Origin of the sequence: Streptomyces sp. NPDC001530 (assembly GCF_042894545.1) — a bacterium.
Classification (GTDB): Bacteria; Actinomycetota; Actinomycetes; order Streptomycetales; family Streptomycetaceae; genus Streptomyces.
Window position 1 is genome coordinate 57,244 of the sequence record NZ_JBIAVS010000015.1, and the last position, 57,671, is coordinate 114,914.

Sequence of the window (57,671 nt, forward strand, 5' to 3'; positions counted from 1 at the left end):
CGCACCGCAGGAAGGGCCGTCCCCGGATCGATCTGCGCCGCCTGGGCCGGGCCGCGTTGCTCGGCCCCGCGGCCCGCGACCGGCTGCCCGACGCGATCGGCCATGTGGCCGAGGCCCACCGCGCCCACCACCCCGACGCGGACCTGGAGCCATTGCGCCGGGCGTACGTCCTCGCCGAGTCCTCGCACCGCGGTCAGATGCGCAAGAGCGGCGAGCCCTACATCACGCACCCGCTCGCCGTGACCCTGATCCTCGCCGAACTCGGCGCGGAGACCACGACACTGACCGCCTCCCTGCTCCACGACACCGTCGAAGACACGGAAGTGACGCTCGATCAGGTGCGTGAGGAGTTCGGCGAAGAGGTCTGCTACCTGGTCGACGGCGTCACCAAGCTGGAGAAGGTCGACTACGGGGCTGCCGCCGAGCCGGAAACGTTCCGCAAGATGCTGGTCGCGACCGGCAACGACGTCCGCGTGATGTCGATCAAACTCGCGGACCGGCTGCACAATATGCGGACCCTCGGCGTCATGCGCCCCGAGAAACAGGCACGCATCGCCAAGGTGACCCGGGACGTTCTGATCCCGCTCGCCGAACGGCTCGGCGTCCAGGCGCTCAAGACCGAACTGGAAGACCTCGTCTTCGCGATCCTGCACCCGGAGGAGTACGAGCACACCAGGGAGCTGATCGCCGACAACGCGGCACGTGACGACGATCCGCTCGCGGAGATCGCGGAGGAGGTGCGCACGGTGCTGCGCGACGCCGGGATCCAGGCCGAAGTCCTCATAAGGCCACGGCACTTCGTCTCCGTGCACCGCGTGTCGCGGAAGCGTGGCCCCATGCGCGGCGCCGACTTCGGACGGCTCCTGGTGCTCGTGAACGAGGATGCCGACTGCTACGGGGTCCTCGGCGAACTGCACACCTGTCTCACTCCGGTGGTCTCGGAGTTCAAGGACTTCATCGCCGTCCCCAAGTTCAACCTGTACCAGTCGCTGCACACGGCCGTCGCGCGCGGCGACGGCGAGGTAGCCGAAGTCCTCATCCGCACCCACCAGATGCACAAGGTCGCCGAGGCCGGGGTCATCGCGCTCGGCAATCCCTACGCTCCTCCTTCGGAGGAGCAGGCGGACGGCGACGGAGAGCGCCCCTCGGGCAGCGGTCGCCCCTCGGACATCGGGCGCCCCTCGGACGGCGCGCGCTCGTCCGACGGCGGGCGCTCCTTCGACGGCGAGCGCGCCGACCCCACCCGTCCCGGCTGGCTCTCCCGGCTCCTCGACTGGCAGGAAGCCGCACCGGACCCGGACACGTTCTGGTCGACGCTGCGCGAAGACCTCGCCCAGGACCGCGAGATCACCGTCTTCCGCGCCGACGGCGGCTCATTGGGGCTTCCGGAGGGCGCCAGTTGTGTGGACGCGGCGTACGCGCAGTACGGCGAGGACGCGCACGCCTGCATCGGAGCCCGCGTCAACGGCCGCCTGGCGACGCTGAGTACGGTTCTGAAGGACGGTGACACCGTTCAACTCCTCATGGGTCAGGACCCCGCCTCCGAGCCCTCCAGGGAGTGGCTGGAGCACGCCCACACGCCCGCCGCGCGGATCGCCATCCAGCGTTGGATGGCCGCCCACCCTGCACCCAGCGACACGGAGACTCCGGAGGCCCCGGCCGCGACCCCCCGGCCGGCCCCCGACGCGCGCGCCGCACGGCCCGCCGCGAACGCCGTCGTCGACCAGCCCGGCGCGTCCGTACGGCTCGCGGGCTGTTGTACGCCCGTACCGCCCGACGAGGTGACCGGCTTCGCCGTGCGCGGGGGAGTGGTGACCGTCCATCGCGTGGAGTGCGCCGGAGTGGCGCGCATGAAGGGCACGGGGCGCGCGGAGGTCGGCGTGCGCTGGGGTGACACCACCGAGTGCCGGGTCACGCTGGTCGCGGAGTCCTTCGGGCGCCCGCACCTGCTCGCCGACCTCACCGAAGCCATCGCCCTGGAGGGCGTCGCCATCGTCTCGGCGACCGTCGAGCCCCCCAGCCAGCAGCGCGTCCGCCACACGTACACGCTCCAACTCCCGGACGCGGCGCACCTTCCCGGGCTCATGCGGGCGATGCGCAATGTGCCGGGGGTGTACGACGTGAGCCGGGCGCAGCATCCGGCGGCGGCCGCGCAATGAGCCTCCCTCAGCATCCCTGAGGTGCCCCAGGTCTCCCCGCCGACGCTTCTGCAGGCCTCCGTGTCGACCCGTTGGCCTCCGTACCGACCCGTTCGGGTGGGCCCGGCGCGAGTCGTCACCGCGCGACGGGTGCGCGCTGGTAGCGGTGGTCCATGCTGCTCACCCCCCGCCCCAGGATCCCCCGTCCCCCGACACGCCGCATCAAGGCGGCCCTCCTGGCCTCGGCCGTCTCCGTCTGCCTGATCGCCGCGAGCGCTCCCAACCCGGCCGCGTCCGTCGGCGTCGGCGACCGTCTCTTCCCGCACCTGGGCAACCCCGGATACGACGTCAAGTCGTACGACCTCGCCTTCACCTACCCCGGTACCAACAGCAAGCCGCTCGCGGCGGTCACCACGATCGACGCCGTGACGTCGTCCCGGCTCGAACGCGTCAATCTCGACTACGCGCACGGAACGGTGGGATCGGTCGAGGTCAATGGGGTGCCTGCGACGTTCACGAGCGCCGGGGAGGACCTGGTCGTGACGCCCGCGCGGCCGGTTCCCGCGGGCAGCTGGATGCACATCACCGTGCGCCACACCAGCGACCCGGTGGTCACCAAGGGCCAGGACGGCGGCTGGGTGCAGACCAAGGACGGGCTCGCGATGGCCAACCAGGCCGACGCCGCGCATCTTGTCTTCCCGTGCAGCGACCACCCGTCCGACAAGGCGATGTTCACCATCCATGTCACCGCGCCCAACGGGTACACGGCCGTCGCCAACGGACTCCCGGCCGGAGCGGACCGTACCCGCCGGTCCACCACCTGGACGTACCGCACCGAACACCCCATGGCGACGGAACTGGCCCAGGTGTCCATCGGCCGCTCCACGGTGCTGCACCGGACCGGGCCGCACGGCCTGCCCGTACGCGATGTCGTGCCCACCAAGGACAGCAAGACGCTTGAACCATGGCTCAAGAAGACCCCCGACCAGATCGCGTGGATGGAGGGGAAGGTCGGCAGGTACCCCTTCGAGACGTATGGGCTGCTCATGGCCGAGGCGAAGACGGGCTTCGAACTGGAGACACAAACACTTTCTCTCTTCGAGAGAAAGCTCTTTACCGAGCCCGTGTACCCCCAGTGGTACGTCGAGTCGATCATGGTGCACGAGCTGTCGCACCAGTGGTTCGGCGACAGCGTCAGCCCCCGCACCTGGTCCGACCTGTGGCTCAACGAGGGACACGCCACCTGGTACGAGGCCCTGTACGCCGAAGAGAAGGCGCACAAGCCCATGGAGGCGCGGATGAAGGCTGCCTACGGCGCGTCCGACACCTGGCGGGCCGTCGGAGGGCCGCCCGCGGAACCGAAGGGGCCGGAGCCCGGCCAGAAGATCAGCATCTTCCGGCCGAACGTCTACGACGGCGCGGCGCTGGTCCTGTACGCGCTGCGCCAGGAGATCGGGCGCCCCGCCTTCGAGCGCCTGGAGCGGACCTGGGTGAACGTCCACCGCGACGGTGTCGCCTCGACGGCCGACTTCGAGGAGCTCTCGTCCGCCCTCGCCGCTCGCGATCTGAGCGGGTTCTTCAAGGCGTGGTTGTACGGCGAGAAGACTCCGCCGATGCCGGGCCACCCGGACTGGAAGAGCGACGCCCCGCAAGCGCGTAAGGGCTCCTGACAAGCGTGTACGGGCCTCTGACATGCGCGTACGGGCCTTTGATAACTCGCGTGACGAGACGGGCCGTGCCGTGCGACCATCTTCGAGTCGGCGGCACGGCCCCTCGGGGGGTTGGCCCGGCGGAAACCGGGAATCTCCCGGAAGCCTCGGATGTTGTTCCCTGTGACGGGTGACATCCGTCGCCGCATCGCTGTCCCCATCGACGTAAGGATCCAATGACCTCCTCTTCTTCCCCTTCCCAGGACGCGCAGAGCTTCGCGCAGAACTACCCCGAAGGTCTTCGGGCCGATGCCCTGATGGAAGAGGACGTCGCCTGGAGCCACGAGATCGACGGAGAGCGGGACGGCGATCAGTTCGACCGCTCCGAGCGCGCGGCCCTGCGCCGCGTGGCGGGCCTCTCCACCGAGCTCGAGGACGTCACCGAGGTCGAGTACCGACAGCTCCGCCTGGAGCGCGTGGTGCTCGTCGGTGTCTGGACCACGGGAACCATTCAGGACGCGGAGAACTCGCTCGCCGAGCTGGCAGCCCTCGCGGAGACGGCGGGCGCGCTCGTGCTCGACGGCGTCGTCCAGCGCCGCGACAAGCCCGACGCGGCCACGTACATCGGTTCCGGCAAGGCCTATGAGCTGCGGGACATCGTCCTGGAGACCGGTGCCGACACCGTGATCTGCGACGGTGAGCTGAGCCCCGGCCAGCTGATCCACCTCGAAGACGTCGTCAAGGTCAAGGTCATCGACCGTACGGCCCTGATCCTCGACATCTTCGCTCAGCACGCCAAGTCCCGGGAGGGCAAGGCGCAGGTCGCGCTCGCGCAGATGCAGTACATGCTGCCGAGGCTGCGAGGCTGGGGTCAGTCGCTGTCCCGTCAGATGGGCGGCGGCAAGGGCGGCGGCCTCGCCACCCGTGGTCCCGGTGAGACCAAGATCGAGACGGACCGGCGCCGTATCCGCGAGAAGATGGCGAAGATGCGCCGGGAGATCGCGGCCATGAAGACCGGCCGCGAGATCAAGCGCCAGGAGCGCCGTCGCCACAAGGTGCCTTCGGTCGCCATCGCCGGATACACCAACGCGGGCAAGTCCTCGCTGCTCAACCGCCTCACGGGCGCGGGCGTGCTCGTCGAGAACGCGCTGTTCGCGACCCTCGACCCGACCGTGCGCCGGGCCGAGACCCCAGGCGGGCGGCTGTACACGCTGACCGACACGGTCGGCTTCGTACGCCACCTGCCACACCACCTGGTCGAGGCCTTCCGCTCCACGATGGAAGAGGTCGGCGACTCCGACCTGATCCTGCACGTGGTGGACGGTTCGCATCCGGCGCCGGAGGAGCAGCTGGCCGCCGTGCGCGAGGTGGTCAGGGACGTCGGCGCCACCGCCGTCCCGGAGATCGTCGTGATCAACAAGGCGGACGCCGCCGACCCGCTGACGCTCCAGCGGCTGATGCGGATCGAGAAGCGTTCCATCGCGGTCTCGGCCCGTACCGGCCAGGGCATCGACGAGCTGCTGGCGCTCATCGACAACGAGCTGCCGCGCCCCTCGGTCGAGATCGAGGCGCTCGTGCCGTACACGCACGGCAAGCTGGTCGCCCGTGCGCACACCGAGGGTGAGGTGATCTCCGAGGAGCACACCCCGGAGGGCACGCTGCTCAAGGCGCGGGTGCACGAGGAACTGGCAGCGGATCTGGCGTCGTACGTTCCGGCGCCGGCGCTCCGGTGACGAGCGTAGCCGCGCCGCGGTAACGACGTACCCGCGCTCTCGTACGAACGTACGGAGGCCCGCCCCCTCGCAGGGGGCGGGCCTCCGTCGTCTGTGCGTGAGCGACCGCCTACTGGCCCCCGTACTCCTTGCTCATGTTCTCGTAGAGCGCCTCGGCGCCCCGGCCCAGCTGCGGACCCGCCAGCCAGCTGTTGTCGGACGGGCCGATCGACGTGTTCGAGACGAGCTTCGTCTCACCGTCGACGACACGGAACCAGCCGCCGCCGGACGAGCCGCCGGTCATGGTGCACCCGATGCGGTACATCGTCGGCAGGGTCGGGTCCAGCGAGAGGCGGCCCGGCTTGTCGACGCACTTGAACATGCTCAGGCCGTTGTAGGGCGGCGCGGCCGGATAGCCCCAGGCGCCCATCGCGCTGACGTCCTGGGCGGACGGCGCGGAGAAGTCCACGGCCAGCGCGTTGCCGACCGTCTCCTCGAGGGACTTGGTGCCCTGCTCCGGCTTCACGTGCAGCACGGCGTAGTCGTACGGAGCGCCCGCGCCGCCCGTCTCGTCGCCGCCGGAGATCCACTCGTTGGAGGTGGCGGCCCAGTTGGCCCACCACTGGCCGTAGGGGGCGATCTCGGACGCCGTTGCGTCGCCCAGCTCGGACTCGGACTTGCCGAGGTCGTTGTAGGACGGGACGAACGCGATGTTGCGGTACCAGCCGCCGCTGCCACCGGCGTGCACGCAGTGGCCCGCGGTCCACACGAGGTTGGACTTGCCGGGGTGGTTCACGTCCTTGATGACCGTGCCCGAGCAGACCATCGAGCCCTCGGGGGAGTCGAAGAAGACCTTCCCGACCGGAGCGGCGTGGTCGTGGTACGGGGTCTCCTCGGCTTTGGCCTCGACCGGCGCCGGGTCCGGGTCGCTGACTCCCTGGTCGGCCGCCGCGTCCTTCGCCGAGATCGTCTTGTCCGGGTCCTTGGCGGACTTCATCCGCTCGGGCTTCCACAGCCCCTCGATCACCGGGTTGACGAAGTCCTTGGCCTCACTGAGCCACTTGTCCTTGTCCCAGTTCTTCCAGCCGCCGTTCTCCCACTGATCGACATCGATCCCGTGCTCTTTGAGCTTGTCCTTGATGTCGTCCGGGATCTTGATCTTGTCGTCGCCGCCCTGGGAGGCGGACGCGGTGGACTCGCCGCTCGCCTTGTCGTCGCCCGGGCCGCAGGCGGTGGCGGTCAATGCGAGGACCGCCACCAGGCCGGTGGCGGCGAGGAGACCGCGCCGCCTTCTTGAGGAACGCATGGTGCTGTAACCCCCGTTGAGCTCTATGTCATGTGCTTGTCAGGCGTGGGGTGGCTCTCCGCGAAATCCGCCCGGACGCGACACCCCACTATGCCTGCGCAGTTGGGGACTAACGGCGGTGGACCGGTGAAGGTTCCTGCGAGCAGGCCCACCGCCGTCTGTCCGAACCCTGTTACGTCAGGCGCATCACTGTCCGGCGAACTTCTTGCTCACCGAGTCGTAGACACCCTTGGCCACATCTCCCAGGCGCGGGCCCGCCAGCCAGCCGAACTTGACCGGGCCGATCGAGGTGTTGGACACCAGCGCCGGCTTGCCGTCCGACCCCGTGGCCACCCAGCCGCCACCGGACGAGCCACCGGTCATGGTGCACCCGATGCGGTACATCGTCGGATCGGACTGCGTGACCGAGAGCCGTCCCGGCCTGTCCGAGCACTGGTACAGCTTCTGACCGTCGAACGGCGCCGCCGCCGGGTAGCCGGTCGCCGTGATGCTCGACACCTTGGGCACGGCCGGAGCGTTGAAGTTCACCGGAAGCGCCGAACCGACCGTCTCCTCCAGGGACTTGCCCCCGCTGCCCTTCTCCGGAGTCACATGCAGCACGGCGAAGTCGTACGGGGCTCCCTGGCCGCCGGTGGAACCGCCCTGCTCGATCCACTGGTCCGAGGTCTGCGCCCAGTCGCTCCACCAGACGCCGTACGGAGCGACCTCCTGGCGCGTGGCCTTCTGCAGCTGAGCCGACGTCTTGCCGGAGTCGTTGTACGAGGGCACGAAGGCGATGTTGCGGTACCAGCCGCCCTTCTTGCCGGCGTGCACGCAGTGGCCCGCGGTCCACACGAGGTTGGACTTGCCCGGGTGCGCCGGGTCCTCGACCACGGTCGCCGAGCAGACCATCGTGCCCTCGGGGGAGTCGAAGAACACCTTGCCGGCCTCGGGCACGCTGTCGTGGTAGGCGGTCTTCACGGCCTGCGCGGTCACGGCAGCCGGTTCCGGGTCGGTGACGCCCTGGTCACCGGAGAGGTCGCTGTCGTCGACGCCCTTGTTCTTGTCCGGGTCGTCGGCGCCGCGCATCCGGTCCGGGTCCCACAGCCCCTTGATGATCGGGTTGATGAAATCGTCGGCCTCGCGCAGCCAGTCGTCCTTGTTCCAGTTCTTCCAGGCGCCGTTCTTCCACTTGTCGATGTCGATCCCGTGCTGCTTGAGCTTGTCCTTGATGTCGTCCGGGATCTTGATCTTGTCGTCGCTGCTTTGGGTGGCGGACGCGGTGGCCCCACCGCCCGCCTTGTCGTCGCCCGAGTTGCAGGCGGTGGCGGTCAGCGCCAGCGCCGCGGTGAGGCCGACGGCGGCCAGCACGGGGGAGGTTCTGCGGCGCGTGCCCCTCCCCCGGCGAGCGGCGAAGGGCGGGCGTATCGATCGCATGGAGTAACTCCCCCTGGGCGTAAGTGAACTGTGCGCTGCCGGTGAGCGCCGACCAGCCTTGATCATTCGGTACGGCCGAACGGCACCAAAGACTATGCGGTCGCTGTGGGGGACATCCGACGGAACGGCAACGGTTCCGTCACGGCAAGGATCTTCGACTCACCCGCTTCCCCTCGCGGGCCGCGTCGTTGGTACGTACGGGGGGCCTGCCGCCTGCGTTCAGAGCCCCCCGCCAACTCGCCTCTGGACAGCGGGAGGACCTGTAGTCGTGGCCGTGACCGAGTCTGCGGTGGTGCCGGTGGGGGCGCCCGGAGTGACGGAGGGGGCGCGGGAGGGTGGTGCCGCAGCGTCCGAGAGGGCGCGCGCGGCCCACGAGGGGATTCTGCGGCGCCAGTCGGCGCGCGAGTCGGCGGCGCGCACCTATGCGCGCGCCCTTCCGATCGTTCCCGTGCGGGCGCGCGGGCTGACGATCGAGGGAGCCGACGGGCGCCGCTATCTCGACTGTCTCTCGGGCGCCGGGACTTTGGCCCTCGGGCACAACCATCCGGTGGTCCTGGAGGCCATCAGAAAGGTCCTCGACTCGGGGGCTCCGCTGCACGTTCTCGACCTCGCCACGCCCGTGAAGGACGCCTTCACCACCGAGTTGTTCCGCACGCTTCCGCCCGGGCTCGCCGACCGCGCGCGGGTCCAGTTCTGCGGACCGGCCGGGACGGACGCCGTTGAGGCCGCGTTCAAGCTGGTGCGCGCGGCCACCGGGCGCACGGGGATGCTCGCGTTCACCGGTGCCTACCACGGGATGACCGCGGGGGCGCTCGAAGCATCCGGGGGCGCGACCGAGGTGCGAGTCGCGCGCCTGCCCTATCCGCAGGACTACCGCTGCCCGTTCGGCGTCGGCGGCGTGCGGGGTGCCGAACTCGCCGCCCGCTGGACCGAGTCCGTGCTCGACGACAGCAAATCGGGCGTACCGCGCCCCGCCGGGATGATCCTCGAACCCGTTCAGGGCGAGGGCGGGGTGATCCCCGCGCCCGACGACTGGATGCGCCGGATGCGCGAGATCACCGCGTCGCGCTCCATCCCCCTGATCGCGGACGAGGTCCAGACCGGCGTCGGCCGGACCGGCACCTTCTGGGCGGTGGAACACAGCGGGATCACACCGGACGTGATGGTCCTGTCCAAGGCCATCGGCGGCAGCCTGCCGCTGGCCGTCGTCGTCTACCGCGAGGACCTGGACCTCTGGCAACCCGGCGCCCACGCGGGCACGTTCCGCGGCAACCAGCTCGCCATGGCCGCGGGCACGGCGACCCTCGCGTACGTCCGCCAGAACGGTCTCGCCGGGCGCGCCGAAACGCTGGGAGCCCGCATGCTGGCCCAACTCCGAAAACTCGCCCATGAGTTCCCCTGCATCGGTGACGTACGCGGTCGAGGCCTGATGATCGGCCTCGAACTCGTGGACCCCGAAGCACCCCCGCATCCCGCCGCCGACAGTCCCTACCCCGCCGCCCCCGAACTCGCCGCCGCAGTCCAACGAGAGTGCCTGCGCCGAGGCTTGATCGTGGAACTGGGCGGCCGTCACTCCAGCGTGGTACGCCTCCTCCCTCCTCTGACCATCACCGACGAGCAGGTGACCGCGGTACTCGACCGGCTGGCGGACGCGGTGGGGGCGGTGGCGCGCGGGGGCTTGGGCCGTGAGGGGAATGGGGCTCATGGGGTCGCTGGGCCTCGCGGTGTCGACGAGTCTCACGGTGCCGATGGGCCTCGTAGTGCAGGTGGGACCTGTGGTGAGGGCGGACCTCGCGGTGACGGTTGGGGGTTGGGGCGCTGGCGGACGCCGTAGTGCCGGGGCGGCGCTGACGGAGGTGTTGTCGTGCACGAGGCGCCGGTCGGCCCGTCGGCTCGGGAGTCCGTCGTACGAAGCTGGGGCCGGGCCGCAGGATCGCGCTTACGCACCGCGCAGCTGGTCCCAGGCCGAGCGCCGGCCAACCCAAGCCGAGCGCCGCCCAACCAAAGGCGCGTCCGCCCACTCGTGCCCCCACACGGATCGGACCAGCGCCACCCAGCCGCCCCACCCGGCCCCGTGCCCCCGACCCGTTGAAACCCGGACTCCTCACGCAGACCACCACCACCTCGACCAGAACCACCACCCCCACCCGAATCCACAGGAACGCCGAAGGCTCAACGCACGCCAGTACCGCCCCGGTTCGTCGCCGCACGAGCCGGAACGACCCACAAGGAACTCTCGTGAACGCCACCCCCGCACCCGACGGCCGTCCCGACATCCGCGAGCGAGCCGCCCGTGGCAGACAGATCCCGCCCGTGACGGGGGCCGAATCGGTCCCCCGCCAGAAGGCAGGGGCCCGGGAGTCCGAGCGGCTGCGCGGCGCCACCGCCGACCTGCTGGAACACCCCGATGCGCAGACCGCGGCTCAGGCGGCGGCCGTCGAGAACCTGCTGCGCTGCTGGGTACGGGAGAACGACCTGCCCGCCCCCGACGACGGCACCCTCCACATCCCCCTCCCGGCCAGCGGCACGACCCTCCTGGTCCCCGTCCACTACTGGTCCGCCACCGGCTGGCATCGCTTCGGCCTTCCCCACCTCGCCGACGCTCCCGACGAGGCACCCCCCGCCGACGCGGTCACGGTGGCGGCACTGCTCGCACGGCAAACGACGACGGGTACGTCGGCCGCCACCACTGTCGGGCCGGCTCCCGCCACGCCCCGCGCAACAGAGCCTGGTGGAGCGCTCCTCGGAGCCGCCACTGCCCGCCGCTCCGACCATCAGGCGGCCCCGCACAGCCCAGTCGGTGACGGTGCCGACCTCGTCGGCCGCGTCGCCGACTCCGTTCGACGCACCGCCGTGTTCATCAGCGACCGCAGGGAACACCCCGCCGACGAGCCGGACTTCTTTCTCGCCGCCGAGCAGGCGCTCCTGCTCGGCCACCCGCTGCATCCCACACCGAAGGGCCGGGAGGGTCTCTCCGAAGCCGAAGCCCGGCTGTACTCGCCCGAGTTGCGCGGTTCCTTCCCACTGCACTGGATGGCGGTCGCCCCCTCGGTGCTGGCAGCCGACTCGGCGTGGACGGAGCGCGGCCGCCCGGTCTCGGCGGAGCAGCTCACCACTCGGCTGGCCGGCGCGGGGCTGTCGCTGCCCGACGGGTACGCCGCCCTGCCGCTGCACCCCTGGCAGATGCGCGAGGTAAGGCACCGTCGCGCATCCGCGGCGCTGCTGGATGCCGGGCTGCTCCAGGACCTCGGCCCGCAGGGCTCCCCGTGGCACCCCACCTCCTCGGTCCGCACCGTCTACCGATCCGGCTCCCCCGCGATGCTGAAGCTGTCGCTGGGCCTGCGCATCACCAACTCCCGTCGTGAGAACCTCCGCAAGGAACTCCACCGTGGCGTGGAGGTCCACCGCCTGCTGCGCGGCGGCCTGTTCAAGCAGTGGCAGGCCGCCCACCCGGGCTTCGACATCGTCCGTGACCCGGCCTGGCTCGCCGTCAACGGCCCGGACGGCAGCCCTCTGCCCGGGCTCGACGTGATGATCCGCCACAACCCGTTCAGCCCGACGGACGACGCCGGTTGTCTCGCGGGACTGGTCTCGCCCCGACCGCACGCCCAAGCCGGCGCACGTCACCCGGCGCCGGGCCGGCCGATCATGCGATCCCGGCTCGCCGAAATCGTCACCGGTCTCGCCGCACGCACCGGCCGCCCACGCGGTGCCGTCGCCACCGAGTGGTTCCTGCGCTACCTGGAGCAGGTCGTACGCCCCGTGCTCTGGCTGGACAGCGAGGCAGGCATCGCTCTGGAAGCGCACCAGCAGAACACCCTGCTCCTGCTGGACCCCGAAGGCTGGCCCAAGGGCGGTCGCTACCGCGACAACCAGGGCTACTACTTCCGCGAGTCACGGCGCGCGGAACTCGACACCCGGCTGCCCGGCATCGGCGAACACAGCGACACATTCGTCTCCGACGAGGTCACCGACGAGCGCTTCGCCTACTACCTCGCCATCAACAACGTGCTCGGCCTCGTCGGCGCGTTCGGCTCCCAACGTCTCGCTGACGAGCAGCTGTTGCTCGCCGCCTTCCGCCGCTTCCTCGCCGATGTGGCCACGGGTCCGGCCCGGCTGCGTACTTCTCTGCCCGCCCACCTGCTCGACTCACCCGTCCTGCGCTGCAAGGCCAACCTGCTGACCCGGCTGCACGGACTCGACGAACTCGTCGGCCCCGTCGACACCCAGTCCGTCTACGTCACCATCTCCAACCCCCTTCATTCCTGAGGAACATGACCCACCCCGTCTCCTGAGAGGAGCGTCGCCGTGCCTCCCACCGATGCGAGCACCGACGCCGGTACCGCCCCCGCCACCGAACTCGCCACCGACACGGGGCCCTGCTCGGGTCCCAGTTCGGGCTCGGGCGCGAGCACGGACAGTGAGGACACCCTTGACCTGCGCCTCCCCGACGAGCTCATCGCGCTCTTCGCCGAGGAGGCCGGGACACAGGGCGGTACCGCGAGCCACGGCACCGGAAAAGCCTTCGGGGACGCCACGGGCGAGACCAAGGCCGACGCACCCGGAGGGGCCAGGGGCGAGCGTCGGGGCATGGCGGAGACCCCTGCTGTCGCCCCGGTCGACGACGACCTGCTCGACCGCGTCGGTGGCTGGGGGCCGACCGACACGCCCGTGGGTGTCTTCCACCTCGTCCCCGTGCGAGTCGAGCGCGATCTCCCGCTGATCACCCGCTGGATGAACGACCCTGCCGTCGCGGCGTTCTGGGAGCTGGCGGGGCCCGAGTCCGTAACCGAGGAGCATCTGCGCCTTCAGCTCGACGGGGACGGACGCAGTGTCCCCTGCCTCGGGGTGCTGGACGGCACACCGATGAGCTACTGGGAGATCTACCGCGCGGATCTCGATCTCCTGGCTCGCCACTACCCTGCCCGACCGCACGACACCGGCATTCACCTCCTCATCGGTGGTGTCGCCAACCGTGGGCGAGGTCTCGGCTCCACCCTGCTCAGAGCTGTCGCCGATCACGTACTGGACAAGCGCCCGTCATGCGCTCGCGTCGTCGCGGAACCCGACCTTCGCAACACCCCCTCCGTCTCCGCTTTCCTGAGCGCCGGCTTCCGGTTCTCCGCCGAGGTCGATCTGCCCGACAAGCGGGCAGCCCTCATGGTCCGAGACCGGGCCCTGCGCGATCTGTTGTAGCGCTATCACTCTTAGTACACCGCTCGTCCCGATCCGGTTCCCTGTCGAGGAGTCCCCGTGTCGAATACATCCGCCACCCCGGCCTCCGGAGAGCCGTTCGGCCTGTACGACCCGCCTGAGCTGCGCAAAGACCGCTGGGAGCAGGCCGGCCGCCGCATGCTCGCGAAGATGATCGGCGAGTTCGCGTACGAGGGGATCATCCAGCCGGAGCCGGAGCCGGAGCCGGAGCCGGAGCCGGAGCCGGAGCCGGAGCCGGAGCCGGAGCCGACCCCGGCATTAGCGTCGGCCCCGGCATCAGTCCAGTCCCCGGCGCCGGGGCCGAACCCGGAGGGGAAACCGAATGCGGCCGACCACCGCCGCGCCGACTACACCCTCCGCCTCGACGCCGGCGGCGGCCTGTCCTTCCGCGCCCGCCGTACCGCGTACGACGGTTGGCGCGTGGACCCCGACTCGCTCGCCCTCGCGGAGGGAGCGGCGGAGCCCCGGTCCTTCACCGACCCGGTCGGTTTCCTCATCCGTGCCCGAGGCACGCTGGGACTCGACGGAGCGACGCTGGGCCATGTGATCCGTGAGCTGAACACCACGCTCGCCGCGGACGCGCGCCTCGACCACAAAGCCCTCACGGTGGCCGAGCTGGCCGACCTGGGATACGCGGAACTGGAAGGCCACCAGACCGGACACCCGTGGATCGTGCTCAACAAGGGCCGCCTCGGCTTCTCCGCGCGAGACGCCGCCCACTGGACGCCGGAGGCCCGCAGGGCGACCGCCCTTCCCTGGATCGCGGTACACACCGAGCTCGCCACCTACCGCGGCGTCCCGGGCCTCGACACGGCAGAGCGCCTCTACGAGCGCGAACTCGCCCCCGCCACACGGGAGTCCTTCGACGGAGTACTCCGCGCGCGCGGGCTCACGCCGGAGTCGTACCTCTATCTGCCCGTGCACCCCTGGCAGTGGGACGACATCGTGCTGCCTCTCTTCGCACCCCACGTCGCCGCGGACGCGATCGTGCCGCTGCATTCTGACGGCGATCTGCGCCTGCCCCAGCAGTCGATCCGTACGTTCCTCAATGTCTCGCGGCCGGACCGGCACATCGTGAAGCTGCCGCTGTCCGTCCTCAACACCCTGGTGTGGCGCGGCCTTCCGACAGAACGGACGCTCGCGGCCCCCGCCGTCACCTCCTGGATGCACGGCCTGCGCGACGCCGACCCTTTCCTGCGCGACACCTGCGGGGTGATCCTGCTCGGCGAGGTCGCCTCGGTGACGGTCGGACATCCGGTGTACGACGGCCTCCCTGAAGTGCCCTATCAGTACAAGGAGCTGCTCGGAGCGATCTGGCGCGAGCCGGTCTCCGGGCATCTGGCCCCCGGCGAACGCGCCCGCACCCTGGCCGCGCTCCTCCACACCGACCTGGAGGGCCGCGCCTTCACTGCACAGCTCGTCGCCCGCTCGGGACTGGCGCCGAAGGTCTGGTTGCGCCGTCTCCTCGCGGCGCTCCTGCCACCGCTGCTGCACTTTCTCTACCGGTACGGCACTGTGTTCAGCCCACACGGAGAGAACGCGATCGTTGTCTTCGACGACCATGACGTACCCGTCAGGCTCGCGGTGAAGGACTTCGTGGACGACGTCAATGTGAGTGCGGAGCCCCTGCCCGAGCACGCCTCCATGCCGGATGACGTACGGCGTGTGCTGCTCACCGAGCCGCCCGCGTTTCTGACCCAGTTCATCCAATCCGGGCTCTTTGTAGGAGTGTTCCGCTATCTCGCACCGCTCTGCGACGAGCAACTGGGCGTGCCGGAGGACGAGTTCTGGTCCCTCGTCCGAGCGGAGATCATCCGCCACCAGACGCGCTTTCCCGAGCTCAAGGAGCGTTACGAGATGTTCGACCTGCTCACTCCCCGTATCGAGCGCCTGTGTCTGAACCGTAACCGGCTGCACCTGGACGGTTACCGCGACCGCCCCGATCGCCCGCACGCCGCCGTCCACGGCACCGTCCCCAACCCCCTTCACCAGCCTTGATCACGCGGCCGGTACTCGTCTTGATCACGACCGTCGTCTCCGCCTTGATCGCCCGATTGTCAGTGGCGCACCGTAGGGTGGCACCGCTATGACAGAGCCCTCACTCCCCGAACTCCTGCATGCTGCCGTCACTGCCGTCGGCGGTACGGAGCGCCCTGGCCAGGTGACCATGGCCGAAGCTGTCGCGGGCGCCATCGACGACAGCTCCCACCTGCTGGTGCAGGCGGGCACCGGCACCGGAAAGTCGCTCGGCTACCTCGTGCCCGCGCTCGCGCACGGGGAGCGAGTCGTCGTGGCGACGGCCACCCTCGCGCTTCAGCGGCAGCTCGTGGAGCGCGACCTCCCACGCACCGTCGACGCCCTGCATCCGCTGCTGCGCCGCCGCCCCGAGTTCGCGATGCTCAAGGGCCGGTCGAACTATCTGTGCCTGCACCGTCTGCACGAGGGCGTGCCGCAGGAAGAGGAAGAGGGCCTCTTCGACCAGTTCGAGGCCGCCGCGCCCGCCAGCAAGCTGGGCCAGGACCTGCTGCGGCTGCGGGAGTGGTCGGACGAGACCGAGACCGGCGACCGAGACGACCTCACGCCCGGCGTTTCCGACCGCGCCTGGGCCCAGGTGTCCGTGTCGTCCCGGGAATGCCTCGGCGCCACCAAATGCGCCTACGGAGCGGAGTGCTTCGCCGAGATGGCCCGCGAGCGCGCCAAGCTCGCCGAGGTCGTCGTCACCAATCACGCGCTGCTCGCGATCGACGCCATCGAGGGCGCGCCGGTCCTTCCGCAGCACGAGGTGCTGATCGTCGACGAGGCCCATGAGCTGGTCTCCAGGGTCACCGGCGTCGCGACCGGCGAGCTCACCCCGGGCCAGGTCAACCGCGCGGTCCGGCGCGCCGCGAAGCTCGTCAATGAGAAGGCCGCCGACCAGCTCCAGACCGCCGCCGAGGGCTTCGAGCGCCTCATGGAGCTGGCGCTGCCGGGACGCCTGGAGGAGATCCCCGAGGACCTCGGGTACGCGCTGATGGCGCTGCGCGACGCCGCACGTACGGTGATTTCGGCGCTCGGCTCCACCCGCGACAAGTCCGTCCAGGACGAGGACGCGGTGCGCAAGCAGGCTCTGGCCTCTGTGGAGACCGTGCACGACGTGGCGGAGCGCATCACCAACGGCTCCGAGTGGGACGTCGTCTGGTACGAGCGCCACGACCGCTTCGGCGCGTCGCTCCGTGTCGCTCCCATGAACGTGTCCGGGCTGCTCCGGGAGAAGCTTTTCGCGGACCGTTCCGTCGTCCTGACCTCCGCGACGCTGAAGCTCGGCGGCGACTTCAACGGCGTGGGGGCGTCGCTTGGGCTCGCCCCCGAGGGCACGGAGGGCGAGGACCTTCCGCAGTGGAAGGGCGTCGACGTCGGTTCGCCCTTCGACTATCCCAAGCAGGGCATCCTCTATGTCGCCAAGCACCTGTCGCGCCCCGCGCGGGACGGCGACCGCGCGGACATGCTGGACGAGCTCACCGAGCTGATCCAGGCCGCCGGTGGTCGCACGCTCGGACTGTTCTCCTCGATGCGGGCCGCCCAGCTCGCTGCGGAGGAGCTGCGGACGCGCATCCCCGAGTACCCGATTCTGCTGCAGGGCGAGGAGACGCTCGGCGAGCTGATCAAGAACTTCGCGGCCGACCCCAAGACCTGCCTCTTCGGCACGCTCTCGCTCTGGCAGGGCGTGGACGTCCCGGGCCCCAGCTGCCAGCTGGTCGTCATGGACAAGATCCCCTTCCCGCGCCCCGACGACCCACTGATGAGCGCCCGCCAGAAGGCGGTTGAGGACAACGGTGGCAACGGCTTCATGGCGGTCGCCGCCACGCACGCCGCGCTCCTGATGGCCCAGGGCGCCGGCCGCCTCGTACGAGCGACGGGGGACCGGGGTGTCGTCGCTGTCCTGGACCAGCGCTTGGCCACGGCCCGCTACGGCAGCTATCTGAAGGCGTCACTGCCCGACTTCTGGTACACGACGGACCGCAACCAGGTCCGCAGATCACTCGCCGCGATCGACGAGGCGGCGAGGAAGACAGAGGAGGCATAGGGCCTGGCGGCAGCGCACCGGGGTCAGGTGGGCGCCGGGTCTCGCCGTGTCCGGGGCCGGGAGCGAGGGCAGCCGACCGGACGGCGAACTGCCGGGTCCGGGCCGGGACCGAGGCGAAGAGCGCTGCGGACGCCAGCCTGCAGGGCTATGCCGACTCCCATCGAGCCACCCACCTGGCGGGCACCCAAGGCACCAAAGACGCCCCAAGCAGCACCTGGCCCGGCGGCCCCCTGCGCTCAGGCCCGCCGACCAAGTCACCAAGCACCGAGGGAGGCCCCAGGCCAGGAGACGCCCCCCGACCAAGGCCCCCGGCCAGAAAAACGCAGGACCCCGGAACCGGCGCAGTTGGTCCCGGGGCCCGGTCAGGGGCGGGGCGGAGCGTCCCGCTCGTCGCAGGTTGTTACACCCGTCGCAGCACTGCCACGACCTTGCCGAGGATGGTCGCCTCGTCGCCGGGGATCGGCTGGTAGGCGGAGTTGTGCGGCAGCAGCCACACGTGCCCGTCCTCGCGCTTGAAGCGCTTCACCGTGGCTTCGCCTTCGAGCATCGCGGCCACGATGTCGCCGTTCTCCGCGACCGGCTGGCGGCGGACCGTCACCCAGTCCCCGTCGCAGATGGCGGCCTCGATCATCGAGTCGCCGACGACCTTCAGGACGAACAGCTCGCCGTCACCGACCAGCTGGCGGGGGAGAGGGAAGACGTCCTCGACGGACTCCTCGGCGAGGATCGGGCCACCGGCGGCGATGCGGCCGACGAGCGGCACGTACGACGCGGCCGGCTTGCCCGCGGTGTCCGTGGGCTGCACCGAGGACTGGTCGGAGCCCCGGACCTCGTACGCGCGCGGGCGGTGCGGGTCGCGGCGCAGGAAGCCCTTGCGCTCCAGTGCCATCAGCTGGTGTGCGACCGAGGAGGTGCTGGAGAGGCCGACCGCCTGTCCGATCTCCCGCATCGACGGCGGGTAGCCGCGCCGCTGCACGGAGTCCCTGATCACCTCGATTACCCGGCGCTGCCGGTCCGTGAGTCCGGAGCTGTCCGCCCGGATGCCTGGAGGTCGGCCCGGCAGGGAGCGCTTGGGTCCCTCATGATTCACGGCTTCGTTCATCGCATGCACCGGCTCGAGTCGGCCCTGGGAGCGGTCCTGGGCAGTGATGGTGGCACTGTCTGCGGTGGTGGTCACGTCGGCCCCTCTCGATGGTCTCCCTGCTGCACAACGGTAGTTGCTTTCGAAAGGTTGCGCCAAACACACGTTCGAGTGAAAAAACGCGGATTGCCTGACGTGATCATGTGTCTGGGTGTATGGCTAACGTTGCACCTGGCGGACAAAAGGGCCCATTGCTGTACTCTTCACCGCCGAGGCGATGACCGTGCCAGCAGACGTGGGCCGCGACCCAGTCTGCCATCCAGCACCCCGTCAACCGGGTACCGGCCCCCTATCTGCACGGCCACCACGGTATCTCCGCGTGTCCGGGATCGGTATGGCCGTGCGGCACATGCCGATACGTGTGCGACACGCGCGGCGTAGGCGATTTTGCGCACCGAGCCCCACATCTAGTGGTTGGATTGCAGTAGCAGCCCAGAAGTTGTGGTCCCCGGGTCTTCGGGCCCTCCAGCATCGCCTATGCTTGGGGCTGCTTCGAGGGGCCCAAGAGGTCTCGCGAGGCCTATGAGTCGTGCTGTGAAGGAGGGTTGGAGCCATGCACTGCCCCTTCTGCAGGCACCCCGACAGCCGCGTCGTCGACAGTCGTACGACCGATGACGGCACGTCGATCCGCAGGCGCCGCCAGTGCCCCGACTGCTCCCGTCGTTTCACGACCGTGGAGACGTGCTCGCTGATGGTGGTCAAGCGCTCCGGCGTGACCGAGCCCTTCAGCCGTACCAAGGTCATCAACGGCGTGCGCAAGGCATGCCAGGGGCGGCCCGTCACCGAGGACGCACTCGCCCAGCTCGGCCAGCGGGTCGAGGAGGCGGTGCGGGCCACCGGAAGCGCCGAACTGACCACCCACGACGTGGGGCTGGCCATACTCGGCCCGTTGCAGGAACTCGACCTCGTCGCCTATCTGCGGTTCGCGTCCGTCTACCGGGCGTTCGACTCGCTCGAGGACTTCGAGGCCGCCATCGCGGAACTCAGGGAAGAGACGAGGCAGCGGCCCGCCGCGGACGAGGCTGTCGACGAAGACGCCGTCGCGGAGCGCCCGGAAAGCGACCGCGGGTCCGGAGAGGCCGTCCAGGTCCCCGTGCCCGCCAGCGCCGCCGACTGAGGGGAAGGCCGACTCGAGTCGGCTCATCGGCGGCGACCACAGACCTGTTGCGGGCGGCCGTGTACGCAGCGCGCGCAACACCAGACACACACCGTGCCACGGGAAGAACGAGGCACTTCAGGGCGTTTTAGCCCGATACAGGGAGGCGGCATGACAGAGACGGCGAGCGGTCCGGCACGAGGTTCCCGCGCCAAGGGCGGAACCAAGGCCAACAAGGGGCTGCGCATCGAGCGCATCCACACCACCCCCGGCGTGCACCCGTACGACGAGGTGGAGTGGGAGCGTCGTGACGTCGTCATGACCAACTGGCGCGACGGCTCGGTCAACTTCGAGCAGCGTGGCGTCGAGTTCCCCGGCTTCTGGTCGGTGAACGCGGTCAACATCGTCACCAGCAAGTACTTCCGCGGTGCCGTCGGCACCCCGCAGCGCGAGGTGAGCCTCAAGCAGCTCATCGACCGCATCGTGAAGACGTACCGGAAGGCCGGCGAGGACTACAAGTACTTCGCCTCGCCCGCCGACGCCGAGATCTTCGAGCACGAGCTGGCGTACGCCCTCCTGCACCAGATCTTCAGCTTCAACAGCCCGGTCTGGTTCAACGTCGGGACCCCGCAGCCCCAGCAGGTCTCCGCCTGCTTCATCCTGTCCGTCGACGACTCCATGGAGTCGATCCTCGACTGGTACAAGGAAGAGGGCATGATCTTCAAGGGCGGCTCCGGTGCCGGCCTGAACCTCTCCCGCATCCGCTCCTCCAAGGAGCTCCTCTCCTCGGGCGGCAACGCCTCGGGTCCTGTCTCCTTCATGCGCGGTGCCGACGCCTCCGCAGGAACGATCAAGTCGGGTGGCGCCACGCGCCGCGCGGCCAAGATGGTCATCCTCGACGTCGACCACCCCGACATCGAGGACTTCATCGAGACCAAGGTCAAGGAGGAGGAGAAGATCCGCGCCCTGCGTGACGCGGGCTTCGACATGGACCTGGGCGGCGACGACATCACGTCCGTCCAGTACCAGAACGCCAACAACTCGGTCCGTGTGAACGACACGTTCATGAAGGCGGTCGAGGAGGGCGGCAAGTTCGGCCTGACGTCCCGCATGACCGGCGAGGTCATCGAGGAGGTCGACGCCAAGCAGCTCTTCCGCAAGATGGCGGAGGCCGCCTGGGCCTGCGCCGACCCGGGCATCCAGTACGACGACACGATCAACCACTGGCACACGTGCCCGGAGTCCGGCCGCATCAACGGCTCGAACCCGTGCAGCGAGTACATGCACCTGGACAACACGTCCTGTAACCTCGCCTCGCTGAACCTGATGAAGTTCCTCAAGGACGACGGCAAGGGCCACCAGTCCTTCGACGTCGAGCGCTTCGCCAAGGTCGTCGAGCTGGTCATCACCGCGATGGACATCTCGATCTGCTTCGCGGACTTCCCGACCCAGAAGATCGGCGAGAACACCCGCGCCTTCCGTCAGCTGGGCATCGGTTACGCCAACCTCGGCGCCCTCCTGATGGCGACGGGCCACGCGTACGACTCCGACGGCGGCCGCGCGCTCGCCGGCGCCATCACCTCCCTGATGACCGGTACGTCGTACAAGCGGTCCGCCGAGCTCGCCGCGGTCGTCGGCCCGTACGACGGCTACGCCCGCAACGCGCAGCCGCACCAGCGCGTCATGAGGCAGCACGCCGACGCCAACGCCGAGGCCGTCCGCATGGACGACCTGGACACCCCGATCTGGGCCGCCGCCACGGAGGCCTGGCAGGACGTGATCCGCCTCGGCGAGAAGAACGGCTTCCGCAACTCGCAGGCCTCGGTCATCGCCCCGACCGGCACCATCGGTCTCGCGATGTCCTGCGACACCACCGGTCTCGAGCCCGACCTCGCGCTGGTCAAGTTCAAGAAGCTGGTCGGCGGCGGCTCGATGCAGATCGTCAACGGCACCGTCCCGCAGGCCCTGCGCCGCCTGGGCTACCAGGAGGAGCAGATCGAGGCGGTCGTCGCCCACATCGCCGAGCACGGCAATGTCGTCGACGCCCCGGGCCTCAAGCACGAGCACTACGAGGTGTTCGACTGCGCCATGGGCGAGCGCTCCATCTCCGCGATGGGCCACGTCCGCATGATGGCCGCGATCCAGCCGTGGATCTCCGGCGCGCTCTCCAAGACGGTCAACATGCCGGAGTCGGCGACCGTCGAAGAGGTCGAGGAGATCTACTTCGAGGCGTGGAAGATGGGCGTCAAGGCGCTCGCGATCTACCGCGACAACTGCAAGGTCGGCCAGCCCCTCTCCGCGAAGACCAAGGAGAAGGAGAAGGCCGAGGTCACGGCCAAGGCCGAGGACACCATCCGTAGCGCGGTCGAGAAGGTCGTCGAGTACCGCCCGGTCCGCAAGCGCCTCCCCAAGGGCCGTCCCGGCATCACCACCTCCTTCACGGTGGGCGGTGCCGAGGGCTACATGACCGCCAACTCCTACCCGGACGACGGTCTCGGCGAGGTCTTCCTGAAGATGTCGAAGCAGGGCTCCACCCTCGCGGGCATGATGGACGCCTTCTCGATCGCCGTCTCGGTGGGTCTGCAGTACGGCGTGCCTCTGGAGACGTACGTCTCGAAGTTCACGAACATGCGCTTCGAGCCGGCCGGCATGACGGACGACCCGGACGTGCGGATGGCGCAGTCGATCGTCGACTACATCTTCCGCCGCCTGGCGCTGGACTTCCTGCCCTTCGAGACCCGCTCCGCGCTCGGCATCCACTCCGCCGAGGAGCGTCAGCGTCACCTGGAGACCGGTTCGTACGAGCCGGCCGACGACGAGGTCGACGTCGAGGGTCTGGCCCAGTCCGCGCCGCGTACGCAGGAGCTGAAGGCCGTCGCCACCCCGAAGGCCGAGGTCGAGGCGGCCAAGCCCGCCCCGAAGCAGGCCCACACCAGCGCCGAGCTGGTGGAGATGCAGCTGGGCATCCAGGCGGACGCCCCCCTGTGCTTCTCCTGCGGTACGAAGATGCAGCGGGCCGGCTCCTGCTACATCTGCGAGGGCTGCGGCTCGACCAGCGGTTGCAGCTGATTCCGGGCACCGTCAGGGTGTGAACCTGTAGGTCAGGGCGGTGGAGCCGGGTTTTCGGCCCCACCGCCCTCAGCCTGCGTGACGCCTGACGGTTGTGTCTGATGGAACAGGATGCCTGCGGAAGAGACTTGTCGCGGCGGGCGCCCTGATGGCACGCTCAGGGGCGTGATCAAGAGAATCGAGTCTTCTGTCCGCCCGTGAGCGAGACGCCCGGGACTGGGCTGCCCGGAACCCAGACCACGCTGTTCGGCCATGCGCTCCGACTGCATCGGCAGTCGCCGGACAAGCCCCTTCCACGTGACGGTGAGCCGTACCCCGATGAGGAACGGCGCCGACGTGAACCTCGGCCGAAGGCGCCGCGCGACCGGAAGCTCGTGGGAGCCGATGTCGCCCGGATTCTCGACGAGCACTTCGCCGATCCGAGCGCTGTCCCGAGCGCGCTGAGCGACCGCTTCCATGGCGTCTACGTACCGATCCACCACAACGAGCACATCGCCACCGCCGCCATGACGGCTGGGGAAGCCCGCGCACGGGAAGCCGGCCGTTGGCTGGTGCGACACGGGACCGATACCTCGGCCGTCACGGTCGGGTTGGCCTTGCTCGCCGCCGTTGGCATCGCAGCGGACATTCCGCTGATCCAGACCATCGGACTGCTTTCCTGCACCTTCGGTCCGCTCGCGGCACGGGCCCTCGAACGGCTGCCCGGCGGCGCGGATGCGCTGCTCTGGCTGGCAGAACGGGTGACCGGCTGGGGGCGCGTTTACGTGGTGGAGGCACTGTGCCGGCTCGTGGACGACCATCCGGCGGTCCGGCCCTGGCTGTTGCGGAGAGCGGCTGACGGTGACTTCCTCAACGGATACTTCGCGGGCCAGGTCGCGCGGGTGACCAAACTCCACGAGGTTGCCGCGGCGTTCGGGGACGACGCCGAACTGGTTGACCACACGACCCGGCTTCTCCACGTGATGACGTACTGCGAAGGCATGGGTACTTCTCTCCGGCGCTACCCACACGCGGTCATAGTCCTGGAGGCTCACGTCGGTTGCCTCGAGAACCTTGGGCCGACAGCCGAGCGTTACTTCGCCGCGGCGACGATCGCCCAGTACCTGACCAAGGAGACATCCGCCGGTTCCGACGATCCCGGCCTCAAAGCGCGCTGGGAGCAGAGCCGGACTGCGTACCTCGCGCTGCTCGACAAGGAGGACTGGTGCGACAGAGCGCGTGAGGGACTCGCGGCCGAGGACGATCGGCTCACATGGCTGGCCGACTCCGTGGCACCAGAACTCAGGCTGAGGGCCTTCCTCGACGATCAGTCCAGTGTGGAGGAATAGCCGAGCCAGGAATAAGGGCGCTGCGCCAGCACCTGAAACCCTGAAGGGCGGCACGGCCAACGGCCGTGCCGCCCTTCGGTGTTGGAGGGTCTCTCCTTGAGGACGATCGGGGGTGCAGGCGCAGGGCACATCTTTCTTGTTTCCCGGCGAAACGATCACCCGTTAGGCTCCCCCAGCGCGCATCGGGCGCGAACGGCAAGGTGGGGGACACGGCCGACGATTTCGCCGAATCCAAGAAGGGCCCGAGTGCAGGAGCCCAGGCAGCCGCGGCGGTGGTGATGGTCGCAGTGGTCGTGGGTGGCATGTGGGCCCTTGGGGGAAGCTCTCAGCAGACGTCTGATGACAGTGAGCCGGCCACTTGCTCGAGCACGCACGACGCCCAGCCGTCGAAGCACGTTTCCGGAGCAGAGCTGTGCACGGCGCTGAACCGTCCTGACCTACCGGCGCTCCTTGGAACGCCGACAGAGCGCGCGGAGACCGCCGGAGGCAGCGAGAGCTCGATCACCCTGGCAGGCGGCACCAAGATCGCCACTCCCGAGGCGAACGTCACGCTGAAGACCTACTCCGTGAAGCTTTCGGCCTCCTACGACCAGCTCCCGGTCGCCGAGCAGGTGCTGCCGACGATCCCGGGCTGGACCGCCGGCTGACGAGTCATCTGCGGTGTTCGACCGGGCCGAAGCCTGCGATCAAACATCGATAGAGGCCCTCACCTGCGAGAACGTCCGCTTGGCAAGCATCGCGGCGGGGGTGCGATTCAGGCGTCCTGAGGGTTGCCCATGACCCTGGCGAAGGTCGCCGGGTCCGTGTCGTAGCCGCGGATGCCCGGGTGGAAGGTCCACTCTCCGGAGTCGTCGCGTACGAACTCCCCGACGGTCGCGGCCGTGGAGCCCAGGACATGGCCGAAGTCGTCCTCCGCCAGGACGGTGTAGCCCTCACGCATACGGAACGCGGGGTTGAGCACGCTGACGAACGTCTTGTGGCCGGCGCGCTGTTGGATGAGGACGCCGACGACCACGCGCGCGAAGCGGCTGTCCAGGCGGTCGAGCTCCAGCGTCATGACCTCGTCCCAGCCGAAGCCCTTGCCGTCCTTGCTGTCCCGGTTCAGATAGATGGTGCCGTCCGGCGAGCGGCTGTCGAAGTGCACTACGTAGGCCGGCTTTTCGTCCGGCGCGACTGCCAGACACGTCGCCGCGATGATGTCGAGATCGGTCGCGGGCTGACCGACGGGACTCGGATCCCACTTCACCGCCAGCTCGACCTTGCGTATGCCCTTGTTGAGACCGCTCACCAGATCTCCCCTCCCCGTTCCCCATCTGCTTCATGGCCCAACTGCCCTGCACTCAGGGCCGATTGTCCATCGTGCCACGCGCGCCGGGGCGTTCGCGCGGATGTACTCCGCCGGAGCGTGACCGGCGCCACGCTCCGTGGCCTTACGATGGCGCGGTGCTGGTCAAGTGGATTCGCTGCACCGTGGTGGACCGCCGCGGTTTCGAACGGGGGCAGCGAAAGTGGGCGGGGCTTCTGGGGGAGCCGGGTTTCCGGGGGCAGGGCGGGGGATGGAGCCGGGGGCGGTCCGGCGTCGCGCACATCTTCGCCTTCTGGGAAAGCCGTGCCTTCTACGACTCCTTCATGGCCCGCTCCCACGACCGGCTCGCCGCCGCGCAGTCGGGCACCTTCAAAGACTCCCAGGTCAAGCTGTTCGATCACCGTTTCGACGTGAAGACCGGCTTCGAGCCGCGCTTCACGGACGCCGACCTGGTACGCGTAGCTCACTGCCGGATCCACGAGGAGCGGGCTGAGCACTTCGCGTTGATGCAGGAGAAGGTCTGGAATCCCGCGATGGCGGGCTCGCCCGGCATGGTGCGGGGCCTGTTCGGCGAGGCGCCCGGCCATGAGTTCCTGATCCTGTCGATGTGGCAGTCGGCTGCCGAGCACGGCAAGTACCGCGCCGAGCGGGTGGAACGGCTCGCGCTGCGCGCCCAGATCGAGGCCGACGTCGCGGCTCTCGCGGGTGACATCGTGGATCTGGAGCCCAGCTGGACGGTCTGAGCGGTCCGGGTGGCCTGGTTCCGGTGTGCGGAAGCCGTGTGACCTACGCCGTATGGGGCCCGTACGAGTGCTCGATCGGCGGTGACACGATCTAGGGTTTTGGCATGGCACGACCACGGCGCATCGTCCTTGTCCGGCACGGCGAGTCGGTGGGTAATGCCGATGACTCCGTGTACGAACGCGAGCCCGACCACGCTCTGGCGCTCACTGAGAAGGGGTGGCAGCAGGCGGAGGACACGGGTAAACGGCTGCGGGAGCTCTTCGGGCGGGAGCGCGTAAGCGTTTACGTGTCCCCGTACCGCCGCACCCACGAGACATTCCGCGCCTTCCACCTCGACCCGGAACTCGTACGGGTGCGCGAGGAACCGCGACTGCGCGAGCAGGACTGGGGCAACTGGCAGGACCGCGACGACGTACGCCTCCAGAAGGCGTACCGGGACGCGTACGGGCACTTCTTCTACCGCTTCGCACAGGGCGAGTCCGGTGCCGATGTGTACGACCGGGTCGGTGGCTTCCTGGAGAGCCTGTACCGGAGCTTCGAAGCCCCCGACCACCCGCCGAACGTGCTCCTGGTGACCCATGGCCTGGCCATGCGGCTGTTCTGCATGCGCTGGTTCCACTGGACGGTCGCGGAATTCGAATCGCTGTCGAACCCGGGGAACGGTGAGACGCGGATGCTCGTTCTGGGGGAGGACGGCAAGTACACGCTTGACCGGCCCTTCGAGCAGTGGCGTGAACCGGAATCGTACGGAGCCACCGGATAGAGTGACAGGGCGATGACCGCTGACTCCTCTCCCGACCGGCGCCTGGACCGCGCCCTGGCCAGCCTGCGCGGACTCGCGGTGGGGGACGCGCTGGGCTCGCAGTTCTTCGTGCCCGCGAACTACCCGCTGCTCAAGCGCCGTGAGCTGCCGCCCCGCCCCTGGCAGTGGACCGACGACACCGAAATGGCCTGCTCCGTAGTGGCCGTTTTGGCCGCGCACCTCCGCATCGACCAGGACGAACTGGCCCGCTCCTTCGCCGAGCACCACGACTTCGACCGGGGCTACGGGCCCGCGGTCAACCGGTTGCTGCGGCTGATCCGGGAAGGCGGCGACTGGCGCGAGCTGGCGTCCGCCCTTTTCAAGGGCCAGGGCTCGTGGGGCAACGGCGCGGCGATGCGGATCGCCCCCCTGGGGGCCTGGTACGCGGACGACCCGGAGCAGGCGACGCACCAGGCGGAGATCTCCGCTTACCCCACGCACCAGCACCGCGAGGCCGTGGTCGGCGCCATGGCCGTCGCCGCGGCCGCCTCCCTGGTGGCCGACCCGGCGGGCCCGCCGAGCGCCGAGGCGCTGCTCGACGGCGTCATCGCACTCGTGCCGCGCAGCGCCGTCGGCGCGGGGTTGCGGCGCGCCCGGGACATGCTCGACTACGGCGACGCCGCCACCGTCGCCGCCGTACTGGGCTGCGGACGCCGCACATCGGCACACGACACTGTGCCCTTCGCCCTCTGGTCGGCGGCCCGGGCCCTTGGTGACTACGAAGAGGCTTTCTGGGTCACCGCCCAGGTGGGCGGCGACGTGGACACGACCTGCGCCATCGTGGGCGGCGTGGTCGCCTCCGCGAAGGCGGGAGCCCCACCGGGTGCGTGGCTGGAGCGTACGGAGGGGCTGCCGGACTGGGTGCCGGGGCCCGCGTATGGGCGCACGGCGAGCGGCGCGTAGGGCTGCCGTACGGCGCGCTTCCGCGCCCGCGTGAAGTCCCCCGTGTGATGTGCCGCGCATGAAGTGCCTCGTGTGAAGTCCTGGAGGTTCGCCTGAGGGGCGGGCGACCGGGCGTGAGGCCGGTCACCTCTGTCACAGGCTTGCTACAGCCAGGCCGCCACTCCCTGGGGCGCCTTGCCCGTGGATACCCTGTGCGCCACGCCGCCCGTTGATCATGTCGGGCGTGCGCCGACGAGACACCGGTCAGCAGCCTTCCGCCACAGCGGCGTGCTCTGTGCTGCCCAGAGGCCGGCTGGGAGGGGGTCCCGTGTCCGACAGGCCGTCCATGCCTGAGCCGAGAGATCCGGAACCGGCGAAGCCGAGGGTTCCGGAGGCGAAGGAGCGAGCGGAGGGGGAGGAGCCGAGGGGGGCGAAGGGGCCGGCGGCTCCCACAGATCCGACAGAGTCGATGCCCCAGGCAGACTCGGGGGAACCGGAGCCGTCTGGGGAGAGCCCCGAATCCGGCTCCAAGGAGGATGCGGCCGAGCAGGACGACGACGCAGACTGGGCCTACCCGTCGCCCACTCCCGTCCCCTGGATGGCCGAGCTTCAGGTCGGGTCACCCGAACCGGTGCGTACGGCCACGCTGTGGGCCGCGCTCGCCACCGGCGTGCTCAGCATGCTGCTCCTCGATGAGGGTCTGGCGCTCAATCTCCTGCTGGTCGCGATCCCGGCCGCGCTCGCCGCGTACTTCGCCGCCCAGGCCGCGGGACGACGCACGCGCGCGTGGACGCTGATCTGGGGCATCGGCGGCATCGGTCTGCTCATCGTGCCCGCCCTGCGCGACGCGGACTGGCCCTCGTTCCTCGCCGTCGTCACCGCGGTCGCACTGGGCTCGCTCGCGCTGCACGGCGGCCGCAGCTGGCCCGCCGTCCTGCTCGGCCCCATCGGCGTGTTCAACGCCCTGGTCACCGGCCCCACCTGGGGCTGGCGCGGGCTGCGGGAACGGTTCGGCGGCGCCCGCCGCACCGTGGGCGCGGGGCTGCGCGCGCTCGTTGTGTCCGCGGTCCTGCTGCTGGTCTTCGGGGCGCTGTTCGCGGGGGCCGACGCCGCCTTCGCGGATCTGCTCGGCGAACTGGTGCCGGATGCGTCCGTCTCCGGCGGCCCCTGGCGTGTGGTGCTTCTGGTGCTCGGCCTGGTCGGAGCGCTCGCGGCGGCCCACACGGCCGCCGCGCCCATCCAGTGGCACCGGGTCGAGGTGCCCCGGGGCCGCCCCCGCGGCCGCGTCGAGTGGGCGCTGCCGCTGATCGTGCTCACCGTGCTGTTCGCGGCCTTCAACGCCGTCCAACTCGCCGTGCTGTTCGGCGGTTACGACGCCGTACTGAAGAAGACCGGCCAGACGTACGCCCAATACGCGCGGCAGGGCTTCTGGCAGCTGCTCCTCGTCACGCTCCTGACCCTCGTCGTCATCGTCTTCGCGCTGCGCTGGGCACCGCGCGACGACACGCGTGACCGGAGGCTGGTGCGGGGTGTGCTGGGAACTCTGTGCGGGCTGGCGCTCGTTGTCGTCGCATCGGCGGTGCGGCGTATGGACATGTATGTGGAGGCTTATGGACTGACGCGGCTGAGGGTCTCGGTGGTGGCCGTGGAGCTCTGGCTGGGCCTGGTCATCGTGCTCATCATGGCGGCGGGGATCTGGGGCGCCCGTTGGCTGCCGCGTGCCGTCGCGGCCAGTGCGGCGGCGGGTGTGCTCGCGTTCGGGCTGATGTCGCCCGACGGTCTGATCGCCGAGCGCAATGTCCAGCGGTATGAGGACACGGGCAAGTTCGACCTCGAGTACGCGCGTGGCCTGTCCGCCGACGCCGTACCCGCCCTCGACAAGCTGAAGGAGCCGTTGCGGTCCTGTGCGCTGAGCTCCCTCGCGGACGAACTCGAAGCGGACGACGCCCCCTGGTATGCCACCAGTTGGGGCGAGGCCCGCGCCCGGGACATCCTCCGCGACCGGCCACCGGCGAAGGACGCGGACTGGAGTGTGTGCAGCCGGGTGGGGGACGACCTGATGTACCGCTGAGCCCCTGATCCCGCCGCGTTCGGGTCCAGGGGCCGCTCCCCTGGTGTCCGTACTGCGGATGGCCGGACCGGCATCCTCGCCGTCGGGTCCCCCGGACCCCGGTCCGGCCTCCGCAGTGCCCTCGTCAGCCCGCGGCAGGGCCTGCCGTGCCGGCGAGGGCGTCCAGGTCGCTCTTGCGGACCCGGATCACCAATGCGGCCGTGATCAGGGCCAGCAGAGCCATCGCGGCCGCCGGTATGAAGGCGGTGGAGATGCCCTGGGCGAGCACCTCGTGCCCCCAAGGAGCGGGCATTTGGTGGGTCTTGGCGAACTCCGCCTTCTGCTCCGGCGAACCGTCCGTCAGGAACTTCGGCATCTGCTTCTCCGCCTCGTCACGGCTGGCCGAACCGAAGACCGTGGTGAGGATGGAGAGGCCGAGCGAACCGCCCACCTGCTGCGTGACGTTGAGCAGGCCCGAGGCCGCGCCCGCCTCGTGCTGGGCGACACCCGAGACCGCGGTGACCGTCAGCGTCACGAAGTTCAGGCCCATGCCGAAGCCGAACAGCAGCATCGGGCCGAGCACGCCGCCGACGTACGAACTGTCGGGGCTGATGAACGTCTGCCAGGCGAGCCCGAGCGTGACGAGCGTCGAGCCGACGAGCATGAACGGCTTGGGGCCGAGCACCGGCAGGAACCGCTGCGACAGACCCGCGCCGACCGCGATCGCGACGGTCACCGGCAGGAAGGCCACACCGGCCGAGATCGGGCTGTACCCCAGCACGTTCTGCACGAAGAGCACGATGTAGAAGAACATGCCGAACATCGCCGCGGCCAGGCTCAGCATGATCAGATACGTGCCCGAGCGGTTGCGGTCGGCGAACATCTTCAGCGGAGTGATGGGCTCCTTGGCTCGCGTCTCGATGACCCCGAAGGCCAGCAGCAGCACCACGGCCGCGCCGAACGACCCGATGGTGAGGCTGTCCCGCCAGCCCTCCTCCGAGGCGCGGATGAAGCCGTACACCAGGGATGCCATGCCTGCCGTCGAGGTGAGCGCACCCGCGATGTCGAAGCGGCCCGGGTGGCGTTCGGACTCGTTGATGTACATCGGCGTGAGCACGGCTATCAGGACGCCGATGGGTACGTTGACGAAAAGGACCCAGCGCCAGTCGAGCCACTCCGTGAGCATGCCGCCGGCGAGCAGACCGATCGCGCCACCGCCGGCCGAGACCGTGGCGAAGACGGCGAACGCCCGGTTCCGCTCCGGGCCTTCGGGGAACGTGGTGGTGATGAGCGCCAGCGACGTGGGCGACGCGATCGCGCCACCGACACCCTGCAGGGCCCGCGCGGCCAGCAACTGCCACGGTTCCTGGGCGAGTCCGCCGAGCAGCGAGGCGAAGGTGAACAGCAGGATGCCGGTCATGAAGACCCGGCGCCGACCGAGGATGTCACCCGCCCGCGCACCGAGAAGCAGCAGGCCACCGAAGGTGAGGGTGTACGCGCTGACCACCCACGTCAGATCGGTCGTGCTGAACTTGAGCGCGTCTTGAATGTGCGGGAGCGCAATGTTCACAATCGTCGCGTCGAGTACGACCATGAGTTGGCAGGCCGCGATGACGGTGAGTGCGATGCCGGGATGCCCCTCCCGGCGAGCCGCCCCTGGCTTTGAGTCCTGAATCAACTGAGAGGTTGTCACTATGGGTCCCCCACAAGTGCGTTAGTGAACGCTCGCGTTCACTGTCGCGTCAACGGTAGTGAGTCCCCGACAGTGAACGCAAGCGTTCACTGAAGTCGCTGCCGCACGGCGTCAACTCGATCGCTCGCTCCTCCCCGAAATTCCCGCTCCCCCTGCACAACGGAGACACTCAGATGGTTACTTCGCGTTGGACGGCCGCCCCCGCTCAGACGGCCTCCTCGCGCCGACGCGGTGCCGTACTCGAGCGCGCGATCCTTGAGGCCGCGCTGGAGCAGCTCGGCACCGTCGGCTGGAACGGCCTCACGATGGAGGGTGTCGCCGCCCGCGCCCAGACCGGCAAGGCCGCGGTCTACCGCCGCTGGCCGTCCAAGGAGGACCTCGTCGCGGACGCGCTCCAGGCCGGACTGCCGAGCCTGACCGATGCGCCCGACCTCGGAAGCGTCCGGGAGGACCTGCTGGAGCTGTGTCGGCGGGCGCGTGAGGCGATGTTCTCGCAGCCGGGATTCGCACTGCGCTCGGTGCTTTACGAATGCGACGCGACCCAGGCCGAACGCTTTCAGCGCGTGATCCTCGGCGGAGTCGTCGAGCCAACCATTCACCTGCTGCGAGAGGTCATTGACCGTGGCATCGAGCGGGGAGAAGTGCGTCCCGACGCGACGAACTCGTACGTCTTCGACGCGATTCCGGCGATGATGATGTACCGCTCCAAGGTGTGCGCGAGCGAATGGAGCGAGCGGGATCTGGAGGAGATGATCGACCAGCTGATGGTCCCGCTGCTGCGGCCGCAGGCTGCTTGATCGACGCCTTTGCCGGCACCCTGATGGCCTGGGGAAACCTGGGTGTCGCGAGGGGCTCCGGGCGGCGTAGGCTGAGGGCGCCATGCCGTACGAACCACCCACCCACACCGTCGAGCGCTCCCTCCGCGCCACGACCGGAGCGAAGGTCATTGCCGGTGTCGACGAGGTGGGCCGCGGTGCGTGGGCCGGCCCGGTCACCGTTTGCGCCGCCGTCACGGGACTGCGCCGTCCGCCGGAAGGGCTCACCGACTCCAAGCTCCTGACCGTCAAGCGACGTACCGCGCTCGCCGCGGAGTTGGTGAAATGGGTGACGTCGTACGCCCTGGGGCATGCCTCTCCGGAGGAGATCGACGATCTGGGGATGACGGCCGCGCTGCGTCTGGCGGCCGTACGCGCCCTGGAAGCCCTGCCGGTCCGCCCCGACGCGGTCATTCTCGACGGGAAGCACGACTATCTCGGCGCTCCCTGGAAGGTCCGTACGGTGATCAAGGGCGACCAGTCCTGCATCGCCGTCGCGGCGGCTTCGGTGATCGCCAAGGTTCAGCGCGACAAAATGATGGCCGAACTGGGTATCGACCATGCAGACTTCGGTTTTGCGGCCAACGCCGGGTACCCGTCACCGGTCCACAAGGCCGCGCTGGAGGAGCGGGGCCCCACCCCGTACCACCGGTTGTCGTGGGCGTATCTTGATGCGCTGCCCCAGTGGCGGCACCTCAAGAAGGTCCGCAGCTGGGCGGACGGAAGCGTTCCGGAGATCGAGGGTCAGCTCGGCTTCGATTTCTGACGGTTCCGCTCGCACTCATGTGCCACCCGCCGACGCGCGTCGCACCGGCGTTTGATAAATATCAGCTCATGCCTCTCATTCCCGAGGAGCCTCAGATTCACGAGAGTGCCCAGGGTCCCCGCGTCACTCCGGCCAGTGGCCGCACCGCGCCGACCCCCCGCCCCGTACCCGGCCCCCGTCCCGCGGCTCCGCCGCGTCCCGGCCGTCCGGGTCCTGTCCGCCCGATGCCGGCCCAACGCACCCCGCGCGAGCCGGTCGTGGCCTCGCCGGAACCCTCCACCCCGGCGGCCGCACCCGCTGCCGTCACTCCGCAGATCCAGCTGATCCCGGCCTCGGCCGAAGGTGCGCTGGACGCCGCCGAAGAGGCCGTCGACCTTCTGCTTGAGTCGGGCCGCGCCCCTGGTGAGGTGCTGGTGATCACCACCGGCGAACCGCACCCGTGGGCCGCGCACGAACTCTCCTTCGGCGAGGCCGCCTATTGGGCGCAGCACGACGCGGGCGACGACGTCTTCTACGCCGACGCCTCCGTCGCGGGCCGGGCCGCGTCCCGTTCCGTGGTCGTGGTCGCCGTCAACGGCGGTCCCGACGCTTCCGCCGCCACGGCGCTGCCGCTGGCCCTCGGCCGGGCCGGCGCCCTGCTGATCGTCTGCGGCGACCCGCAGCAGATCAACACGGTGCTGGGCGCGGGGGTCTGAGCGGGTTCCGGACGCCGTCCGGAATTCGCTCGGGGACGTGAGGGTGCCGCTGCGGCGGCACCTGTACGGCGGTCATTTCGGCGTACCTGCTGTGCGTCTCGGCGTACCTGTTGTGCGTCCGCGTCCGTGTGCGCGGGGAGCCTTTGCGCATGCCTGCTGCCTGTGTCGTACGTCTGTCGTACGCCCCTGGGGCGGGCCTGATGCGCCGTGCGGCCCCGCCGATCGCTGGGCCACCGCTGCGGCATATCACGCTTGCTTGTCTCGGCTGCTCGGCGTGAGGTGGGCACCGCCGTGTGGGCGGGCGTGCCCCTGGCCCGGGTCGGCGCGCCTTGGGGCGGATGTCTCAGCGGGCGGCTGCCCGGCGGAGCACCTCCGAGGCGGCGCCTCCGGTGCGCGGCAGCGGCGGCAGCGCCTCGGCCGTGGCGAAGGACTCCGGCGGTGAGTCCGCGTTCGGGCGGCGTCCGCCGCGACCCTCGCCGAGGACCTGCCAGCCGTCACGCGTCAGGGTGATGTACGCCCCGCAGCGCAGTCCGTGCAGTGTGCAAGCGTCCCGCAATCCCCACATCCACGCCCCGTCTTCCTCCGTCCAACGCGCGTCGCCGTCACGGCAGTAGAGCAGCACCGCCGTACGCACGGGAGTGCGGCGCCGCAGGTCGTGCGGGATGACCCGGCGCAGCTGCGCGAGCAGCGCGTTGCGGAACATCCAGCCGTCGGCCGGAGCCGGGCGCCGGACGAACGAGGCGCTCGCCCTCAGTCGCTCGTCCGCATCGAGGACGGCCACGACCGCGGTCGAGGGCCTGGGCCGGTGTCTTGCGTGCAGTCCGCTGACGACCTCCCGGGGATTGCGCAGCAGCGGAATCCCTGCGGAGGCCCACTCGGCGGGTTCGAGCATCCGGGCCAGTGGGTTGGCGGAAGCGGCGGACAGGTCGGCAGACGTCGACATGGATGCCGCCGAGGACGGAGCGAATCCGAAGGTCACGGTCTTCCCTTCGGCTACGCGCCCACACTGCGGGCGGGGTCGGACTTGGGGGAGCGCACGCCGCAGCAGAGCCCTACCGGACCACGGGCGAGCCGTGCGGGGAGCGGACTCCAATTCTTCCTGCCGAACTTGGTTGCGGCAACGAGCAATTGGGGCCACAGTCCGTTTTCGAGTGATGCGTTACCTATATCCCTGCCCAGTGTTCCGCTCGGCGATGCGTAAGTCACGCCTGTACGGCCAGGACCAGCGGCAATACCCCCTGCGCACCGGCTCGGCGGAGCATGCGCGCGGCCACGGCGAGCGTCCAGCCGGTCTCGGTCATGTCATCCACGAGTAGTACCGGACCGCTCGCTTCCTTCAAGGCGGCGACCAACTCGGGCGGGACGGTCAGTGCCCCGTCGAGTGCCTTCAGCCGCTGCGCGCTGTTGCTCCGGGAGATCGGCGACCCCTCACCGACGTACTGCACGGAGCCCAGCAGCGGCAGCCGGCCGATCTCCGCGATCCGCGCGCCCAGGGAACCGATCAGCTGCGGCCGCCTACGGGAGGCCACGGTGACGACGCCGACCGGGCGAGGCTGCACGTCGGGCCGGCCCGAGGCCCAGCCGCCGGGTCCCCTCGCCCAGTCGGTCAGTACGCCGACCACGGCCTTGGCGACATCGTCCGGTACGGGTCCGTCCGGGGCCTGGGGTGCGAGCATCGGGCGCAGCCGGTTGCCCCAGCCGATGTCCGAGAGTCGTCCCAAAGCGCGACCTGGGGCCGCCTGTTCACTGGCTGGGATACGTCCCTTCAGGTCGACGCCGACCGCCGGCAGGCCCGTCGGCCACATCTTCCGGGGCTCGACCTCGACGCCCGCGCGGCCGAGCTCGCCGTTGGCCGCGTCCAGCGCCGTGGGGGACACGGACGCCTCGAACCGCGCTCCCGCGCAGGTGTCGCAGCGCCCGCACGGCGCCGCCCCCTCGTCGTCCAGCTGGCGCCGCAGGAACTCCATCCGGCAGCCGCTCGTCATGACGTAGTCCCGCATCGCCTGCTGCTCGGCAGCCCGCTGCTTGGCGACCCAGGCATAGCGCTCGCTGTCGTAGGTCCACGGAGCGCCCGTGGAGATCCAGCCGCCCTGGACCCGGCGCACCGCCCCGTCCACGTCGAGCACCTTGAGCATGGTCTCCAGACGGGACCTGCGCAGCTCCACCAGAGGTTCCAGGGCGGGCAGCGAGAGCGGCCGGTCGGCCCTGGCCAGGACGTCCAGCGTGCGGCGCACCTGCTCCTCCGGAGGGAAGGCGATCGACGCGAAGTACTCCCAGATCGCCTGGTCCTCCTTGCCCGGCAGGAGCAGCACCTCGGCATGCTCCACACCGCGGCCCGCGCGCCCCACCTGCTGGTAGTACGCGATGGGGGAGGAGGGCGAGCCCAGGTGGACCACGAATCCCAGGTCGGGCTTGTCGAAGCCCATGCCCAGCGCGGATGTGGCGACCAGGGCCTTGACACGGTTGGCGAGCAGGTCCTCCTCGGCCTGCTGACGGTCCGCGTTCTCCGTCTTTCCGGTGTACGACGTCACCGTGTGCCCGGACTGGCGCAGGAACGCGGTGACCTCCTCGGCGGCGGCGACCGTGAGCGTGTAGATGATCCCCGAGCCCGGCAGGTCGTTGAGATGCTCGGCGAGCCAGGCCATCCGGTGGGCGGCGTCCGGCAGCCGGAGCACGCCGAGGCTCAGACTCTCCCGGTCCAGCGGCCCGCGCAGAACGAGCGCGTCCGTGCTGGCTCCCGTGCCCAGTTGCTCGGCCACATCGGCCGTCACGCGCGCGTTGGCCGTCGCGGTGGTGGCCAGGACGGGGACGCCGGGCGGGAGGTCGGCGAGCATGGTGCGCAGTCGGCGGTAGTCCGGCCGGAAGTCGTGGCCCCAGTCGGAGATGCAGTGCGCCTCGTCGACCACGAGCAGGCCGGTCGCCGCGGCCAGCTTGGGCAGCACCTGGTCGCGGAAGTCGGGATTGTTGAGCCGCTCCGGGCTCACCAGGAGAACGTCGACCTCGCTTGCGGCGACCTCGGCCTGGATCGTCTCCCACTCCTCCGTGTTGGAGGAGTTGATCGTCCTCGCGTGGATTCCGGCGCGGGCGGCCGCCTCCACCTGGTTGCGCATGAGCGCGAGCAGTGGCGAGACGATCACCGTGGGTCCCGCGCCCCGCTCGCGCAGCAGCGCGGTCGCGACGAAGTACACCGCGGACTTGCCCCAGCCCGTGCGCTGCACGACCAGGGCTCTGCGCTTGTCGGCCACCAGTGCCTCGATGGCGCGCCACTGGTCCTCGCGGAGCCGGGCCTGGCCGACCTGGGCGCCGACGAGGCGGGCCAGTACGGCATCGGCCGCGGTGCGTAGGTCATCGGTGGCTGTGGGTCGCGGGTCTTCGTTGGTCATGGCCCCATGCAACCCGATGGGTCGGACATCGCGCGAACGAGCCTGTCGAGCTGTGGACAACTTCTGTCGTGATCATGGTCATGGTTATCCACAGGCCGAAGCGGAATTCTGCGATCCGCGGGATGGTCACGGCATGACGAATCACGACGAAGCGGCTGGCAGGTCCGGCGACGAAGACATCTGCGGGCTCGGTGGACGGGACGAGCACGGCGGACACGACGGTTACGACGGGGGAGGCGGTGAGGGCGACGGGCAGAGCGGACCGTGCGGCCGGTCCGGGCTGGACGGGCCGCAGAGTGGGCCGGGCGGTCGCTCCGGGCTTCTGCCGGGCGGGCATTCCGGGGAGGGCGAGTACACGGCGTGCGTGGGACGCGATGAGCCTGCGGATCGGGCGGGACGGGGCGCGATCCGCGGGCAGGTGGGGCGTGACGAGGGTGGCGGTCAAGCGGGCCCTGGCCCGTCCGGGCGGTATGTGGGGCACGGCGTCCCTGGCAACGCTGTCGGCCCGGGTGTTCCTGGCGGCGAGCATCAGGTCACCCTGCGAACCCCGGCCGAACTGGCCGACGCCCTGCCCTATTTGCTCGGGTACCGCCCCGAGGACAGCATCGTGTTGGTCGCCCTGCACGACCGGGAGCGGCGAGGCCGCTTCGGTGGCCGTGCGCGGCTCGGCATCCCCGCCCAGGCGGAGGATTGGCCGTCTGTGGCCGAGCAACTGGCACAGGGGCTGGTGAGGGGAAGTGAGCGTCGAGGTGCCCGGCCCGAGAGCATGGTCGCGTACCTCTGCCAGGAACCGGGGAGCGGCGAATCGGGGCGGGAGGTCATGGAGCGTCTGCGTCCGCTCGCGCAGTTGCTGCGCACTGCGTGCGGTCGCCTCGACGTCCCCGTGATCGAGGCCCTCTGCATCTCCGACGGTCGCTTCTGGTCATACACCTGCCCGGGCCAGGGGTGCTGCCCGCCCGAGGGCGAGTCGATGGGGCTGCCGGGGACGTCCGTCCTCGCCGCCGCCGCGACGTACGCGGGCATCCAAGTGCGAGGATCCCTGCGGGAACTGACAGCGAGGCTCCTTCCCTGGGAGGCGGCGGCCGCGCTGGAGCAGGAGGTCGCGCTCGATACGGCGAGCATGGCCCTGGTTCCGAGGATCCTGGACGACGAGAGCCGTGCCGAGGTGGCCGAGGAGGCCCTCGAACTGGCCCGGCGGATCATGGGGCGCCTCGCAGACGCTCCACCGGTGTCCGGCACACGTCCGGCGGACCTGCGCGACGACGGACTGCTCGAACACGAGGAAGCCGCCACCCTGATCCTCGGCCTCCAGGACCGCACGACCCGCGACCGTGCCGCGGAGTGGATGGAGGGCGACGAGGCGGGCCCGGCCCTGCGCCTGTGGCGGGCGCTGGCCCGCCGCTGCGTCGGCCCCTACCGCGAGCACGCCGCCGCACCGCTCACACTCGCCGGATGGGTCGCCTGGTCCACGGGCGACGAACTGGAGGCCCGGGAGGCCCTCGCCATGGCGCTCGGCGCCGATCCCGACTACCTCTTCGCCCGGCTCCTGCACCAGGCATGCAACGAGGGCCTGGACCCCGAGTCCATCCGCCGCTGCCTCCGCGCGGAGCGCACCGGCCGTGTCCCGGCGGAGACGGAGCAGTCCGCCGATCTCGCGGCGCCTCTCTCATCGGCTGAACCGACGCCGGGCCCCTGGCTGCCGGACGCCGGGGCAGCCACCCGGCGCCGACGCCGGGCACGTCCGGCAGGGAACGGCGGAGCACGTCCGAGCCGACGCGGCCTGGGGACAGCGAGCGTCCGGCGACGCCGACCCGCCGACGAGGCCTCGCCCGCCGGGGACGGACCGGGGCGCGGCGTCGACGGCACGGGCGGTCGGCCACGGGCGCGCCGCGAGGGCGGTCGGCATGGCGTGGGGGAGAGCACGTGAGGGGCGGGACCCGGTTGAGGCGGGGCGGACCGGGCGCGGCGAGCGGATGCCTGGCCCTGGTGTCGATTTCGACTTCGGGGTGGGCGGGCGAGCAGGTGCCTCGGACCAGGGGGTCTCAGGCCGGCCCGCCACCCCACTGCCATTCGGTCGGCTTCCCCGGCCGGGGGCGTGACCACGGGCGGGTCCGCTCGGTTCACCCGAGTGGCGGAACCCGTGGCCGGGCCGCGCCGCCGCAACGCCCCCGATCCTCCGGAGCTCCCCACCCGGCGCCGAGCGCGCTCAAGGCGCACCGAGCGCGGAGGAAGCTCCCCCATGCCCTTGACCATCCCCTCGTCGGCCCCCGATGGCGACCTCCCGCCCGTGTGCAGGACCACGCAGCCCCTCACGCGACGGGGCGCCCCGTCGACCCCGCTCGCGGCAGTGGACAGCACCTCGCCTCCCTTCACGGCAGCGGGCGGCCGCACGGCTTCCCAGGCGTCTTCTCAGGCGTCGGTTCCCATGCCGCGCCGAACGGTGGACCTGCCGCCCGCCCACACCGCCCTGATCTGCGTCGCCCTGCCGGGGCTGGCGATCTCCACGGTGCAGGGGTAGCTGACCGGCCAAGGGCTGGAGGGGTTCTACCGAGCGGGGCGACGCATGCCCTCTCGCTGCCAGGTGCGCGTCGCGGGCCGGGAACCGCTCGCCGTGCAGGCCCCGAGCGGTGCCTCAAGTGGCTGTGGACCACCGTCGGCGATGGCACCTATCTGCCCGACCCGCACCCAGGCGGGCTGCTCCGAGACACAGCACGCGCGCACCAGGCGGCACCGCTGGACGTCGATCTACTCGACGCACACGGTCGGCCAGGCGGTGGGGGACTGCGCCAGTGGGCCCAAGAGCTGCGGACGGCGTTTCGCGACGACTTCTGGGTCGAAGACCGGGGAGGCGGCAGACCCGCGGCCGCCCGGGCTCCGGACGGGCGCCTCGTGCCGCACCTGGGTTCGGGCACCGCTCACCTCCTCGACACCGGTCTGCTCGGCTCCGGAGTGCTGGCTCCCGGTCTGCTCGACAAGGTGCAGACCGAGCAGCTGGCGCGGCTGCTCGGCGGCCCGGCCATGGACTCGGGCTGGGGGTTGCGCAGCCTGGGGGCGAAGGAGGCGGCGTACACCCCTTCGGTCATCGCGGTGGCGTCGTGCGAGTTCAGGAGACGGTGGTCGCCGTCGCGGGGCTGGCCGCCGCCGGCTACGAGAAGGAGGCGAGCTCGCTGCTGCGGGGCGTCCTGGCGGCGGCGGAGGCCTTCGCCCACCGGCTGCCCGAGATGTACGCGGGGGAGCAGCGCACGGAGGGGAGCACCCCGCTGCCCCATCCCGCGGCCTGCCGACCGGCGGCCACGGCCGCTGCCGCCGGAGTGCTGCTGCTCACCTCCCTGGCCGGGATCCACCCCGATGCCCCGGCCGGAACGGTGACTCTGCACCCGGTCCGCGGTGCGCCGCTGGGCGAGATCGGGCTGACGGGGGTGCGGATCTCGGGCGCCCCCTTCTCCGTACGCGTCAGCAGGTTCGGCCTCGCCATGGTCGAGGAGGCGGCCGACGGACTGCAGTTGGGGGTGTGACTTTGCGGGACGTGTCCCTGGACGGCGACCGACGGCCGCCGGTGGATGGTGTGGCGGACAGAAGTGGATCAACCCATGGATGCGGCTGACGGAGGGAGTGTTTATCGTCAGGAAGACGACTATGATCGCGGCATGCCCTACGACCCGTCAGCCTTCCCGCCCTTCGCCGTGACCGTGGATCTGGTCGTGCTGACCGTGCGCCGCCATGCCCTGTGCGCGCTGGCGGTACGGAGGGGTGAGCAGCCGTTCCAGGGGCGGTGGGCTCTCCCCGGCGGCTTCGTACGGCCAGACGAGGACCTGGCCCAGGCGGCGGCACGCGAGCTGGTCGAGGAGACCGGGCTGTGCGCCCACGACCCGTCCGCGCCCGCGCAGGACAACGGCGCGCACCTGGAGCAGCTCGCGACCTACGGTGACCCCAAGCGCGACCCGCGGATGCGGGTGGTCAGCGTCGCCCATCTCGCGTTGGCCCCCGATCTGCCCGCGCCCCGGGCGGGAGGCGACGCCAACAGCGCACGCTGGGCACCCGTCGAGGAGCTGCTGCAGCAGGGTGGTTACGGGCGTGACGGAGAGCAGGCGGCGCCTCTCGCCTTCGACCACGCGCAGATCCTCTCGGACGGCGTGGAGCGTGCCCGGTCCAAGATCGAGTACTCGTCGCTGGCCACCGCCTTCTGCCCGACCGAGTTCACCGTCGGTGAGCTGCGCCGCGTGTACGAGGCGGTGTGGGGCGTGGCGCTCGACCCGCGCAACTTCCACCGCAAGGTGACGGGCACGCCGGGCTTCCTGGTGCCCACGGGTGGCACGACCACGCGCCAGGGCGGCCGCCCCGCCCAGCTCTTCCGTGCGGGCGGCGCCACGCTGCTCAACCCGCCGATGCTGCGCCCCGAGGTCTGACCAGGGCAGGAAACACAGGTTCCGGCTGTGCGGGCTTGGGTGTGCTCGCGGGAGGTGTGAGGACTGCCCGAGACGAGCTTCGAGGTGCCCGGAAAACCGGAAATATCGCGCTATCTTGCTTCGGGTGATCCAGGCCATCGGACTGACCAGCACCCCTCGCAAGGAGCTTCCGCCCGCCGTCGACGACGTGTCCTTCGAAGCGCGCGCGGGCCGCGTCACCGCGGTCCTCGGAGCCTCGGGCGCGGGCAAGACGACGGCGCTCAAGCTCATGCTCGAACTTCAACAGGGCCGCGGAATCACCTACTTCAGAGGCCGTCCGCTGCATCGGATCGCCCATCCCTCTCGTGAAGTCGGCGTGCTCCTGGGTGAGGTGCCGGGCCATCCGGCGCGGACGGTCCGCGGCCAGCTCCGCATGCTGTCCGCCGCCGCCGGCGTGCCCGTGCGACGCGCGGACGAAGTGCTCGAAGTCGTCGGGCTCGTCAGCCTCCGCGACGAACGCCTGGGCACGCTGTCGCGCGGCATGGACCGCCGCCTCGGTCTGGCCTGCGCACTCCTGTCCGACCCGCACACCCTCGTCCTCGACGCCCCTGCCGACGGACTCTCAGCCCGCGAAGGCCGCTGGCTGCACGGAATTCTGCGCGCGCACGCGGCCCAGGGCGGCACCGTGCTGTTCACCACGGACGATCCCAAGGAGGCCGCGCGAACCTCCGACCGGGTCATCACGCTGGAGGAGGGCAGGCTCGTGGCCGACCAGGAGGTCGCGGACTTCGCCCGCACCCGGCTCCGCCCCCGGGTCGCCGTCCGCAGCCCGCATGCCGCCCGGCTCAGCGACATGCTGACCAAGGAGGCCCGCACCGCACGCCGCTCCGTCGAGGTTGTCCGCGAGGACGGCAACCGGCTCTCGGTGTACGGCAGCACCTGCGCCGACGTCGGTGAGACCGCCTTCCGGCACGGCATCCTCGTACACCAACTCGCCGACGAAGTCGGCGATATGGGGCCCGCCGCAACGCTGTCCGCCGAGGGGGACGCATGCGAGACCGACCAGCCGCGCCCGGCCGAGACGCTGGCCGCGAACGACCTGCCTCCCCTCCCGCCTCCGATCGCCGTACGCCAGGCCCCGAGCCCGCTGCGTCCCCTGCGCTACGAACTGCGCCGTGCCGCCGGAGTGGGCACCGGCTACCTCACCGCGTCCGCCGTTCTCGTCACCTCGGCCCTCCTGTCCGTACTCCTGGCCAGAATCGGTCACACCCCCCAGCCACGCCTCCTGGCCGCGTGGCCGCAAGGGCTTCCCCTGCCGCCCGCCGCGCTCGGCGCGGGGCTGCTCGGCGCCATCGCCTTTGGGGAGGAATTCCGCCACCCCGCCCTGGCCGCGGACCGCGGCACCGTCCCCCGCCGCCTGGGACTGCTCGCCGCCAAACTCCTTGTCGCCTCGGCCACCGCGCTGATGCTGGCTTTCCTCACCGTGGGATGCGACCTCGAAATGCTGTACCTCGTCTACGGACGGGAGCTCACCGGAGTTCCCGCGGACTGGCTTTCCCTGAGCGCGAGTTGGATCGGTCTCGTGGTGGGCTGCGCCTGGGCGGGTGTGCTGGCCGCCGGAATCTTTCGGTCCACGGCCGCCGGGATCGCCGCGGTGCTCGCGGTGCCGATCGCCGTCGTACCCCTCGTACAGAAGGCCTTGCAGGGGCCGTCTGTACGGACGGCGGCCGGGTTTCCCATGAGACTGCGCGAGCTGGTGCTGATGCAGTGGCCGTTCGGAGGCGAGCGCTATCTGGCGGCCGGGGTGCGGGTGATCGCCCAACCCGTGGGCGGTGCACTGATGTTGTCGCTGACCGCCCTGCTCTGCGCATATCTGCTCACGACCCTGCGGAGCAGGGTCCGATGACGACCGTCCGTACCCTTCCGTTCCCGCTGTGCGCACAACTCCCCGAAGAAAGCCCATTTCTTTCCGATAAGGCGTCAATTGCGACGGGGTGAGCGATCACCCTTTCGTGTGCTTTTCACCAAAGACCTCAAGGGAGTTGGAGCCAGCGCCGACAAAGGATCCGTGAGTACCCTTGCGCAGACCATGATGACCGCCGCCCGCTCCGCAGACTCCGGCCTGGCCGGCCCGGGCGAACTCGACCGCTACCCCTATACCGAGGCCCCTGGTGCCGACCGCGCGGGCGCCCCCGCGTGGGAGAGCGCGGACCCGGAGCTCGGCCGTGTGGGCCGACGCGCCGCGGGCAGCCGCGGACGCGGGCTGCACGGCCAACTCGTCCAACAGCTGGGCCAGATGATCGTCTCCGGCGACCTGGGCGCGGACCGCCCGCTCGTCCCCGAGGAGATCGGCCAGCGGTTCGAGGTCTCCCGCACCGTCGTCCGCGAGTCGCTCCGTGTCCTGGAGGCGAAGGGACTGGTCAGCGCCCGGCCGAACGTCGGCACGCGCGTGCGCCCCGTCAGCGACTGGAACCTCCTCGACCCGGACATCATCGAATGGCGGGCCTTCGGGCCGCAGCGCGACGACCAGCGACGTGAGCTGAGCGAGCTACGCTGGACGATTGAGCCGCTCGCCGCGCGCCTCGCGGCCGGGCACGGGCGCGAGGAGGTCCAGCAGCGGCTCGGCGACATGGTCGAGATCATGGGCCACGCCATGGCACAGGGGGACTCGCTCACCTTCTCGCGGGCCGACGCGGAGTTCCACTCGCTGCTCATCCAGCTCGCGGGCAATCGGATGCTGGAGCACCTCTCCGGGATCGTGTCGGCTGCCCTCCAGGTCTCCGGCGGCCCCGTCACCGGCTGTGACCGGCCGAACGACGCCTCCCTGGCGCACCACGCCCGCATCGTCGACGCCCTGGCCGCGGCGGACGGCGCGGCGGCGGAGGCGGCCATGCGGCAGCTGCTCACCGTCCACCCCGAGGTGGAGCGCGTGGTGCCCGCGCCGCGCGAGCACTGACGGCGCATCGAGGGCGGCGTGGTCGGGGGCTTGTGCCCTCGCCTGGCATCGCTGGGCCGGCGAACCATCTCCCATCGGGACCCCGTCGGATCCTTCTTGGACCTGGCGGGGTCCGGCGGCGCGAGGGCCGTGGGCCATCGGCTGACCTCCTATGACCGTATCTGGACGCTTTTGAGCGTTTACGGGGTGTGACTCGGGCCACGCAGATTGGGCGTAACGCTCCTCGGAACAGCGCGATGACCTAAGAGGTGACAGCCGAGGAGGGAATACGGACGCCGTTTACGGCGCTGTGCATCTTCCCGGCCCCCGCCCGCGCCGTCGACCCATCCCCAAGTCGGCGGTCGTCGGCTCCTGTCCACAGTGGACGGGGCCGGAAGCCGTTTTCCAACGTTCCGAGAGGTTGTTCGTGTCGGCCAGCACATCCCGTACGCTCCCGCCGGAGATCGCCGAATCCGTCTCTGTCATGGCGCTCATTGAGCGGGGAAAGGCTGAGGGGCAGATCGCCGGCGATGACGTGCGTCGGGCCTTCGAAGCTGACCAGATTCCGGCCACTCAGTGGAAGAACGTACTGCGCAGCCTCAACCAGATCCTCGAGGAAGAGGGTGTGACGCTGATGGTCAGTGCCGCGGAGCCCAAGCGCACCCGAAAGAGCGTCGCAGCGAAGAGTCCGGCCAAGCGCACCGCCACCAAGACCGTGGCGGCGAAGACGGTGACCGCCAAGAAGGCCACCGCCACCGCCGCTCCGGCAGTGCCTGCCGCCGACGATCCGGCTGAGGACGCGTCCGCCAAGAAGGCCGCTGCCAAGAAGACGGTCGCCAAGAAGGCCGTCGCCAAGAAGACGGTCGCCAAGAAGACGGCGGCCAAGAAGACCACCGCCAAGAAGGACGACGTCGAGCTGATCGACGACGAGGCGGTCGAGGAGACGCCGGGCAAGCCCGGTGCCGAAGAGCCCGCCGAGGACGGTGCCCAGGGCTTCGTGCTGTCCGACGAGGACGAGGACGACGCCCCCGCGCAGCAGGTCGCCGCTGCCGGTGCCACCGCCGACCCGGTCAAGGACTACCTCAAGCAGATCGGTAAGGTCCCGCTGCTCAACGCCGAGCAGGAGGTGGAGCTCGCCAAGCGCATCGAGGCCGGTCTGTTCGCCGAGGACAAGCTGGCCAACGCCGACAAGCTCGCCCCCAAGCTCAAGCGCGAGCTGGAGATCATCGCCGAGGACGGCCGCCGGGCCAAGAACCACCTCCTGGAGGCCAACCTCCGGCTGGTGGTCTCCCTGGCCAAGCGCTACACCGGTCGCGGCATGCTCTTCCTGGACCTCATCCAGGAGGGCAACCTCGGTCTGATCCGCGCGGTCGAGAAGTTCGACTACACCAAGGGCTACAAGTTCTCCACGTACGCCACCTGGTGGATCCGTCAGGCGATCACTCGCGCCATGGCCGACCAGGCCCGCACCATCCGTATTCCGGTGCACATGGTCGAGGTCATCAACAAGCTCGCGCGCGTGCAGCGCCAGATGCTCCAGGACCTGGGCCGCGAGCCCACCCCGGAGGAGCTGGCCAAGGAACTCGACATGACCCCGGAGAAGGTCATCGAGGTCCAGAAGTACGGCCGTGAGCCCATCTCCCTGCACACCCCGTTGGGCGAGGACGGCGACAGCGAGTTCGGTGACCTCATCGAGGACTCCGAGGCCGTCGTCCCGGCCGACGCGGTCAGCTTCACGCTCCTCCAGGAGCAGCTGCACTCCGTTCTCGACACCCTGTCCGAGCGCGAGGCGGGCGTCGTGTCGATGCGGTTCGGTCTCACCGACGGTCAGCCGAAGACCCTCGACGAGATCGGCAAGGTGTACGGCGTGACGCGCGAGCGGATCCGCCAGATCGAGTCCAAGACGATGTCGAAGCTGCGTCACCCCTCGCGCTCGCAGGTGCTGCGCGACTACCTCGACTAGGTCTCGGCCGTACGTCGCTGAGGGCCCGGCTCCCGTGAGGGAGCCGGGCCCTCAGCGCGTGCGCGAAGTGCGTGCCCGCACGTACTGAATCACTCTGGGTGTCCCATGACCATCCGAGAGTGAGGAGCGCGCATGCGCCGTCCCTTTGCCTCAGTAATAGCCTTCGCGGCCGCGGCGGCCTTGATACCGCTGGCGTCCCCCGCCCCGGCGGCGACCGACGGTGTCGTCGTCGGCGGCTATCCCGTCGAGATTTCCCAGAGCCCGTGGACGGTGGCCCTGTCCAGCCGTGACCGGTTCGGCGGTACGCGCGCGGGACAGTTCTGCGGAGGAGTGGTGATCGCCCCGTCCAGGGTCCTGACTGCGGCCCACTGCCTGGGTGCGGACGTACTGGGGGCGCCGCCACGACAGGTGCGTGACCTGAAGGTCATCGCGGGCCGCGGGGACCTGCTGTCGACCGACGGCAAGGAGATCCCCGTACGCGACGTCTGGATCAACCCGGGTTACGACGGCTATATGAACGCCGGCGACTTCGGCGTGCTCACGCTCGCCACCCCGCTTCCCGAGAGCTCGGTCATCCGTATGGCGTCTTCGGGGGACTCCGCGTACGAGCCGGATACGGCCGCCGTCGTCTACGGCTGGGGGGATACGACAGGTGGTGGCGACTACGCACACAGTCTGCACGCCGCACAGGTGAAGGTGCTCCCCGACGCCACCTGTGAGCAGGCCTACCCGGGCAGCCTCGACGGCACGTACAAAGCCGCGTCCATGCTGTGCGCCGGGGCGGTCGCGGGCGGGCGGGACGCCTGCCAGGGGGACAGCGGCGGGCCGCTGGTCGCCCAGGGGCGGCTTATCGGCCTGGTGTCGTGGGGGAGCGGCTGCGGGCAGGCTGGGAGCCCGGGGGTCTATACGCGGGTCTCGGACGTGGTCCGGACGCTCGGGAACCGCTGAGCGCGATGAGCGATGCGGTACGAGTACGGGCGGCCACTCCCTGTGTCCAGGGAGTGGCCGCCCGCACACCGGCCTATGCCGGCACTCGCTCGTCGTTGATGCGAAGTGTCAGCGTTCTTCGTCGTTGACGCTTGCCGGAACGGACGTCAGTCGCTCCGTCTCGTCCTGTATCTCAGCGGCGATCTTCTTGAGTTCCGGCTCGAACTTGCGACCGTGGTGGGCGCAGAAGAGCAGTTCTCCGCCGCTCAGGAGGACGACGCGCAGATATGCCTGGGCGCCGCAACGGTCGCAGCGGTCAGCGGCCGTCAGCGGGCTCGCGGGGGTCAGAACAGTAGTCACGTCGCCTCTTCTCTAGCTCGACGAGCTGTCGTACCAGGGTCAACATCCAACCAGGCCGAAAACGTTCCCGCTCGTGGCTTTTCCTCGAAAATTTCTCTCCGGGGCGGCTGTCTGCTGCCGGGTGGCGGCGAATGAGCCGTATTGCGTGTCTTCGTGTCTTACGGGTTCGCGCTATCTATCAGGGTCAGTCCTCCCGGCTGGGTTGCCGGTTGTTCATGAGGACGTGCCCGGAGCCTAAATGGTTCATGCCTGGAAGGGAACGTGATATGTACTTCACTCCATCGAGGGATCGAACACTCATGCGAACTTGGACTAGTCTGAGTTCAGACGAGGGTGGCGTTACAACGGCTCTACCAGGCCTCGGTACCCTCTGAGCGGCGACCGAAGCCGAGCCCTTACCCAAAGGGGCCCACCTGAAATTCAGCGAGGAGCGAACCGCGTGACCGCCGAGACGTCCGTGCCGTCCACAGCGCTGCTGGCAGGAGCAGACCGGGACGGTTCCAACTACACCGCGCGGCACCTGCTCGTCCTTGAGGGGCTCGAGGCCGTGCGCAAGCGCCCGGGCATGTACATCGGGTCGACCGACAGCCGCGGTCTGATGCACTGTCTCTGGGAGATCATCGACAACTCCGTGGACGAGGCCCTCGGGGGTTACTGCGACCACATCGAGGTCATCCTGCACGACGACGCCTCGGTGGAGGTGCGGGACAACGGCCGGGGCATCCCGGTCGACGTCGAGCCCAAGACCGGCCTGTCCGGCGTCGAGGTCGTCATGACCAAGCTGCACGCCGGCGGCAAGTTCGGCGGCGGCTCGTACGCGGCCTCCGGCGGTCTGCACGGTGTGGGCGCCTCCGTGGTGAACGCGCTCTCCGCCCGTCTGGACATCGAGGTGGACCGCAGTGGCCACACGCACGCGGTGAGCTTCCGACGCGGCACCCCCGGAGCGTTCAAGGCGGACGGTCCCGACGCCGCCTTCGCCGCGGCGAGCGGCCTGCGCAAGCTCAAGAGGATCCCCAAGACCCGCACCGGCACGCGCGTGCGTTACTGGGCCGACCGCCAGATCTTCCTCAAGGACGCCAAGCTCTCCCTGGAGAACCTGCACCAGCGCGCCCGCCAGACCGCGTTCCTGGTGCCGGGCCTGACCATCGTCGTCCGCGACGAGTATGGGCTCGGCGAGGGCGGCAGCAAGGGTGAGGAGTCCTTCCGCTTCGACGGCGGCATCAGTGAGTTCTGCGAGTACCTGGCCACCGACAAGCCCGTCTGCGACGTCCTCCGCTTCTCGGGGCACGGCACCTTCAAGGAGACGGTCCCGGTCCTCGACGACCACGGGCAGATGACCCCGACCGAGGTTACGCGTGAGCTCGGCGTCGATGTCGCGCTGCGCTGGGGCACCGGTTACGACACGACCCTGAAGTCGTTCGTGAATATCATCGCCACGCCCAAGGGCGGTACGCACGTGGCGGGCTTCGAGCAGGCCGTCACGAAGACCGTCAACGAAGTGCTGCGGACCAAGAAGCTGCTGCGTGTCGCCGAGGACGACATCGTCAAGGACGACGCGCTGGAGGGGCTGACGACTGTCGTCACCGTGCGCCTCGCGGAGCCGCAGTTCGAGGGGCAGACCAAGGAGATCCTCGGTACGTCGGCGGCCCGCCGCATCGTGACGAACGTGGTCTCCAAGGAGCTCAAGGCGTTCCTGACCTCCACGAAGCGGGACGCTGCCGCGCAGGCCCGGGTCGTTCTCGAGAAGGCCGTCGCCGCCGCCCGTACGCGGATCGCCGCCCGCCAGCACAAGGACGCGCAGCGCCGGAAGACGGCTCTGGAGTCATCGTCGCTGCCCGCCAAGCTCGCCGACTGCCGCAGTGACGACGTGGAGCGCAGCGAGCTCTTCATCGTCGAGGGCGACTCCGCGCTCGGTACGGCCAAGCTCGCCCGGAACTCGGAGTTCCAGGCGCTGTTGCCGATCCGCGGCAAGATTCTGAACGTTCAGAAGGCGTCCGTGACGGACATGCTGAAGAACGCCGAGTGCGGCGCGATCATCCAGGTCATAGGAGCGGGGTCCGGGCGGACCTTCGACATCGACGCGGCGCGCTACGGGAAGATCATTCTTCTCGTCGATGCCGATGTTGACGGCGCGCACATCCGGATTCTGCTGCTGACGCTGTTCCAGCGGTACATGCGGCCCATGGTCGAGGCGGGGCGGGTGTTCGCCGCCGTGCCGCCGCTGCACCGCATTGAGCTGAGCCAGCCCAAGAAGGGGCAGGACAAGTACATCTACACGTACTCGGACCGTGAGCTGCGGGAGACGCTGCTGGAGCTGCAGCGCAAGAACGTGCGGTACAAGGACTCGGTTCAGCGGTACAAGGGTCTTGGCGAGATGGATGCCGACCAGCTGGCCGAGACGACGATGGATCCGCGCCATCGGACGCTGCGTCGGATCAACATCTCCGACCTTGAGGCGTCGGAGCAGGTGTTCGATCTGCTGATGGGGAACGATGTGGCGCCGCGCAAGGAGTTCATCTCCAGCTCGGCGGCTACGTTGGATCGGTCGCGGATCGACGCGTAGGCGCTGCCGCTGGGCTGGGCGGTGCGCTTGCCGCCGGTGGGTGGGTGGGTCGGGGCCGTGCCGGTACATCCGCCCCGTCGGCGGTTGCAGCTGGGCGTGGTGTCGTTGCTCGGCCTGGTGACCATCACGTGGCGACGGGGCATGTGATGTACCGGCACGGCCCCTTCCGTGCGTCGGCGACTGCGGGTGCGTCGGGGTGGGTGTGTGAGGGGCGGGGCGCCGCGATTGAGTTTTTGCCGTCCGGCGTTTGGGGACGAGCGTCGGCGGCGCGATGCGGGGGCTGGGGGCGGAGCCCCAGGGACGGGAAGGGTAGGGGCGGACGGGGGCGAAAGAATGGCCCAGCCACCTGGCGATGGTGTTCGTGAGGGTCTCCACCCGTGGGTGGAGGCTCGGGCGGGGATGGATCCACCCGCGATCCACCCTGGCTCCGATCTGCTGACCAGGCAATTTCCGTAGCGTCGAAGGCGCCGACAGTTTTCGCTGCCGGTTCCGCTCTTCCTCGCCCACGGAGGCCGTGATGTTCGGGCTCGTCAATGCTTTGGTGATCTGCGCCGTTGTTGTTCTGGTGATCGCGCGCCAGTTCGGTACGCGCAGAATCAGTACGGACAGGCGTTGGTGGATCGTGGCCGCCGTCCTGGTCTTCATGGCGCTGCGAGAGCCCGGGGTGATCGACCCCCACCATCACGCGGAGGCGATCCTCCTGCTCGGTGTGGAGCTGTTCATAGGCCTGGCCACCGGGGCCGGCTGGGCGTGGACCACGCGGATATGGACGGAGCAGGACGGCTCGGTGTGGAGCAAGAGCACCAAGGCCAGCGTGGCCGTCTGGATCGTGGGCAGCGGGCTGCGCTTGGGCCTGTTCGGCATAGGTGCTCTGTTCGGCGTGCACCAGGACTCCTCCGCGCTGTTGCTCGGGCTCGCCGCGACCCTGCTGGTCCGCTCCGGGCTCCTGATCTGGAGGTCTCAGTCCCTGCACCCGGTCTACGCGCAGGGTCCGGCGTACGGTGACGGCGTGGCTCAGGCCTCGTGGAAGGAGCGCGTGTGACGGAGAACGCCTGGAGGCGCTGGCCCTCCCGCGAGGCACTCTCCCGAGCAGGTGTGCCCAGGGCGCGGCGCGCGCTCGCCTGGACCACGCGGGCCATTGCCCTCGCCACGCTCATCGCGACGACCTTCACGAGCAGCGACCTGCACGGTTGGGGTACCGCGGCGGGCGTTGTGGGAGTCCTCGTGTGTGCGGTCATCGCGTGGGGCTTCTGGCGGACCACACTCGAACATCGCCTGCTGCCCTCCCTGGGGCTGCTCGCGCTGCTCCTCGTGCTCGCGACGGTGGGGCAGGGGCTGGGCTTCCGGGTACCGGCTCTGGTCCTGTGGTGCGGTTGCGCCATCAGCGCCATCGAACGGCTGCCGCTCGCGGCCGCCCTGCCCGTCACCTCCGTGGCGCTGAGCGCGTATGCGGCCGTCAACAACGATGTCTGGCTGACCACCGTGGCCACGACGGCGGGGCTCGTCCTGGGCGGATACGTGCTGCGCCTGGACGCGGAGGCTCGCGGCAGTGCCCAGCGGCTGCTCGCACAGGAGCGTGCGGCGCGTGCGGCCGAGGCGGAGTCGGCGGCGCTGGCGGAGCGGGCCAGGATCGCGCGGGAGATCCACGATGTGCTGGCCCACAGTCTCTCGGCGCAGCTCGTGCACCTGGAGGCGGCCCGGCTGCTCATCGAGCGGGGCGCGGACAGGGAGACGGTCCTGGAACGGGTCGTGGCGGCACGGGGGATGGCCCGCGAGGGGCTCGCGGAGACGCGACAGGCGCTGTCCGCGCTGAGGGGCGAGATGTCCCCGCTGGAGGACTTCCTCAGCGAACTCGTCGCCTCGGCCGGCGGCGCCGACGTCACCGTGACGGGCGAACGGCAGGCGCTGCCCGCCGAGGCCTCACAGGCGGTGCGCAGAGTCGCGCAGGAGGCTCTGACGAACGCGCGCAAGCATGCTCCGGGCGCCAAGGTCCATGTACGTCTGGACTACGGCGAGCACGAAGTGACGCTGGACGTACGGGACTCGGGCGGGGCGCCGGGCGAGCTCAGCGACTCGGGAGCCGGGTACGGTCTGCTGGGCATGCGGGAGCGTGCCGAGCTGCTGGGTGGCTCGTTGGAGGCCGGGCCGGACGAGGAGGGGTTCGTGGTGACGTTGAAGGTGCCCGTATGACGGAGAGGGAGGAGGCGGGCAGGAAGTCGGCGCGGGTCGTGGTGGCGGACGACCAGACCGTGGTGCGCGAGGGCATTGTGATGCTGCTGGGACTGTTGCCCGGGATCGAGGTCGTCGGAGCGGCCGGGGACGGGGACGAGGCCGTGGCGCTTGTCGCCGAACTCGCTCCGGACGTCGTGCTGATGGACCTGCGCATGCCTCGCTGCGACGGTGTCGAGGCGACACGGCGTATCCGCGCCGAGCACCCCGGGACGCAGGTGGTCGTGCTCACGACGTACGCGGACGACGAGTCGCTGTTTCCCGCGCTCAGAGCGGGGGCCCGTGGCTATCTCACCAAGGACGCGGGGGGTGACGAGATCGTACGGGCTGTGGAGAGCGTGTTGTCCGGGGATGCGGGGCTCTCGCCGAGTATCCAACGGCGGCTGCTGGAGCGGCTGTCGGAGCCGGAACCGGAGCCCGCCCCGTTCGCGGAGGCGCCGGACGGGCTCACCGCGCGGGAGACCGAGGTACTTCTGCTGATCGCGGAAGGGCTCAGCAATCAGGAGATCGCCCGCAAGCTGCATGTCTCCACGGCCACCGTGAAGACCCACATCAACAACCTCTTCGCCAAGACGGGACTCAAGGACCGAGCTCAGGCTGTCCGTTATGCCTATGGGAAGGGTCTCGTACGGCCACCGGTGGACTGAGTCACCTGATGGGGTGAAGAGCGCGGAGAGAAGAGTCCAGGATCTTCCCGATCTGTCCATCCTTGGGCACGCGGCCGAAAACGGACCGCGGACAAGGAGAGTTCGGTGGAGAAGCACGACGGCGGCGACACCGGAGAGGTCCGGTTCGACGACCCCTGGTACGACGCGCTCGCCTCCGGCTGGGGTGAGTTGGACGGCACGGGTGCGCCCGCTCCCGCCGTGCCGACCGCGCGCGCGGAGCACGAAGGGCGGACGGGCGGGACGGCCGACGTCTATCTGGAGGTGCAGCGCAGCGCGGCCTTCCAGGAAGTGCGCAGCCGGTACCGGAGGTTCGTGGTCCCGGGTGCCGCCATGTTCTTCACCTGGTACGTGGGCTATGTGGTGACCGCGACGACGGCGCCCGGGTTCATGGCCCGGCCCGTCGCCGGTGCGGTGAACGTGGCGCTGCTCGCGGGACTCGGGCAGTTCCTCACGACGTTCCTGTTCACCTGGGCGTATGCGCGGCATGCGCGGCTGCGCAGGGACCGGGCCGCGCTCGATCTGCGCTGGGACACCCAGGAGCTGACGCGGAACGTCAGAGGTGGTGAGCGGTGACCGGCAATCATCAGACGCTGGCGCTGCTGCTGTTCAGCGCGTTTGTGGCGGTGACGTTGGCGATCACGACATGGGTGAGTCGGAACCGGCATGGTTCGGCGGAGGAGTTCTATGCCGGCGGACGGCTGTTCTCGCCGATGGAGAATGGTTTTGCCATCTCCGGCGACTACATGTCGGCGGCGTCCTTCCTGGGGGTCACGGGACTGATCTCGCTGTACGGCTACGACGGGTTGTTGTATGTCGTGGGGTTCCTCGTGGCCTGGCTCGTGGTGCTGTTCCTGGTGGCCGAACTGGTGCGCAACTGCGGGCGGTTCACCCTCGCCGACGTGCTCGCGGCCCGGATGAGCGAGCGGCCGGTGCGGATCGCGGCGGGAACTTCCTCGGTGACCGTGTCCGTTCTGTATCTGGTGGCGCAGATGGTGGGAGCGGGCAGCCTGGTCGCGCTGCTGCTGGGAGGCACGAGCGAGGCGGCGCAAGCGTGGACCGTCATCGGCGTCGGTGCGCTCATGGTGATCTATGTGTCGCTGGGAGGGATGCGGGCCACCACCTGGATTCAGATCGTCAAGGCAGTCCTGTTGCTGAGCGGGGCCATCGCGCTGACCGTGCTCGTCCTGGTGCGCTTTCATGGGGACATCAACCAGTTGCTGCGTTCGGCGGCGGAGCGCAGCGGGCACGGTGACGCCTTCCTGGCGCCCGGGCTGAAGTACGGCGGGGACTGGACGGCGCGCTTCGACTTCATCAGCCTGGGCCTCGCGCTGGTGCTGGGCACGGCCGGGCTGCCGCACATCCTGTCGCGGTTCTACACCGTGCCGACCGCACGGGCCGCGCGGCGCTCGGTGATCTGGTCGATCGGGCTCATCGGGGGCTTTTATCTGATGACGATCGTGCTGGGCTTCGGCGCGGCCGCGATCGTCGGTCCAGAGGCGGTGCGCGGGTCGAACGCGGCCGGGAACACGGCGGTTCCGCTGCTGGCGCTCGATCTGGGCGGCGGTGCGAACTCAACGGGAGGAACGGTTCTCTTTGCGATCGTCGCCGCCGTCGCCTTCGCCACCATCCTGGCGGTGGTCGCCGGAATCACGCTGGCGTCGTCGGCGTCCGTGGCCCACGACCTGTACGCGTCGTTGCGCCGTCGGCACGCGAAGCCGCGCAGCGAGGTGGCGGTGGCCCGGGCTGCGGCCGTCGGGATCGGTGTCGTCGCGATCGCTCTTGGGCTGCTCGCCCGCGATCTCAACGTGGCCTTCCTGGTGGGCCTCGCCTTCGCGGTCGCCGCGTCCGCGAATTTGCCGGTGCTGCTGTACTCGCTGTTCTGGCGGTCCTTCACGACGCGCGGCGCGATGTGGGCCGTATACGGCGGCCTGGTGCCCGCACTGCTGCTGGTGCTGCTGTCGCCGGTGGTGTCAGGGAGCCCAGAGTCGCTGTTCCCGGGCGTGGACTTCCAGTACTTCCCGCTGCAGAACCCGGGTCTCGTCTCGATCCCCCTCGGCTTCCTCGCGGGCTGGCTCGGCACGGTCACCTCGGCGGAGCAGCCAAACGAGGCCAAGCACGCCGAGACCGAGGTGCGCGCGCTCACCGGAGCCGGGGCCGTCTGAGGGCGCCACCCGGGGCGTACGCGGCGAACGCGGGAAGCCCCCATCGGCGTATGCCAGGGACGTACGCCCGGGCCTAAGGCGCCACCCATGCGTACCGATGCTCCGGCCGCCCCGTGTCTCCGTACTTGAGCGAGAGCCGCAGGCGTCCGGCCTGTTCGAGGTGGCGCAGATAGCGCTGGGCGGTGGATCGGCTGAGGCCGGTCTCGGCGGCGACCTCGTGGGCCGACAGCGGGTGGCTCGCGCGGTGCAGTACGTCGCAGATGAGGTCCGTGGTCGGCTCCGAGTGGCCGCTGGGCAGCCCGGGCGACGAGGGCGCGGACGTGGTGCGCAGGGCGCCGAAGATCCGGTCGACCTGCTCCTGGCCCGCGAGGCCGCGGCCGCCCACCCGGTCGACGGTGCGGCGCAGTGCGGCGTACGAGTCGAGGCGGGTGCGCAGGGCGGCGAAGGTGAACGGCTTGACCAGATAGTGCAGGGCTCCCAGGCGCATCGCCGCCTGCACGGTGACCACGTCACTGGCCGCCGTGATCATGATGACGTCGGTGCCGTGGCCGCGTTCGCGCATCCGGTGGACCAGTTCGAGGCCCGTCTGGTCGGGCAGATAGTGGTCGAGCAGCACCAGGTCGATGGGCGCGCGCTCGATGGCGGCCAGGGCCTGGGCAGCACTGTGCGCGCGGGCGGCCACCCGGAAGCCGGGAACCTTTCCCACGTACTTGGCGTTGATCTCGGCGACGCGGAAATCGTCGTCCACGACCAGGACGTCAATCATCGGGCCTCTTTCCCTCAAGGCCTTGGCGAGCGTTAAGCCCGTGTTTCGGCTCCGCTGTTGTAGCGCGAGCAAAACGAGCACAACAGGCTGTTGCAAGCAAAAGAACTCCATGCGCCCAGAAGACTGATGCTGTGGCTCGCGCCACACCTACCGTCCCGGGCCATGAGCGCAGACACCAGCCCCGCCATCGAGCTGCGGGGCGCGAGCAAGATCTTCAAGACCCCGTCAGGGGGTCTGCACACGGCGGTCAGGGAACTGGACCTGACCATCGGACGCGGCGAGTTCGTGGCCGTCGTCGGTCCCACCGGCTGTGGGAAGTCGACCACGCTGACCCTGGTGAGCGGTCTCGAGGAGCCCACCGAGGGCGAGGTTCTGGTCGCGGGTGAGCCGGTCTCCGGCGTCGGCGACAAGGTTGGTTTCGTCTTCCAGCAGGACGCCACGTTCCCCTGGCGCACGGTCCTGTCCAACGTGATGGCGGGGCCCCGCTTCCGCGGTGTGCCCAAGGCGGAGGCGAGGCGGCGGGCGCGTGAATGGCTCGCCCGGGTCGGGCTCGCGGCCTTCGAGGACCGCTATCCGCACCAGCTCTCCGGTGGCCAGCGCAAGCGCGTCGCCCTCGCCGCGACCTTCGTCAACGACCCCGAGATCCTGCTGATGGACGAGCCCTTCTCGGCGCTCGACGTGCAGACCAGGGCGCTGATGTCGGACGAGCTGCTCGAACTGTGGGAAGGCACGGGCGCCTCGGTCGTCTTCGTCACCCACGACCTGGAGGAGTCCATCGCGCTCGCCGACAAGGTCGTCGTGATGACCGCGGGCCCCGCCACCGTGAAGCAGGTCTTCGACATCGATCTGCCGCGGCCGCGCAAGGTCGAATCGGTGCGCCTGGAGCCACGGTTCATCGAGATCTACCGCGAGATCTGGGAGTCCCTCGGCGAAGAGGTCCGCATCACCCGTGAGAGGGGTGCGGCCCATGTCGCCTGACGTCATGCCCGAGGCCGTTGTCGCCGTGACGGTGACCGAGCCCGGCAAACCGGGGCGTGCGCACTCCCGTGCCCGTGCCACTCGCAGACGCAAGATGGTCGTGGCCGCCGCCCGCGCACTGCTCCTGGTCGCCGTGCTCGGCCTGTGGGAGGTGTTCTCGCGAACCAAGGTCATCGACCCGTTCAACTTCTCGATGCCGTCGAAGATCTGGGATCAGATCTACACGTGGGTGACGCACGGCACCGCGCTCGGCTCTCTCGGCGAGCAGATCTGGTTCACGCTCCACGAAGCGCTGCTCGGCTGGGTCATCGGTGTGGTCGCCGGTGTGGTCTTCGGCATCGCGTTGGGGCGGATCGCCTTCCTCGCCGATGTCTTTGGTCCATACATCAAGGTGCTCAACTCAATACCCCGGATCGTCCTCGCGCCCATCTTCGTGATCTGGTTCGGGCTCGGACCGGCGTCCAAGG

General features: G+C 69.9%; 42 protein-coding genes and 1 pseudogene (2 of these 43 only partly in view). 34 read left to right on the forward strand and 9 right to left on the reverse strand.

Going from position 1 to position 57,671, the window contains the following annotated elements; genetic code table 11:
• From ACFY0T_RS29675 to hflX, 3 genes are all read left to right on the forward strand, one after another.
• Positions 1-2,159, forward strand: partial view of a RelA/SpoT family protein gene (locus ACFY0T_RS29675; RefSeq protein ID WP_388877000.1) — the 3' portion only. The gene continues 91 nt to the left of window position 1, outside the view; the window shows 2,159 of its 2,250 coding nt (coding positions 92-2,250); the start codon falls outside the window, past its left edge; it ends in the stop codon at positions 2,157-2,159.
• A gap of 152 nt (positions 2,160-2,311) precedes the next feature.
• Positions 2,312-3,808, forward strand: a complete 1,497-nt coding sequence (locus tag ACFY0T_RS29680) for a M1 family metallopeptidase (protein WP_388877003.1) — start codon at positions 2,312-2,314, stop codon at positions 3,806-3,808.
• Between the two features lie 215 nt (positions 3,809-4,023).
• Positions 4,024-5,520: a GTPase HflX gene (hflX, locus tag ACFY0T_RS29685; protein WP_388877006.1), complete on the forward strand. Its 1,497-nt coding sequence runs from the start codon at positions 4,024-4,026 to the stop codon at positions 5,518-5,520.
• A gap of 109 nt (positions 5,521-5,629) precedes the next feature.
• On the opposite strand, the gene ACFY0T_RS29690 is transcribed toward hflX, so the two are convergent.
• Positions 5,630-6,805: a trypsin-like serine peptidase gene (locus ACFY0T_RS29690; protein WP_388877009.1), complete on the reverse strand. Its 1,176-nt coding sequence runs from the start codon at positions 6,803-6,805 to the stop codon at positions 5,630-5,632.
• A 186-nt stretch (positions 6,806-6,991) separates the two neighbouring features.
• A complete protein-coding gene (locus ACFY0T_RS29695) occupies positions 6,992-8,221 on the reverse strand; it encodes a trypsin-like serine peptidase (RefSeq protein ID WP_388877012.1) in 1,230 nt (409 codons plus the stop codon).
• 268 nt (positions 8,222-8,489) lie between these two features.
• Between ACFY0T_RS29695 and ACFY0T_RS29700 the strand changes: the two genes are divergently transcribed.
• The 5 genes from ACFY0T_RS29700 to ACFY0T_RS29720 all read left to right on the forward strand — a co-directional run bounded on the left by ACFY0T_RS29700 (position 8,490) and on the right by ACFY0T_RS29720 (position 17,498).
• The gene (locus tag ACFY0T_RS29700) at positions 8,490-10,055 is read left to right on the forward strand and encodes a diaminobutyrate--2-oxoglutarate transaminase family protein (RefSeq protein WP_388877016.1); all 1,566 of its coding nucleotides are present in this window, start codon (positions 8,490-8,492) and stop codon (positions 10,053-10,055) included.
• A gap of 404 nt (positions 10,056-10,459) precedes the next feature.
• The gene (locus ACFY0T_RS29705; RefSeq protein WP_388877019.1) at positions 10,460-12,490 is read left to right on the forward strand and encodes an IucA/IucC family protein; all 2,031 of its coding nucleotides are present in this window, start codon (positions 10,460-10,462) and stop codon (positions 12,488-12,490) included.
• 39 nt (positions 12,491-12,529) lie between these two features.
• Complete coding sequence (locus ACFY0T_RS29710) at positions 12,530-13,417, forward strand: GNAT family N-acetyltransferase (RefSeq protein WP_388877022.1); 888 nt, start codon at positions 12,530-12,532, stop codon at positions 13,415-13,417.
• Positions 13,418-13,474: 57 nt separating this feature from the next.
• The gene (locus ACFY0T_RS29715; protein WP_388877025.1) at positions 13,475-15,433 is read left to right on the forward strand and encodes an IucA/IucC family protein; all 1,959 of its coding nucleotides are present in this window, start codon (positions 13,475-13,477) and stop codon (positions 15,431-15,433) included.
• Positions 15,434-15,521: 88 nt separating this feature from the next.
• Positions 15,522-17,498: an ATP-dependent DNA helicase gene (locus ACFY0T_RS29720; protein WP_388877028.1), complete on the forward strand. Its 1,977-nt coding sequence runs from the start codon at positions 15,522-15,524 to the stop codon at positions 17,496-17,498.
• A gap of 400 nt (positions 17,499-17,898) precedes the next feature.
• Here the strand turns inward: ACFY0T_RS29720 and lexA are convergent, their stop codons facing one another.
• On the reverse strand, positions 17,899-18,675 hold the full coding sequence (gene lexA, locus ACFY0T_RS29725) for a transcriptional repressor LexA (protein WP_388877031.1): 777 nt from the start codon (positions 18,673-18,675) through the stop codon (positions 17,899-17,901).
• Between the two features lie 517 nt (positions 18,676-19,192).
• Between lexA and nrdR the strand changes: the two genes are divergently transcribed.
• From nrdR to ACFY0T_RS29745, 4 genes are all read left to right on the forward strand, one after another.
• Complete coding sequence (gene nrdR, locus ACFY0T_RS29730) at positions 19,193-19,756, forward strand: transcriptional regulator NrdR (RefSeq protein WP_388877034.1); 564 nt, start codon at positions 19,193-19,195, stop codon at positions 19,754-19,756.
• A 150-nt stretch (positions 19,757-19,906) separates the two neighbouring features.
• Complete coding sequence (locus ACFY0T_RS29735) at positions 19,907-22,804, forward strand: vitamin B12-dependent ribonucleotide reductase (protein ID WP_388877037.1); 2,898 nt, start codon at positions 19,907-19,909, stop codon at positions 22,802-22,804.
• A 197-nt stretch (positions 22,805-23,001) separates the two neighbouring features.
• Entirely contained in the window at positions 23,002-24,132 is a 1,131-nt protein-coding gene (locus tag ACFY0T_RS29740; RefSeq protein WP_388877040.1) for a hypothetical protein, read from the forward strand.
• Between the two features lie 200 nt (positions 24,133-24,332).
• On the forward strand, positions 24,333-24,779 hold the full coding sequence (locus ACFY0T_RS29745) for a DUF6215 domain-containing protein (RefSeq protein WP_388877043.1): 447 nt from the start codon (positions 24,333-24,335) through the stop codon (positions 24,777-24,779).
• 107 nt (positions 24,780-24,886) lie between these two features.
• On the opposite strand, the gene ACFY0T_RS29750 is transcribed toward ACFY0T_RS29745, so the two are convergent.
• A complete protein-coding gene (locus ACFY0T_RS29750; protein WP_388877046.1) occupies positions 24,887-25,420 on the reverse strand; it encodes a TerD family protein in 534 nt (177 codons plus the stop codon).
• Between the two features lie 155 nt (positions 25,421-25,575).
• Between ACFY0T_RS29750 and ACFY0T_RS29755 the strand changes: the two genes are divergently transcribed.
• The 4 genes from ACFY0T_RS29755 to ACFY0T_RS29770 all read left to right on the forward strand — a co-directional run bounded on the left by ACFY0T_RS29755 (position 25,576) and on the right by ACFY0T_RS29770 (position 29,937).
• Positions 25,576-26,181, forward strand: coding sequence for a DUF4937 domain-containing protein (locus ACFY0T_RS29755; RefSeq protein ID WP_388877049.1), 606 nt, complete (start codon positions 25,576-25,578; stop codon positions 26,179-26,181).
• A gap of 104 nt (positions 26,182-26,285) precedes the next feature.
• Positions 26,286-26,945 carry a histidine phosphatase family protein gene (locus ACFY0T_RS29760; RefSeq protein WP_388877052.1) on the forward strand — a complete coding sequence of 220 codons (660 nt, stop codon included), beginning with the start codon at positions 26,286-26,288 and terminating at the stop codon, positions 26,943-26,945.
• 12 nt (positions 26,946-26,957) lie between these two features.
• Positions 26,958-27,887 carry an ADP-ribosylglycohydrolase family protein gene (locus tag ACFY0T_RS29765; RefSeq protein ID WP_388877055.1) on the forward strand — a complete coding sequence of 310 codons (930 nt, stop codon included), beginning with the start codon at positions 26,958-26,960 and terminating at the stop codon, positions 27,885-27,887.
• Between the two features lie 577 nt (positions 27,888-28,464).
• A complete protein-coding gene (locus ACFY0T_RS29770) occupies positions 28,465-29,937 on the forward strand; it encodes a DUF4173 domain-containing protein (protein WP_388877547.1) in 1,473 nt (490 codons plus the stop codon).
• A 124-nt stretch (positions 29,938-30,061) separates the two neighbouring features.
• Here ACFY0T_RS29770 and ACFY0T_RS29775 read toward each other — a convergent pair whose 3' ends face one another.
• A complete protein-coding gene (locus ACFY0T_RS29775; protein ID WP_388877058.1) occupies positions 30,062-31,609 on the reverse strand; it encodes an MFS transporter in 1,548 nt (515 codons plus the stop codon).
• Positions 31,610-31,782: 173 nt separating this feature from the next.
• Here ACFY0T_RS29775 and ACFY0T_RS29780 point away from each other — a divergent pair, with 173 nt between their 5' ends.
• The 3 genes from ACFY0T_RS29780 to ACFY0T_RS29790 all read left to right on the forward strand — a co-directional run bounded on the left by ACFY0T_RS29780 (position 31,783) and on the right by ACFY0T_RS29790 (position 33,885).
• Positions 31,783-32,406 carry a TetR/AcrR family transcriptional regulator gene (locus ACFY0T_RS29780; RefSeq protein ID WP_388877060.1) on the forward strand — a complete coding sequence of 208 codons (624 nt, stop codon included), beginning with the start codon at positions 31,783-31,785 and terminating at the stop codon, positions 32,404-32,406.
• A gap of 82 nt (positions 32,407-32,488) precedes the next feature.
• Positions 32,489-33,190 (forward strand): ribonuclease HII, encoded by a 702-nt coding sequence (locus ACFY0T_RS29785; RefSeq protein ID WP_388877063.1) that lies wholly within the window; start codon positions 32,489-32,491, stop codon positions 33,188-33,190.
• 68 nt (positions 33,191-33,258) lie between these two features.
• The gene (locus ACFY0T_RS29790) at positions 33,259-33,885 is read left to right on the forward strand and encodes a hypothetical protein (protein ID WP_388877066.1); all 627 of its coding nucleotides are present in this window, start codon (positions 33,259-33,261) and stop codon (positions 33,883-33,885) included.
• Between the two features lie 343 nt (positions 33,886-34,228).
• Here ACFY0T_RS29790 and ACFY0T_RS29795 read toward each other — a convergent pair whose 3' ends face one another.
• Complete coding sequence (locus tag ACFY0T_RS29795) at positions 34,229-34,864, reverse strand: hypothetical protein (RefSeq protein ID WP_388877069.1); 636 nt, start codon at positions 34,862-34,864, stop codon at positions 34,229-34,231.
• Positions 34,865-35,087: 223 nt separating this feature from the next.
• On the reverse strand, positions 35,088-37,268 hold the full coding sequence (locus ACFY0T_RS29800; RefSeq protein WP_388877071.1) for a RecQ family ATP-dependent DNA helicase: 2,181 nt from the start codon (positions 37,266-37,268) through the stop codon (positions 35,088-35,090).
• A 133-nt stretch (positions 37,269-37,401) separates the two neighbouring features.
• Here ACFY0T_RS29800 and ACFY0T_RS29805 point away from each other — a divergent pair, with 133 nt between their 5' ends.
• The 7 genes and pseudogenes from ACFY0T_RS29805 to ACFY0T_RS29835 all read left to right on the forward strand — a co-directional run bounded on the left by ACFY0T_RS29805 (position 37,402) and on the right by ACFY0T_RS29835 (position 47,499).
• Entirely contained in the window at positions 37,402-39,195 is a 1,794-nt protein-coding gene (locus ACFY0T_RS29805) for a DUF4192 domain-containing protein (RefSeq protein WP_388877074.1), read from the forward strand.
• 695 nt (positions 39,196-39,890) lie between these two features.
• A pseudogene (locus ACFY0T_RS29810) lies at positions 39,891-40,783 on the forward strand (glycogen debranching protein); the annotation flags it as partial.
• A gap of 132 nt (positions 40,784-40,915) precedes the next feature.
• The gene (locus ACFY0T_RS29815) at positions 40,916-41,674 is read left to right on the forward strand and encodes an NUDIX domain-containing protein (RefSeq protein WP_388877077.1); all 759 of its coding nucleotides are present in this window, start codon (positions 40,916-40,918) and stop codon (positions 41,672-41,674) included.
• A gap of 124 nt (positions 41,675-41,798) precedes the next feature.
• Positions 41,799-43,559 carry an ATP-binding cassette domain-containing protein gene (locus tag ACFY0T_RS29820; RefSeq protein ID WP_388877080.1) on the forward strand — a complete coding sequence of 587 codons (1,761 nt, stop codon included), beginning with the start codon at positions 41,799-41,801 and terminating at the stop codon, positions 43,557-43,559.
• A 162-nt stretch (positions 43,560-43,721) separates the two neighbouring features.
• Entirely contained in the window at positions 43,722-44,609 is an 888-nt protein-coding gene (locus ACFY0T_RS29825; RefSeq protein WP_388877083.1) for a FadR/GntR family transcriptional regulator, read from the forward strand.
• A 406-nt stretch (positions 44,610-45,015) separates the two neighbouring features.
• The gene (locus tag ACFY0T_RS29830; protein ID WP_388877086.1) at positions 45,016-46,551 is read left to right on the forward strand and encodes an RNA polymerase sigma factor; all 1,536 of its coding nucleotides are present in this window, start codon (positions 45,016-45,018) and stop codon (positions 46,549-46,551) included.
• A 132-nt stretch (positions 46,552-46,683) separates the two neighbouring features.
• Complete coding sequence (locus ACFY0T_RS29835; protein ID WP_388877089.1) at positions 46,684-47,499, forward strand: S1 family serine peptidase; 816 nt, start codon at positions 46,684-46,686, stop codon at positions 47,497-47,499.
• A gap of 108 nt (positions 47,500-47,607) precedes the next feature.
• Here the strand turns inward: ACFY0T_RS29835 and ACFY0T_RS29840 are convergent, their stop codons facing one another.
• On the reverse strand, positions 47,608-47,838 hold the full coding sequence (locus ACFY0T_RS29840) for a hypothetical protein (protein ID WP_327432225.1): 231 nt from the start codon (positions 47,836-47,838) through the stop codon (positions 47,608-47,610).
• 439 nt (positions 47,839-48,277) lie between these two features.
• On the opposite strand from ACFY0T_RS29840, the gene ACFY0T_RS29845 reads away from it, so the two are divergent.
• From ACFY0T_RS29845 to ACFY0T_RS29870, 6 genes are all read left to right on the forward strand, one after another.
• On the forward strand, positions 48,278-50,401 hold the full coding sequence (locus ACFY0T_RS29845) for a type IIA DNA topoisomerase subunit B (RefSeq protein ID WP_388877092.1): 2,124 nt from the start codon (positions 48,278-48,280) through the stop codon (positions 50,399-50,401).
• Between the two features lie 517 nt (positions 50,402-50,918).
• Positions 50,919-51,443 (forward strand): DUF1453 domain-containing protein, encoded by a 525-nt coding sequence (locus ACFY0T_RS29850; protein WP_388877094.1) that lies wholly within the window; start codon positions 50,919-50,921, stop codon positions 51,441-51,443.
• Positions 51,440-52,591 carry a sensor histidine kinase gene (locus ACFY0T_RS29855; RefSeq protein WP_388877097.1) on the forward strand — a complete coding sequence of 384 codons (1,152 nt, stop codon included), beginning with the start codon at positions 51,440-51,442 and terminating at the stop codon, positions 52,589-52,591. The genes ACFY0T_RS29850 and ACFY0T_RS29855 overlap by 4 nt, the downstream gene beginning before the upstream one ends.
• Positions 52,588-53,277 carry a response regulator gene (locus ACFY0T_RS29860; RefSeq protein ID WP_388877100.1) on the forward strand — a complete coding sequence of 230 codons (690 nt, stop codon included), beginning with the start codon at positions 52,588-52,590 and terminating at the stop codon, positions 53,275-53,277. The genes ACFY0T_RS29855 and ACFY0T_RS29860 overlap by 4 nt, the downstream gene beginning before the upstream one ends.
• A gap of 105 nt (positions 53,278-53,382) precedes the next feature.
• The gene (locus ACFY0T_RS29865; RefSeq protein WP_388877102.1) at positions 53,383-53,871 is read left to right on the forward strand and encodes a DUF485 domain-containing protein; all 489 of its coding nucleotides are present in this window, start codon (positions 53,383-53,385) and stop codon (positions 53,869-53,871) included.
• On the forward strand, positions 53,868-55,460 hold the full coding sequence (locus tag ACFY0T_RS29870) for a cation acetate symporter (protein ID WP_388877105.1): 1,593 nt from the start codon (positions 53,868-53,870) through the stop codon (positions 55,458-55,460). Before ACFY0T_RS29865 ends, ACFY0T_RS29870 begins: the two co-directional genes overlap by 4 nt.
• Before the next feature lie 73 nt (positions 55,461-55,533).
• Here the strand turns inward: ACFY0T_RS29870 and ACFY0T_RS29875 are convergent, their stop codons facing one another.
• On the reverse strand, positions 55,534-56,226 hold the full coding sequence (locus ACFY0T_RS29875; protein WP_388877107.1) for a response regulator: 693 nt from the start codon (positions 56,224-56,226) through the stop codon (positions 55,534-55,536).
• A gap of 162 nt (positions 56,227-56,388) precedes the next feature.
• On the opposite strand from ACFY0T_RS29875, the gene ACFY0T_RS29880 reads away from it, so the two are divergent.
• Positions 56,389-57,204 (forward strand): ABC transporter ATP-binding protein, encoded by an 816-nt coding sequence (locus ACFY0T_RS29880; RefSeq protein WP_388877110.1) that lies wholly within the window; start codon positions 56,389-56,391, stop codon positions 57,202-57,204.
• Positions 57,194-57,671: the 5' portion of an ABC transporter permease gene (locus ACFY0T_RS29885; RefSeq protein WP_388877114.1), read on the forward strand. 398 nt of this gene lie beyond the right edge of the window; 478 of the gene's 876 nt are visible here — the first part of the coding sequence; its start codon is at positions 57,194-57,196; the stop codon falls past the right edge of the window. Before ACFY0T_RS29880 ends, ACFY0T_RS29885 begins: the two co-directional genes overlap by 11 nt.

Excerpts from the sequence above, each read along its gene's own strand:
- ACFY0T_RS29680 (WP_388877003.1), top strand. The coding sequence starts at position 2,312 with ATGCTGCTCACCCCCCGCCCCAGGATCCCCCGTCCCCCGACACGCCGC.
- hflX (WP_388877006.1), top strand. The coding sequence starts at position 4,024 with ATGACCTCCTCTTCTTCCCCTTCCCAGGACGCGCAGAGCTTCGCGCAG.
- ACFY0T_RS29690 (WP_388877009.1), bottom strand. The coding sequence starts at position 6,805 with ATGCGTTCCTCAAGAAGGCGGCGCGGTCTCCTCGCCGCCACCGGCCTG.
- ACFY0T_RS29695 (WP_388877012.1), bottom strand. The coding sequence starts at position 8,221 with ATGCGATCGATACGCCCGCCCTTCGCCGCTCGCCGGGGGAGGGGCACG.
- ACFY0T_RS29720 (WP_388877028.1), top strand. The coding sequence starts at position 15,522 with ATGACAGAGCCCTCACTCCCCGAACTCCTGCATGCTGCCGTCACTGCC.
- nrdR (WP_388877034.1), top strand. The coding sequence starts at position 19,193 with ATGCACTGCCCCTTCTGCAGGCACCCCGACAGCCGCGTCGTCGACAGT.
- ACFY0T_RS29735 (WP_388877037.1), top strand. The coding sequence starts at position 19,907 with ATGACAGAGACGGCGAGCGGTCCGGCACGAGGTTCCCGCGCCAAGGGC.
- ACFY0T_RS29760 (WP_388877052.1), top strand. The coding sequence starts at position 26,286 with ATGGCACGACCACGGCGCATCGTCCTTGTCCGGCACGGCGAGTCGGTG.
- ACFY0T_RS29765 (WP_388877055.1), top strand. The coding sequence starts at position 26,958 with ATGACCGCTGACTCCTCTCCCGACCGGCGCCTGGACCGCGCCCTGGCC.
- ACFY0T_RS29770 (WP_388877547.1), top strand. The coding sequence starts at position 28,465 with ATGGCCGAGCTTCAGGTCGGGTCACCCGAACCGGTGCGTACGGCCACG.
- ACFY0T_RS29780 (WP_388877060.1), top strand. The coding sequence starts at position 31,783 with ATGGTTACTTCGCGTTGGACGGCCGCCCCCGCTCAGACGGCCTCCTCG.
- ACFY0T_RS29785 (WP_388877063.1), top strand. The coding sequence starts at position 32,489 with ATGCCGTACGAACCACCCACCCACACCGTCGAGCGCTCCCTCCGCGCC.
- ACFY0T_RS29790 (WP_388877066.1), top strand. The coding sequence starts at position 33,259 with ATGCCTCTCATTCCCGAGGAGCCTCAGATTCACGAGAGTGCCCAGGGT.
- ACFY0T_RS29800 (WP_388877071.1), bottom strand. The coding sequence starts at position 37,268 with ATGACCAACGAAGACCCGCGACCCACAGCCACCGATGACCTACGCACC.
- ACFY0T_RS29805 (WP_388877074.1), top strand. The coding sequence starts at position 37,402 with ATGACGAATCACGACGAAGCGGCTGGCAGGTCCGGCGACGAAGACATC.
- ACFY0T_RS29815 (WP_388877077.1), top strand. The coding sequence starts at position 40,916 with ATGCCCTACGACCCGTCAGCCTTCCCGCCCTTCGCCGTGACCGTGGAT.
- ACFY0T_RS29835 (WP_388877089.1), top strand. The coding sequence starts at position 46,684 with ATGCGCCGTCCCTTTGCCTCAGTAATAGCCTTCGCGGCCGCGGCGGCC.
- ACFY0T_RS29850 (WP_388877094.1), top strand. The coding sequence starts at position 50,919 with ATGTTCGGGCTCGTCAATGCTTTGGTGATCTGCGCCGTTGTTGTTCTG.
- ACFY0T_RS29860 (WP_388877100.1), top strand. The coding sequence starts at position 52,588 with ATGACGGAGAGGGAGGAGGCGGGCAGGAAGTCGGCGCGGGTCGTGGTG.
- ACFY0T_RS29875 (WP_388877107.1), bottom strand. The coding sequence starts at position 56,226 with ATGATTGACGTCCTGGTCGTGGACGACGATTTCCGCGTCGCCGAGATC.
- ACFY0T_RS29880 (WP_388877110.1), top strand. The coding sequence starts at position 56,389 with ATGAGCGCAGACACCAGCCCCGCCATCGAGCTGCGGGGCGCGAGCAAG.